Annotated in this window: 46 protein-coding genes and 1 pseudogene (1 of these 47 cut by a window edge); 28 read left to right on the top strand and 19 right to left on the bottom strand. The window is 50.2% G+C overall.

Annotated features, from left to right (window positions below; translation table 11 throughout):
• The first annotated feature begins 116 nt into the window (after positions 1-116).
• Positions 117-773 (top strand): type IV toxin-antitoxin system AbiEi family antitoxin domain-containing protein, encoded by a 657-nt coding sequence (locus PG728_RS08115; protein WP_072510267.1) that lies wholly within the window; start codon positions 117-119, stop codon positions 771-773.
• Complete coding sequence (locus tag PG728_RS08120; protein ID WP_270626936.1) at positions 766-1,047, top strand: hypothetical protein; 282 nt, start codon at positions 766-768, stop codon at positions 1,045-1,047. Before PG728_RS08115 ends, PG728_RS08120 begins: the two co-directional genes overlap by 8 nt.
• Positions 1,048-1,157: 110 nt before the next feature.
• Here the strand turns inward: PG728_RS08120 and PG728_RS08125 are convergent, their stop codons facing one another.
• Entirely contained in the window at positions 1,158-2,387 is a 1,230-nt protein-coding gene (locus PG728_RS08125) for a Fic family protein (RefSeq protein WP_270626938.1), read from the bottom strand.
• Positions 2,388-2,593: 206 nt separating this feature from the next.
• On the opposite strand from PG728_RS08125, the pseudogene tsaD reads away from it, so the two are divergent.
• Positions 2,594-3,640 (top strand): annotated as a pseudogene (gene tsaD / locus PG728_RS08130) (tRNA (adenosine(37)-N6)-threonylcarbamoyltransferase complex transferase subunit TsaD); the annotation flags it as partial.
• Positions 3,641-4,272: 632 nt separating this feature from the next.
• On the opposite strand, the gene PG728_RS08135 reads toward tsaD, so the two are convergent.
• Positions 4,273-5,562, bottom strand: a complete 1,290-nt coding sequence (locus PG728_RS08135) for a class I SAM-dependent methyltransferase (protein WP_270626940.1) — start codon at positions 5,560-5,562, stop codon at positions 4,273-4,275.
• A 261-nt stretch (positions 5,563-5,823) separates the two neighbouring features.
• Between PG728_RS08135 and groES the strand changes: the two genes are divergently transcribed.
• Complete coding sequence (groES, locus tag PG728_RS08140; RefSeq protein WP_072510264.1) at positions 5,824-6,120, top strand: co-chaperone GroES; 297 nt, start codon at positions 5,824-5,826, stop codon at positions 6,118-6,120.
• Positions 6,121-6,386: 266 nt separating this feature from the next.
• On the opposite strand, the gene PG728_RS08145 is transcribed toward groES, so the two are convergent.
• Both PG728_RS08145 and PG728_RS08150 read right to left on the bottom strand, forming a co-directional pair.
• Positions 6,387-7,475, bottom strand: a complete 1,089-nt coding sequence (locus tag PG728_RS08145) for a transaldolase family protein (RefSeq protein WP_270626942.1) — start codon at positions 7,473-7,475, stop codon at positions 6,387-6,389.
• 301 nt (positions 7,476-7,776) lie between these two features.
• The gene (locus PG728_RS08150; RefSeq protein ID WP_072510262.1) at positions 7,777-8,517 is read right to left on the bottom strand and encodes a GntR family transcriptional regulator; all 741 of its coding nucleotides are present in this window, start codon (positions 8,515-8,517) and stop codon (positions 7,777-7,779) included.
• 294 nt (positions 8,518-8,811) lie between these two features.
• Here PG728_RS08150 and iolC point away from each other — a divergent pair, with 294 nt between their 5' ends.
• The 4 genes from iolC to iolD are packed head-to-tail and all read left to right on the top strand — an operon-like array spanning position 8,812 to position 13,493.
• Positions 8,812-9,807: a 5-dehydro-2-deoxygluconokinase gene (iolC, locus tag PG728_RS08155; protein WP_079985916.1), complete on the top strand. Its 996-nt coding sequence runs from the start codon at positions 8,812-8,814 to the stop codon at positions 9,805-9,807.
• Between the two features lie 4 nt (positions 9,808-9,811).
• On the top strand, positions 9,812-10,702 hold the full coding sequence (locus PG728_RS08160) for a Cgl0159 family (beta/alpha)8-fold protein (RefSeq protein WP_072510260.1): 891 nt from the start codon (positions 9,812-9,814) through the stop codon (positions 10,700-10,702).
• A complete protein-coding gene (iolB, locus tag PG728_RS08165) occupies positions 10,699-11,589 on the top strand; it encodes a 5-deoxy-glucuronate isomerase (RefSeq protein WP_270626946.1) in 891 nt (296 codons plus the stop codon). The genes PG728_RS08160 and iolB overlap by 4 nt, the downstream gene beginning before the upstream one ends.
• Before the next feature lie 2 nt (positions 11,590-11,591).
• On the top strand, positions 11,592-13,493 hold the full coding sequence (gene iolD, locus PG728_RS08170; RefSeq protein WP_270626948.1) for a 3D-(3,5/4)-trihydroxycyclohexane-1,2-dione acylhydrolase (decyclizing): 1,902 nt from the start codon (positions 11,592-11,594) through the stop codon (positions 13,491-13,493).
• Between the two features lie 226 nt (positions 13,494-13,719).
• Here iolD and PG728_RS08175 read toward each other — a convergent pair whose 3' ends face one another.
• Together PG728_RS08175 and PG728_RS08180 are read right to left on the bottom strand one after the other, a co-directional pair.
• Entirely contained in the window at positions 13,720-14,313 is a 594-nt protein-coding gene (locus tag PG728_RS08175; protein WP_072510257.1) for a sugar transferase, read from the bottom strand.
• 37 nt (positions 14,314-14,350) lie between these two features.
• Positions 14,351-15,568 (bottom strand): DegT/DnrJ/EryC1/StrS family aminotransferase, encoded by a 1,218-nt coding sequence (locus PG728_RS08180; protein ID WP_270626950.1) that lies wholly within the window; start codon positions 15,566-15,568, stop codon positions 14,351-14,353.
• A gap of 147 nt (positions 15,569-15,715) precedes the next feature.
• On the opposite strand from PG728_RS08180, the gene PG728_RS08185 reads away from it, so the two are divergent.
• From PG728_RS08185 to PG728_RS08215, 7 genes are all read left to right on the top strand, one after another.
• Entirely contained in the window at positions 15,716-17,527 is a 1,812-nt protein-coding gene (locus tag PG728_RS08185) for a nucleoside-diphosphate sugar epimerase/dehydratase (protein ID WP_270626951.1), read from the top strand.
• Between the two features lie 55 nt (positions 17,528-17,582).
• The gene (locus tag PG728_RS08190) at positions 17,583-18,449 is read left to right on the top strand and encodes a LicD family protein (protein WP_270626953.1); all 867 of its coding nucleotides are present in this window, start codon (positions 17,583-17,585) and stop codon (positions 18,447-18,449) included.
• 87 nt (positions 18,450-18,536) lie between these two features.
• On the top strand, positions 18,537-19,217 hold the full coding sequence (locus PG728_RS08195; protein ID WP_270626955.1) for a GNAT family N-acetyltransferase: 681 nt from the start codon (positions 18,537-18,539) through the stop codon (positions 19,215-19,217).
• A gap of 72 nt (positions 19,218-19,289) precedes the next feature.
• Complete coding sequence (locus PG728_RS08200) at positions 19,290-20,222, top strand: restriction endonuclease (protein WP_270626957.1); 933 nt, start codon at positions 19,290-19,292, stop codon at positions 20,220-20,222.
• A gap of 330 nt (positions 20,223-20,552) precedes the next feature.
• Positions 20,553-24,017, top strand: coding sequence for a type I pullulanase (gene pulA / locus PG728_RS08205; protein ID WP_270626959.1), 3,465 nt, complete (start codon positions 20,553-20,555; stop codon positions 24,015-24,017).
• Positions 24,018-24,202: 185 nt separating this feature from the next.
• Positions 24,203-24,697, top strand: coding sequence for a PTS sugar transporter subunit IIA (locus PG728_RS08210; RefSeq protein ID WP_270626961.1), 495 nt, complete (start codon positions 24,203-24,205; stop codon positions 24,695-24,697).
• 267 nt (positions 24,698-24,964) lie between these two features.
• A complete protein-coding gene (locus PG728_RS08215) occupies positions 24,965-25,951 on the top strand; it encodes an InlB B-repeat-containing protein (protein ID WP_270626962.1) in 987 nt (328 codons plus the stop codon).
• Positions 25,952-26,586: 635 nt separating this feature from the next.
• On the opposite strand, the gene PG728_RS08220 is transcribed toward PG728_RS08215, so the two are convergent.
• Positions 26,587-27,405, bottom strand: a complete 819-nt coding sequence (locus PG728_RS08220) for a hypothetical protein (protein ID WP_072510248.1) — start codon at positions 27,403-27,405, stop codon at positions 26,587-26,589.
• A 152-nt stretch (positions 27,406-27,557) separates the two neighbouring features.
• Here PG728_RS08220 and PG728_RS08225 point away from each other — a divergent pair, with 152 nt between their 5' ends.
• Positions 27,558-27,890: a hypothetical protein gene (locus PG728_RS08225; protein WP_072510247.1), complete on the top strand. Its 333-nt coding sequence runs from the start codon at positions 27,558-27,560 to the stop codon at positions 27,888-27,890.
• A 36-nt stretch (positions 27,891-27,926) separates the two neighbouring features.
• Positions 27,927-28,991 (top strand): VIT1/CCC1 transporter family protein, encoded by a 1,065-nt coding sequence (locus PG728_RS08230; RefSeq protein WP_270626965.1) that lies wholly within the window; start codon positions 27,927-27,929, stop codon positions 28,989-28,991.
• Between the two features lie 24 nt (positions 28,992-29,015).
• Here the strand turns inward: PG728_RS08230 and PG728_RS08235 are convergent, their stop codons facing one another.
• The 4 genes from PG728_RS08235 to PG728_RS08250 all read right to left on the bottom strand — a co-directional run bounded on the left by PG728_RS08235 (position 29,016) and on the right by PG728_RS08250 (position 34,034).
• Positions 29,016-29,849, bottom strand: a complete 834-nt coding sequence (locus PG728_RS08235; protein ID WP_270626966.1) for a trimeric intracellular cation channel family protein — start codon at positions 29,847-29,849, stop codon at positions 29,016-29,018.
• A 381-nt stretch (positions 29,850-30,230) separates the two neighbouring features.
• Positions 30,231-32,072, bottom strand: coding sequence for an MFS transporter (locus PG728_RS08240; RefSeq protein WP_270626968.1), 1,842 nt, complete (start codon positions 32,070-32,072; stop codon positions 30,231-30,233).
• A gap of 36 nt (positions 32,073-32,108) precedes the next feature.
• Positions 32,109-32,594: a MarR family winged helix-turn-helix transcriptional regulator gene (locus PG728_RS08245; protein ID WP_072510244.1), complete on the bottom strand. Its 486-nt coding sequence runs from the start codon at positions 32,592-32,594 to the stop codon at positions 32,109-32,111.
• 648 nt (positions 32,595-33,242) lie between these two features.
• Positions 33,243-34,034: an HNH endonuclease family protein gene (locus PG728_RS08250; RefSeq protein WP_270626971.1), complete on the bottom strand. Its 792-nt coding sequence runs from the start codon at positions 34,032-34,034 to the stop codon at positions 33,243-33,245.
• A 93-nt stretch (positions 34,035-34,127) separates the two neighbouring features.
• Between PG728_RS08250 and PG728_RS08255 the strand changes: the two genes are divergently transcribed.
• Positions 34,128-36,782 carry an ATP-dependent helicase C-terminal domain-containing protein gene (locus tag PG728_RS08255; protein WP_270626973.1) on the top strand — a complete coding sequence of 885 codons (2,655 nt, stop codon included), beginning with the start codon at positions 34,128-34,130 and terminating at the stop codon, positions 36,780-36,782.
• Between the two features lie 445 nt (positions 36,783-37,227).
• On the opposite strand, the gene pgm is transcribed toward PG728_RS08255, so the two are convergent.
• Positions 37,228-38,898, bottom strand: coding sequence for a phosphoglucomutase (alpha-D-glucose-1,6-bisphosphate-dependent) (pgm, locus tag PG728_RS08260; protein ID WP_270626975.1), 1,671 nt, complete (start codon positions 38,896-38,898; stop codon positions 37,228-37,230).
• Positions 38,899-38,984: 86 nt separating this feature from the next.
• Here pgm and PG728_RS08265 point away from each other — a divergent pair, with 86 nt between their 5' ends.
• Together PG728_RS08265 and PG728_RS08270 are read left to right on the top strand one after the other, a co-directional pair.
• A complete protein-coding gene (locus PG728_RS08265; RefSeq protein ID WP_270626977.1) occupies positions 38,985-39,587 on the top strand; it encodes a nucleoside deaminase in 603 nt (200 codons plus the stop codon).
• A gap of 285 nt (positions 39,588-39,872) precedes the next feature.
• Positions 39,873-41,123 (top strand): ATP-binding protein, encoded by a 1,251-nt coding sequence (locus PG728_RS08270; protein ID WP_270626979.1) that lies wholly within the window; start codon positions 39,873-39,875, stop codon positions 41,121-41,123.
• A 70-nt stretch (positions 41,124-41,193) separates the two neighbouring features.
• Here PG728_RS08270 and PG728_RS08275 read toward each other — a convergent pair whose 3' ends face one another.
• Positions 41,194-42,021 carry an N-acetylmuramoyl-L-alanine amidase gene (locus tag PG728_RS08275; RefSeq protein WP_270626981.1) on the bottom strand — a complete coding sequence of 276 codons (828 nt, stop codon included), beginning with the start codon at positions 42,019-42,021 and terminating at the stop codon, positions 41,194-41,196.
• 367 nt (positions 42,022-42,388) lie between these two features.
• Here PG728_RS08275 and PG728_RS08280 point away from each other — a divergent pair, with 367 nt between their 5' ends.
• On the top strand, positions 42,389-43,891 hold the full coding sequence (locus tag PG728_RS08280; protein WP_270626982.1) for a CoA-acylating methylmalonate-semialdehyde dehydrogenase: 1,503 nt from the start codon (positions 42,389-42,391) through the stop codon (positions 43,889-43,891).
• A gap of 12 nt (positions 43,892-43,903) precedes the next feature.
• On the opposite strand, the gene pdxT is transcribed toward PG728_RS08280, so the two are convergent.
• A complete protein-coding gene (gene pdxT, locus PG728_RS08285; protein ID WP_072510236.1) occupies positions 43,904-44,473 on the bottom strand; it encodes a pyridoxal 5'-phosphate synthase glutaminase subunit PdxT in 570 nt (189 codons plus the stop codon).
• Positions 44,474-44,505: 32 nt separating this feature from the next.
• Positions 44,506-45,420 carry a pyridoxal 5'-phosphate synthase lyase subunit PdxS gene (gene pdxS, locus PG728_RS08290; RefSeq protein ID WP_072510235.1) on the bottom strand — a complete coding sequence of 305 codons (915 nt, stop codon included), beginning with the start codon at positions 45,418-45,420 and terminating at the stop codon, positions 44,506-44,508.
• Between the two features lie 268 nt (positions 45,421-45,688).
• On the opposite strand from pdxS, the gene PG728_RS08295 reads away from it, so the two are divergent.
• Genes PG728_RS08295 through PG728_RS08305 form a run of 3 tightly spaced genes read left to right on the top strand, consistent with a single transcriptional unit; the run spans position 45,689 to position 48,630 of the window.
• Positions 45,689-46,558, top strand: a complete 870-nt coding sequence (locus tag PG728_RS08295) for a PRD domain-containing protein (RefSeq protein WP_270626985.1) — start codon at positions 45,689-45,691, stop codon at positions 46,556-46,558.
• Positions 46,548-48,143 carry an N-acetylglucosamine-specific PTS transporter subunit IIBC gene (gene nagE, locus PG728_RS08300; RefSeq protein ID WP_072510233.1) on the top strand — a complete coding sequence of 532 codons (1,596 nt, stop codon included), beginning with the start codon at positions 46,548-46,550 and terminating at the stop codon, positions 48,141-48,143. Before PG728_RS08295 ends, nagE begins: the two co-directional genes overlap by 11 nt.
• Before the next feature lie 4 nt (positions 48,144-48,147).
• On the top strand, positions 48,148-48,630 hold the full coding sequence (locus PG728_RS08305) for a PTS sugar transporter subunit IIA (protein ID WP_270626987.1): 483 nt from the start codon (positions 48,148-48,150) through the stop codon (positions 48,628-48,630).
• A gap of 90 nt (positions 48,631-48,720) precedes the next feature.
• Here the strand turns inward: PG728_RS08305 and PG728_RS08310 are convergent, their stop codons facing one another.
• From PG728_RS08310 to PG728_RS08320, 3 genes are all read right to left on the bottom strand, one after another.
• Positions 48,721-49,545 carry a MetQ/NlpA family ABC transporter substrate-binding protein gene (locus PG728_RS08310; protein ID WP_270626989.1) on the bottom strand — a complete coding sequence of 275 codons (825 nt, stop codon included), beginning with the start codon at positions 49,543-49,545 and terminating at the stop codon, positions 48,721-48,723.
• 180 nt (positions 49,546-49,725) lie between these two features.
• Positions 49,726-50,466 carry a methionine ABC transporter permease gene (locus tag PG728_RS08315; protein ID WP_270626991.1) on the bottom strand — a complete coding sequence of 247 codons (741 nt, stop codon included), beginning with the start codon at positions 50,464-50,466 and terminating at the stop codon, positions 49,726-49,728.
• On the bottom strand, positions 50,463-51,485 hold the full coding sequence (locus tag PG728_RS08320; RefSeq protein ID WP_270626993.1) for a methionine ABC transporter ATP-binding protein: 1,023 nt from the start codon (positions 51,483-51,485) through the stop codon (positions 50,463-50,465). Before PG728_RS08320 ends, PG728_RS08315 begins: the two co-directional genes overlap by 4 nt.
• Before the next feature lie 318 nt (positions 51,486-51,803).
• On the opposite strand from PG728_RS08320, the gene PG728_RS08325 reads away from it, so the two are divergent.
• Entirely contained in the window at positions 51,804-53,108 is a 1,305-nt protein-coding gene (locus PG728_RS08325; RefSeq protein ID WP_270626995.1) for a TrpB-like pyridoxal phosphate-dependent enzyme, read from the top strand.
• Between the two features lie 17 nt (positions 53,109-53,125).
• On the opposite strand, the gene PG728_RS08330 is transcribed toward PG728_RS08325, so the two are convergent.
• Entirely contained in the window at positions 53,126-54,427 is a 1,302-nt protein-coding gene (locus PG728_RS08330) for a nucleotide sugar dehydrogenase (RefSeq protein WP_270626997.1), read from the bottom strand.
• A 113-nt stretch (positions 54,428-54,540) separates the two neighbouring features.
• Between PG728_RS08330 and PG728_RS08335 the strand changes: the two genes are divergently transcribed.
• The 3 genes in view from PG728_RS08335 to PG728_RS08345 are tightly spaced (at most 59 nt apart) and all read left to right on the top strand, a layout consistent with a single transcriptional unit that may run on beyond the window.
• Positions 54,541-55,137: an acyltransferase gene (locus PG728_RS08335; protein ID WP_270626999.1), complete on the top strand. Its 597-nt coding sequence runs from the start codon at positions 54,541-54,543 to the stop codon at positions 55,135-55,137.
• Between the two features lie 59 nt (positions 55,138-55,196).
• The gene (locus tag PG728_RS08340; RefSeq protein WP_270627001.1) at positions 55,197-56,324 is read left to right on the top strand and encodes a glycosyltransferase family 4 protein; all 1,128 of its coding nucleotides are present in this window, start codon (positions 55,197-55,199) and stop codon (positions 56,322-56,324) included.
• Between the two features lie 56 nt (positions 56,325-56,380).
• Positions 56,381-57,671, top strand: partial view of a DUF6541 family protein gene (locus tag PG728_RS08345; protein WP_270627003.1) — the 5' portion only. The gene runs 749 nt beyond the window's last position; only the first 1,291 of its 2,040 coding nucleotides appear in the window; the start codon lies at positions 56,381-56,383; the stop codon falls past the right edge of the window.

Consider the following 57,671-nt stretch of genomic DNA (forward strand, 5'->3'; position numbering starts at 1 on the left):
GTTACTTAGCCCGTTATTTACCGATAAACGCTAAACCCCACCCTCGCCCTCGTAAATAATTCCAAGAAATAGCGATAACCTGTTGCAAATGTCGGGAAATAGCCTACAATTGCAACATGCAAGTTTCAAATTGGGTCGCATCTATTGCGCAGCTATCAGAATCTGAGGGGGTATTCACCACTGCGCAAGCCGAGCGTACCGGGATACCTCGGGACGCGCTACATGACGCGGTGAAGGCGGGGCGGCTTGAAAGAATTATGCGCGGCGCCTATCGCATGGTGGGAGCGGGGGTAACTTATGTGGATGAGCTAATAGCAGTATGGAAACTGACTAATCCCGCAAAATTCACCTATGAGCGCATGAAAACATCGACTTGGGATGGCGTGGTAGTGGGGGGCTCTACGGCGGCGTCATTGCTAGAAGTCGGTGATTTTCATTTGTCTACGTATCGGTTGTATTCGCCAAAAAGATTTAACACCAGAAATCGCGCTGCAAACTTCGGTAGACGAAATGTTTCCCGCAGCCAGGTCGCGTTCGTAAAGGGCATTCCGGTTACTCGCCCCGAACGCACTATTTTTGACCTAATGCTTGATAATGAAGATTTTTCTTTGATCGGAAACGCTTTACATGATGCCTGGTATGCCAATCGAAATTTTAACTTTGCCATGCTTGAACACCTATTAAAAGGGCAGTATAAGGAAGAAAAGGCGAGTCGAATCTATAAAGATTTGCTCTCCGAAGCAGGACTTAGCGAAAGGACGAAAGATGGCTAAATATGACAGCCCTGCAGCCCTTGAAATGGCCATTAAAGCAGCGGCTGCGAAGTCATCAGCTGAAACCGGTCGTGCGGTAACATCTTTCTATTTTCATCGACTTCTTTGTCGCGTATTTGCATCGGAAAATACCACCTTTGTCTTAAAAGGTGGACAAGCTCCGTACGCCATATCGCCTTGCCTGAAAGCTTTCAGATTCCAGAAGAGTGGGGACAGCCACAAGAAAAGCAGTACGAAAAAATGTGGTTACAAACTGGTCTACCTGAGTCTCTGAAAACGGTTAGGGGAGCAGTAAAGCTCGCTGAAGCTTTACTTAGTCCAGCAGTTAAGATGCGCTTAGGGAAAATGACCTGGAATCCCGCGCTACTTCGGTGGGAGAAATAGTTAGTTAGCCCCGCCCTCGGGCTGAAGGGGAGTGAAACGGTACTTGCCTTTTCCTTTGCCTTTAACTTTACTAATCAGGGAGGCAGCCAGGAGTTTCCGCAAAAGTTCAGAGGCCGGGGAGGGGGTTATCCCCAATATCTCTGTTACCTGCGAACGCGAGAAAACGCCCTCATTCCCGAAGAAATCGTAGAGTTTTTGGGCGTGCCGAGCCGAGACTGGACTAAGACCTTTCCAGGCAATATCCTGATTTTCTAGTCTAATATCCTGGTTTTTAGCCCCAATATCCTGTTTTTTCGATAAAGTCCCATCGTCAGCGGAAGTAATGTCCTGAGTTTCCGGGGAAACTTCCTGCCTGTCAGACTCAAAAGCCTGATTCTCTGCGGTACTAACTAAACCGCTGATATGCAGATACCGATTCTTTAACTGATTTTCTTCTCCCAGCAGCAAATTTCGTAAGAACTTAACTAGGTATTCGTTAGTTTCGTGAATCCCGGCAGTCAGGTTTTCGTAGTTCGCGCGCACCATTGCGTTTCGAAAATACCAGGCGTGTTTAGAAAAAGGGGTGTTATCGACAGTGAAACCCAAGGTGCGGAGGTACTTGATGAAAAACACGGCGGTAGTGCGGGTATTTCCCTCATCAAAGGGGTGAATCTGCCACAATCTAGCCACAAAGGAAGCTAGGTGTTCAATAATTTCGGTGGTACTCAGCCCCCGGTAACTAAAAGCGCGCTCTAAAGTTAAATCGTATTCCAGGGTCGTCATTAAATCGGTAGCATTCCCATAGATGACGGTATCTCCGTCCAGTACCCATTCTTTCTTGGAGATATTGTAGGTGCGGACTTTTCCGGCCTCGGGATAGATTTCTGCAAAAAGCCGGCGGTGTATCGCCAGATACTGCGCAGCCGAAAACACAAATCCGTCCTCAGATAATACTTGCGCAACCCGGGTAGCTACCTTATCTGCTTCCTCCGTTCGGTCTAAGCCCCGCTGAGGGTTTTGCTGATAGTAGGAATTAACCAGGCTTTGAGCTTCGTCTAAAGTGATTTCACCTTCGATGGAGCTCCTAGCGGTAGTTATTAGATACGGTGAGGGCGCTAAACCATCTACAGCTTGTAAACCAATTCCTGCCTGCCAAGCAGCAGTCAGAGCGCGTTGAGACGGGGATCCCTGGCGTACATAATGGGCAAATGGATCCTCTTTGGGTTCCCCAATCCCGCCTCTATCTGTCATCACACCTCCTGCTGCTAGTGTCATTTTAGCTGAGGTTTGCGTATTCCTGCCCATTCAATGTCCTGGTTTTTAGACCCAATGTCCTGTTTTTTGGCAAAGTCTCATTGTCAGCGGAGGCAATGTCCGAATCATATTCCAAGAGAGTTATTACAGCTAGAGGCGATATCGTTAGGTTGCAAATCCAGGGTGTGGGTAAAATGGGGGCTATGAGTGAGCCGCTAATCTTGGGAATCGAGTCTACGTGCGACGAAACTGGCGTGGCGCTGGTGCGCGGGGGAAAACTATTGGCAGATTGTACTGCCACCTCGATGGATGAACATGCTCGTTACGGCGGAATCATCCCCGAAATTGCGTCCCGGGCGCACCTGGAATCCTTCCTGCCCACTTTACAGGCTGCCTGTGAACAGGCCGGGGTGGCCTTAAGCGAGGTAGACGCGATTGCTTGCGCGGCAGGCCCGGGATTAGTAGGCTCGCTGACCGTAGGTATTTCGGCGGCTAAAGCCTTGGCACTCGCCTTAGATAAACCGCTGTACGGCGTAAACCACGTAATCGGACACCTGGCGGTAGATGCCCTGGTAGAAGGGGAGTTTAATCCTCCTTTTATTGGGCTGATTTGCTCGGGTGGACACTCGAATCTGGTGCTGGTGCGCGATCTGGCTCGCGATATTACCGAACTTGGCGGTACCTTGGATGACGCCGCCGGGGAAGCCTTCGATAAAGTAGGGCGTCTGCTGAATACGCCCTATCCAGGAGGTCCGCATGTAGACCGCTTGGCGCAGGCGGGGGATAAGGAAGCTATCCGTTTCCCGCGGGGACTGGCGGCCGGTAAAGACAAAGAGCGTCACCGCTATGATTTCTCTTTCTCAGGTCTAAAAACTGCGGTCGCCCGCTATATCGAGGGTCTAGAGGCGGCCGGGGAAAGCATTAACCGGGAAAACATTTGCGCCGGATTCTCCGAAGCAGTAAATGATTCCCTGACCAAGAAAGCAGTCCAGGCGGCTCAGGATTTTGATTGCCGCGAGATCGTGGTGGGGGGCGGTTTTTCCGCTAACTCGCGTCTGCGCGAACTCCTCGCCCAGCGCGCCGAATCGGCGGGGATAACCGTGCGGATTCCTCCGATTCGGTTCTGTACCGACAATGGCGCTCAAATTGCTGCCCTAGGCGAGGCGCTAGTGAAAGCGGGAATGCCGCCCTCGCCGACAGATTTTGGCCCTGACTCTCAGATGGCGCTCACCCAGATTTATATGGCTCCTAGCCACAACGATACGGAAAAATCCCAGACCGCAAGCAATAATGCCCAAGGAAAAAGGGCAGAAACGGAAAGCATCTATCGAAAGGTGAAAGAAAACATGGCGAAATCATTTGACCAGATGCGCCCGGAATTTGAAAAAGCTGCTGAAAAAGCCGCTGACCGGATTAAACCTTTAGTAGAACAGGGACGCGAATATGCGGAAGAAACCCTAGAGAAAGCGCGCCCCTATATGGATCAGGCAGCTGAAAAAAGCAAAGAATATGTGGAACAGGTGGCAGAAAAGGCACGCCCCTATGTGCTTAAGGCGCGCCCCTATATGGAACAGGCCGCTGAGAAGGGTAAAGAGTACGCGGAAGAAACCATGGAAAAGGCGCGCCCCTACATGGAGCAAGCCGCGTCAAAAAGCAAAGAATATGCCGAACAGGCGGTTGAGAAAGGGCGTGAATACGCTAAACAGGCTCAGCAGCGTTTGCAGGAACGCTCACAAGCGCGGAAAACCGATTCCAATGAGCCATCGGTAACGGTAGAACCGCCTGACGATGTGGAGCCTAAATCCTAGCCCTGCGCTAACCAGGGTGTTTTACCTATCACCGCTCACTCCTGGTGATAGGTAAAACAAGCTAGGATAAGCGGCTATTTACAGGGCTCCAATACTAAGCAACGATGACCTGCGCCTACCCGGGTGAGTGCTACGGTCACGGTTCGCGGCGAGAATCCTCTGGTTTTCTTGGGCATTACTTTTTTGCGCCAGCTCGCAATATCGAGGATGACCCCACGTTTTAGCACGTCCAGGCGGGTTGCCTGGATGGTGCGTAGATAGGAACTGACGGTTTTTGTTTTCAGCGGTAAATCCTCAACTATGCGGTAACAAGTTGTGGCTAACGAATCCTCGGGAAGGGGCATACTGTTCCCGCTCAGATAGGCAATCCCGTTAGCTATGGGCGCTGCCAGTATTTTTTCGCAAAGGTCGGGAATAATTCCGGCGCGAATAATCGCGGGATTAGGGTCGAACAGGTAATCTCCTAAGCCGGATGCGGGCGGAACTTGCACATGGTTATCTCCCGGGCGGGAAGCGCTAGCGCATAAATACTCTTTTACCTGATTACCCTGAATAATCAGCGCAGAGCGTCCCGCGCCTTCGGGGGCTAAAGTCAGGGAATAGAGGGCGCATTCAACCAAGTCCCCATCTACGCTAACCCATTGCGCATGGTAATTATCTGGTAAATAGCTAAGGTCGATTCCGGGCGCCATTTTTACCGCTAAATGCGATGCGCGTCCTCCCCAGGCAAGGACTTTTGAAAGTGGGGGTGACCAGGAATCAGGGGAGAGGGCGCGTCCGGTTGGGAGGCGGCGGGCAGGATCAAAAAATAGGGCGGGCAGGGGGTTTTGGATGGTTACCTGCTGTGCGCTCTCGCAATAGACTTGCGCGGAAGGTATCTCAGAAAGGTTAAGTGCTGCGCAGGTGGCGGCAGTGGGGCTAATATCTACTGCCCGCAATTGTTGGCAGCTAGATGCTAATTGCATCGAGTCCGCGCCGATTCCACACCCGACATCGATTAGGGTGTCGATACCGGCATCAGTAAAGCGTTTTGCCCGCTGTATAGATACTATTTTTCTGCTAGCTTGTTCTAGACCTTCGCGGGTAAATAGTTTATTTTTGGCTTCGTCACCGAGCTTTATTTGGGCTTTTTCCCGCAATATCCATTGGGTTTGTAAAGAGGCAACCAGGGCGGCGGGGTAGCGTTTACGTAGCTGTTTCGCAATCATTGGGGCTTCTAGTTGGCAAGGGTGAGGATACTTTTGGAATAACTCCCATCCTTCTTGGGTAGTTAGCGTGGAAATCATCGAATCTTCGCAAGGTGGCAAGTGGGAGGTTAGCTGTTTCATTTCGCGAAAGCTAAGTGGCGTTTTGGCTGCTAACATCTTTTCTCCCTCTATTGTTTTTAGTCTAACTGAGGATTTAGGAACTTAGGTATTGGCGAAGCTACCGCGGCAGCCGCATATTCGCGCAGGGCGTAAGCATAAACTGGCACTCAGCTTGATTGAGTGCCAGAATGCACTTAAGCTAAATAGTGCATTTGGAGTTGCGAGACTCTGAAACAGTATCGGAAAGATGGCACCCGCGACGCCAACGCTCCGATACAACAACCGAAAGTTTTTTGGATAAAGAAAGGGAGGTCTGCAGTGTCAGTCTCCATTAAACCATTAGAAGATCGCGTCGTGATTCAGCAGGCAGAGGCGGAACAAAAGACCGCTTCCGGTCTGGTTCTTCCCGATGCTGCCAAAGAAAAACCGCAGGAAGGTAAAGTAATTGCCGTAGGCCCAGGTCGCATCGACGACCAGGGTAACCGGGTTCCGATGGATGTTGCCGAGGGCGACAGCGTTATTTACTCCAAGTACGGCGGCACCGAAGTTAAATACGGTGGCGAAGAATACTTGATTCTTTCTGCTCGAGATATTTTGGCAAAGGTAGAGCGCTAGTTATTGGCCTCGTTTATGCGGGGTTTGCCGCGTAAACAATAGCTGTTAAATAATCGGCGGGGTTGGAGAAATCCGACCCCGCCGATTCATGTTTTTGGCATTAGCCCCTTAACGTCGCCTTCGTGGCTCTATTAAGGGTGCCCGGTGTTTTGGTACAACTGTAATCGCAGTAGCTAACTGGAAACTGTGGCGGATATGCGACGTCGGGGGCGAGAAAACTCGCCCCCGACCTTAAAACTATTTTGCTGTTATTTAACTACGCTGAACTACTTTTCTTTTGGCGCAGGCAAAATCACATCTCGCACCAGTTCTTGTAAATCGGTGTTTGATTTGAGGAATCCGCGCAGCGTCCGCACGGTGGGACCGAAAGTGGCGAACTCTTCGACGCTCATGCCGTCTACCTCGTAGGCGCGGCGGAAGTCTTCCACCTTCATCAAGGTTTCCATAATTTCTTCTGATACTGGCTGTTCAAACCGATCTTCATAGCTGTAATCGGATTCTTGAATACGCTTTGCCCAAGCAAAAGGCGGAGAAATAACGATATCTCCCCCAACTAGCTCGGTGTACTGCATAGTGTTACGGAAGGCGGCTACCAGCATTCGGGCTCTAAGACCGCGCTTTTCAAATTCGGCGACCGCTTTCTTTACGGCAGCGATTCCGCCCCATTCCAGGTGTCCGGGATTTAGCACCAGTTTGTCGCGATTAGCGCAAATCTTCAGCCAGTCGTCCAGGCGACCAACCATCAAGGTAACTACCGGTCCCATCTGGGAAACGTCTTTGCCTTCGGCTTCGCGTCTCTGTAGACCGCGCTCGATGGCTTCGCCGGAACGAACCGCTTGCGCTACCGAGAAAGAGACGGTCACGTTCATGGATACGCCGCGGTAGGTGGCGTCCTCAATAGCTTCAATCCCGGTCTTGGTGGCAGGTACTTTTACCACAATGTTGGGAGCCATTTCAGAGAACTCTACTGCCTGGTCGGCTAATGCCTGGGCGTTGCGGTAGTTCGCCGGATCGGTTTGTACCGAGAGGCGACCGTTACGACCATTGGAGGCTTTGAATGCCGGTTCCAGCAGTTTTGCGGCTTCGATAGACATATCTTTTACTGCTTGCCAACCGATTTCGGACTCGGTGGCGGTGGGCATATCTTCGGCAATCTTTTTAATCCGGGGGGCCCAAATATCTAAATGTTTAGAAATGGTGGTGTAAGCGATAGTGGGGTTGCAGGTTGCGCCTACCCCGCCCCAAGAAATTGACTGCCGTAGTTCTTCTAGGTCGGAAGAATCGTTCCATAGCGCAGTTTTAGAATTCTTGGCTGCATCTAATAACGGACCGGATACTGGTTTAATCTCGCTCATTTTGTCTCCTTGAAACTGCTTGACACCGCCATCGGTGCTGCTATCTTCCAGGGTAAGGGAAAAACTATTAAGCGTCAAGACTTTGATATAACAATAGAGCAAAGAATTTGGTGGCAGTAATCATATTTAGGGTGTTAAATCTGCTTTTATCTGGACTGATGCGAGTAAGGGTCGGTAATCAAAGGGGTTGATAGCCTTGTTGGTTAGACCTGACAAACTCCCGGTGTCCCTAAGGAAGGAGTGCTGTGGCGGGGGTGGAGTCCCCGCGGTCTCGTCCTGATAACTGGCGAAATGCGAAAAACTACAGGCTAATAGTGAACTTGTAGCGAGAGGCTCGGTAGACATGATCGCCAAGCTCAATTGGTCTGCCTGACTGGTTATAAGAGATGCGACGCATATTCAAAATAGCTGCTCCGCGTGGCTCTTGCAGAGTCTCTGCCTCCTCAAGGCTGGCTTTACGGGCTGAAATCGTTTGTTGTGCCGAAAATACTTCATGCCCATGTTTATGCATAGTCTCGTAGAGACCACCGGAGCGTAGTTCCTTTTCGCTGGGGGCAGTATCGATTGGCAGATGGTTAGTCATGATTGCCAAAGGCTCGTTATTTGCCAGGCGTAAACGGACTACCTGGATTACGCTCTGACCTTTGTTAAGGTGTAAATCTCTGGCCACGTCCTCGTCGGCAGGGACTTCCGTATAAGAAATAACCTGGGTAGTGGGTTTTTGGCCAGACTCTTTTAAATCGTCATACAGGGAAGACAGTTTAACTTGTCGATGAATTTCCTTGGGGGCAACTATAGTGCCAACCGCGCGTTTGCGCACCACCAGGCGCAAATCCACCAAGGTTTGCAGAGCGCGACGGGCGGTAGGGCGGGAAACTCCCAGGCGGGAAGCCATAGAAAGCTCGTCCTCTAGCTTGGCTCCTGCCGGAATCGTTCCGTTCAAAATGAGTTCTTTTATCGGTTCGGAAATCTGGTGGTACAGAGGAATCGGGGAGTTATGGTCAAGGTCAATGTTTGTTATGTAGGTCTTAGGGGTTGCCATCGCAATCTCCTTTTCCAATCTGCATCACTGGATGATTTTAACGCGTAATGTTAATTAAGCCTGACATTAAGCAGAATACACCTAAAGTTAATAATTTCGGGAGATTTTTGCCTCTAACTGGGGTTCTCGCGGGATAGTCGCCGGGGAGCACACTTTGTGTTTATGGTTTATGAGTAGAGGCTTTTCCTGCCCTGAAATCTTTGCTAGAATGTTAGTACAAATAAGGGGTTTGTGTTTTATCTCTAGGCAGACCCAGACAATGTAGTCAATATAAACAACAAAGGGAAAGCTGATATGAACACTTTCAAGATGCCAGTCGTGGATGTGCTCACCATCGGACGTTCAGGAATAGATATCTACCCCCTACAGACCGGAGTAGGACTAGAAAAGGTAGAACAATTCGGAAAATTCCTCGGTGGCAGCCCCATGAATGTGGCAGTAGCAGCCGCTAAACTGCGCCACTCCTCCGCAATTATTACCGGAGTAGGAAAAGACCCTTTCGGAAAATTCGTGCGCTCCGAGATGCGCTCCCTGGGCGTCTACGACACCTACGTGGTAGAAAACCCGGCCTTGGCCACCCCGGTCACCTTCTGTGAAATCTTCCCTCCTGACACTTTCCCCCTCTACTTTTACCGCGAGCCCTCCACCCCCGACCTGGAGCTAACGAAAGAAGACATTCCCGAGGACGCAATAAAAGCCGCCAAGATATTTTGGATATCCGTGACCGGATTGTCCGAAGAACCCTCTCGCAGCGCCCACCATCACGCTCTTGACCTGCGAGATTTAGGGGAAGCCGGAAAATGGACAATCGTCGATTTAGACTACCGAGAAAACTTTTGGACCGATGAAGAAACCGCTCACCGTGAAGTAGACCGAATACTAGAAAAAGTATCGGTAGCCGTCGGAAACAAAGAAGAATGTCGAATCGCAGTGGGAGAAACCGAACCTGACCGCGCCGCCGACGCCCTCCTAGAGCGAGGAATCGAAATCGCAGTCGTAAAACAAGGTCCGCTAGGAACCCTGTGCAAAACCCGGGAAGAACGTATCGAAGTCCCAGTCACCCCGGTAAAAGTCACCAACGGTCTGGGCGCGGGCGATTCATTTGGAGGCTCGCTATGTCACGGGCTACTCTCCGGCTGGGATTTACCCCAAATTATTTCCGCCGCCTCCACCGCCGGAGCAATCGTAAGCTCCCGACTAGAATGCTCCACCGCCATGCCCTCCGAACCGGAAATCCTAAACATGATTGCCAAAAACCCGCGTTCCGCGCCAATCGTTACAAAGAGGTAATATCGTGGGACAACTAATATCCAAACTCGCTAAAATCCGCGCCTTTGAGCCGGAACGAATCAGCCAAGCCCTAAAAGACCGTCCTCGCCCCAGGCTAAAAGAAGTGCTGCAAGGAAAAGATGGTTGTTCAGGCAAACTAATGGTTATCGCCTGTGACCATCCCGCGCGCGGAGCACTCGGGGCTGGAAGTGACCTGGCCGCAATGGCAGATAGAGAAGAACTGCTCTCACGCTGTTGTGAGGCACTTGCCCGCCCCGGAGTAAACGGGTTCTTGGGCACTTCCGACATGATTGAGGACTTAACCCTACTAGGGGCGCTCGATAATAAAATAGTGTTCGGCTCGATGAACCGCGCCGGACTTGCGGGAGCCACTTTCGGAATGGATGACCGCTTCAACTGCTATGATGCGCAAGGAATTGAACAAGCCGGTCTAGCCGGGGGGAAAATGCTAACCCGGATTAACTATGCAGACGCGGGTACAGTCGCCACCTTGCAGGCGAGCGCCCGCGCCATAGACGAACTGGCAGAGCGCAAACTCATGGCCATGGTCGAGCCATTTATTTCGGTTGGTTCAGCCGAAAACGTACGCAACGTCCTCACCGCCGATGCGGTAATAAAATCAATCACTATCGCTTCCGGACTTGGGCGTACCAGCGCCTATACCTGGCTAAAACTTCCTTGCGTTGCCGAAATGGAACGCGTGATGGAAGCCACCACCCTTCCCTCTCTGATTCTAGGGGGAGAAGTATCAAACGATCCTGACGCAGCCTTGCAGTCATGGGGTAACGCTTTACGCTTACCAAATGTCTTAGGCTTGGTTATCGGACGTTCACTATTATTCCCGGTCGGCGACGATGTGGCGCAGGCTGTAGACGAGACGGTAGGTTTACTATGAGCGATAATAAAAACTATTTATTCCGAGACGGTCAGCTAAAAAACGCTCAGTTTGAGCTAGATTTGACCCCCGAAAAAGCCGGTTGGGAGTTTTCCGGACTGAAGGTCTTGAATCTGCCTGCCGGAGCTAGCCAGGAGGTTACCTCGTCAAACTCGGAACTGCTGGTTTTACCGCTCGAGGGCGGCTGCACGGTTAAGGTTGGCAGTGAAACTTTCGAAATCAAGGGACGTAAGGATATCTGGAGTGAAATCACCGATTACCTGTACGTACCAATTAACACCACCTTTACGGTGAGCAGCGAAAAAGGTGGACGGTTTGCCCTACCCAGCTCGGTAGCCAAGAATGAAAAACCGCTGCGCTACTGCCCCAAAGATGAAGTCATCTCCATGATTCGCGGTAAGGGCGATTGCACCCGGGAAGTCCACAACTACACGATGGGCAACCCGGTAGACGTAGACCACGTGCTAGTCACCGAAGTGATTACCCCCGGTGGTAACTGGTCGTCCTATCCTCCCCATAAACATGATGAACATTCCGAAACTGAACGGATTTTGGAAGAAATCTACTACTACCAGGTAAAACCAGCCGCTAACGGCACTACCGGAATGGCGCTGCAGCGGATTTATCCCTCCAAAGGACACACGATTGATGTGTGCGCCGAGGTGCACAGCGGGGATGTAGTAGTAATGCCGCACGGTTGGCACGGTCCGTCCGTGGCTGCCCCCGGATACCACCTGTACTATTTGAACGTAATGGCTGGTCCAGCCGAGGACGCGACCTGGCTAGTAACCATTGATCCCGACTATGTCTGGCTCACCGAAGATTGGGGTGGCGGCGAAGCCGACCCCCGTCTGCCCATGACCAACGCCACCATCAAGGAGGACTAAAGATGGCAAAATATGAGACCGTTCGCCTAACGACCGCGCAGGCGACAATCCGCTTCTTAATCAACCAGTATTCCGAGCGCGACGGCAAAGAATACCGGCTAATCCCCGCCACTTTCGGGATTTTCGGACACGGAAACGTGTGCGGTATCGGTCAGGCGCTGCTGCAAAACGAACTAGATTCCACTCCTGATGGGGGAGTAATGGAATACTATATGCCGCGCAACGAGCAGGGTGCAGTCCATGCGGCTGCGGCTTTCGCTAAAGCCAAGAACCGCTTGCAGACACTCGCGGTTACCACTTCGATTGGTCCGGGCGCCTTAAATATGGTGACCGGCGCGGCGCTGGCCACCACTAACCGAGTGCCGGTATTGCTGTTGCCCTCTGACCAGTTCGCTACCCGTTACCCGGATCCGGTGCTCCAACAGTTAGAGGATCCGCGTTCTTTGGACGTGAGCGTTAATGATGCTTTCCGCTGCGTGTCGCGTTTCTTCGACCGGATTAACCGTCCCGAACAACTAATGCCCTCTTTGATGAACGCCATGCGCGTCCTCACCGACCCGGCAGAAACCGGAGCCGTAGTACTGGCAATGCCACAAGACGTACAGGCCGAGGCCTTCGATTGGCCGGTAGAAATGTTTGAAAAGCGGGTATGGCACGTGCGCCGTCCGGCAGTATCTGAAACCGAGATGGCGCGGGCGGCAGCGATTATTAAGTCGGCTAAGCGTCCCTTGATTGTTTCCGGTGGCGGCACGATCTATGCGGAAGCCTCCCAGGAACTGCGCGATTTGGCGACCGAGACCGGAATCCCGGTCTCTGATACCCAGGCAGGTAAAGGCGCCATTAACTTTGATCATGAATGCGCCGTAGGGGGCGTCGGCTCTACCGGGGCTAATAGTGCGAACCATTTGGCAGACAAAGCCGATGTGGTAATCGGGGTGGGTACTCGTTACTCGGACTTCACTACCGCATCCCACACCCAGTTCAAGAACCCGGATGTGCGGTTCGTAAACATTAACGTGAAAGCGTTCGATGCGGCGAAACACGCCGGTGAAATGGTGGTAGCTGACGCCAAGTTGGCACTAGCTGCCTTGAAAGAGGCACTCGGGGATTACCGGGTATCCGCAGAATATAGCCGCGAGATTGCAGATGAGCGCGCGGACTGGTTTGAAAAGACCGCCGAATGTTACGGTGCGCATGATCAAGAGTTGCCGGCACAAACCGAAGTGTTCGGCGCGCTTAACGACATGATGGGCGATAATGATGTGTTGATTAACGCCGCCGGGTCGATGCCGGGTGATTTACAGTGCCTATGGCAGGCAAAGACCCCGGTGCAATACCACGTAGAGTATGCCTTTAGCTGCATGGGATATGAAATCCCGGCAGCTATGGGTGTCAAGATGGCGTTGCCGGATTCGGAAGTAGTGGCGATTGTTGGGGACGGAACCTACCAGATGTTGCCGATGGAACTGGCCACCGTGGTGCAGGAAAACATTAAGGTTATCTATGTTTTGTTGCAAAACTACGGGTTCTCTTCGATTGGTTCGCTTTCGGAATCTCATGGCTCTCAGCGTTTCGGTACTCGCTACCGGATGGGTGATGGCAATCCCCATAACGAGGACGGGGAGCTGCTGCCGGTAGATATCGCCAAGAATGCGGAATCTTGGGGAATTAAGGTGTTGAAGGTGCACACTATCGCAGAGTTCCGGGATGCCTATCGCCAGGCAGAGAAATCTGAGCAGGCAGTGATGATTCATATTGAAACCAATCTGTTTGGTCCTAACCCGCCGAACTGTTCCTACTGGGACGTGGTAGTGCCGGAGGTTTCTCGCATCGAATCCACGCAGCAGGCTCGTGAAGAATATGTTGTTGGAATATCCGAGCAGCGTCACTACTGGAAGCAGTAGCCAATAGTACCTTGCGACTCTGATGGTACGTGAGGCGAAATAGCGACTAAAAATCCCGGGGCGGGGAGATTTTGAGGATTAACCCAGATTTTGGATAACCCTAAAATCTCCCCGCCCCGGGGTAATTTTTAAGCGCCCTATCAAGGAGGAATAATCACATCGCAGGGTAGAGGAGACAGAAAACTTACCTGCCGGTAGCTTAATGCGAAAGAGTATCAGGATTTGGCTACTTGCTAACCACCGTGGTGATGGTACGAAGAATTATTTTCGCGTCTTTTAACAGACTGCGGTTGCGAACATAATCAGCGTACATAGCAGTCTTTTTCGGAATCAGAACCTCTATATAGTAGCGTTCCGGATCCGGGGCTTGAGCCAACTCGTCTGCCTCGTTACGGTAAACAATCGAAGCGGGATCGGTAATCCCCGGGCGAACCGAGAGGATAAGATTGCGAAGTTCCTCCGGCCATTCTGCAACGTATTCGGGTACTTCAGGACGAGGTCCTACCAATGCCATACGTCCTCGGGAAACATCTATAAGCTGGGCGAGTTCATCGAGCTTAGTTTTCCTGAGAATCCGACCGACCCTGGTTACTCGCGGATCACCGGTGGCAGAAATATTAACTTTGGGAATTTTGTTAGCCATAGTGCGGAATTTGTGAATCTTGAACGGAACTCCACCGCGTCCTATGCGTTTTTGACGAAAGAAAACCGGACCGGGAGAATCAAGTTTTATTGCGACTGCAATGATTAGGAAGAGTGGACTCAATAAAACTAAAGCGAGAGTCGATAGGCAGCGGTCGATTATTTCTTTACTGTTCATGAGGAATACCTATAGGCTAACCGGGATGGTGATAATGTCATTTTGTCATTTCCTGGAGGGTGTCGCGGGCAGTTTCCGCAACGAAAGCTACTTGTTCATCAGTCAATACAGTATGCAGAGGTAGGGTAACTTCGTGGCAATAGGCAGCGTAGGCATTTGGGTAATCCTGTAGATTAAACCCAAGATTCTTGTAGGCAGTTAGCATCGGTAAGGGCTTGTAATGAACATTGCAAGAAATACCTTTATCAAACATACGTTCAATAAAATCATTTCTTTGATCAAGTTCTAGGGTGTCTAAAGAAAGTAGGTAAAGGTGTCCACTGCTGGAAAAAGGCTGACCATCTTGGTCTAAGCCGCGGTGAGTTAGCGGGGTTACCGGCTGATGAGCTAACTCCTGGTTGTAATAGTCAATAATCTGGTGACGGCGCTTCATGGTCTGTGGGTAGCGTTGTAACTGTGAGTAACCAAGAGCAGCCAAAATATCTGGCATATTTTCTTTGTACCCGGTAAACATGACGTCATATTCCCAGCCAGAGGTATTGGTTTTTTCTAAAGCAGATTTAGACTGTCCGTGTAAAGTGTTCAGTTTTATGAACGGTTTAATCTGTTCAGCTAGAGGGTTTTCTTTACGCCAGGTCAGCGCCCCTCCTTCCGCTGTGGTCAGGTTTTTTACAGCATGGAAAGAAAATGCCGTGAAATCGCTCGCCTGCCCTGCGCGCATTCCGTATCCAGTTGCTCCCAGGCTGTGAGCTCCATCAATAATTAGGGCAATGCGTCCTAAATGTTCCTGTTGTGGACTGCCCGGGCAAAAATCGCTTTGAGCGGATTCAATAGCTTGATATATCGGCTTGGTATCTACCATCTTTCCAGCTAAATCAACCAAAATAATGGCTTTAGTACGCGGAGTAATGGCCGCCGCGATTCTTTCGGCGGTGGTGAAATAGTCACCCTTCGCGGTGTCTACCATTACTATTTTCGCTCCCACGTGCGCAATCACTGATGCGGAAGCGGTATAGGTATAGGCAGGGACGATTACTTCATCACCGGAACCCACCCCTAAGAAGCGGAGGGCGTTTTTTAAACCGGCAGTTGCCGAATTTACCAACATAGTGTCACTGGTACCAGAAAAACCTGTTAGTGCCTTACGAAATTCCTCGCCGACCGGGCCGCTGGTAATCCAGCCAGAACGTAGTACCTGAACTACTGCCTCAATATCTTCAGGGCGAATATCAGGAGGAGAAAATGGCACCTTCATATGCTTGCCTTTCTGGTAGCTAAAAATTCTACTTTCATTATCTCACTAATCCTTTTTATCCTTTTAGGTTGAGTATTGTCCTCAGATTTTTAGGATTTGCGGGGTAAAATAGCGCTAGGTTTTCTAAGTGAGCAGAAAAGAGGATATGTGTTTATTCCGACTTGGCTACGACGGGGTATTTTACTTGCTACAGATATTTTTAGCTGGATTATAGCGGTAGCAGTTATTTCCTGGATTCGATTTAACTTTGTGCTTAGCGACTTGGATTCGTGCGCGATAGTTACTTTTGTGCTGATAGCAATCTTTGTGCAGATTAGTGTGGGACTGGTCTCAAAACACTACAGAAATCGCTATTGGATTGCTTCGTTTGAAGAAGTTGTGAGCTTGGGAGCTTTGGTTATCTGTTCTGGGATAGTTGCTGCCCTATTCACCCTGCTTTATCCAGGGCGTTTCGTTAGTATCGTAGTCGCGGTTGCTAGCCCTGCCTTAGCCCTATTAATCATGGGGGCTGCTCGAGTATGCTGGCGAGTTTTAAAGAAGATTAGCCGTCATGGGGCTGACGATCCGGAACCAGTGATTGTGATTGGAGCTGGTATCGCCGGTGAGCAGTTGATTCATCAGATGCAGGTTGATACGAAAACGCCCTATATGCCGGTGGCCTTGATTGATGATGCCGCGGCGAAAAAGAATCTCCGACTGCGGGGGGTTCCCGTACGGGGGAAAATGAAAGATTTGCCGCAGGTAGCTAAAAAACTTGGGGTTACTACCGCTATTTTCTCTATTAACAATGAACACCCTAACCCGCTAAGTCCCGAGGTAGAGCTACGTGAGGTTAAAACCGCCTATTCACAGGTTGCAAAGGAAGCGGGTATTAAGCTGCTGGTTGCTCCTCAAGTGGGAGACATTTTGGGTGGAAAAGTCGATTTGAATAATATCCGCCAAATTAACGTGACTGACCTGTTAGGCCGCAGGGAAATCAAAACTAATTTTCAAGAAATATCTGGATATATCGAGGGGAAACGAGTTCTAGTTACCGGAGCTGGTGGATCAATCGGATCCGAGATTTGTCGCCAGGTAAAGATGCTGCGTCCAGCAGAGCTGGTCTTACTCGATAGGGATGAGTCCGAGTTACACGCGATGCAACTCGATTTGTATGGCACTGGAATGTTGGACACCCCTGACTTTGCATTATGCGATATTCGCGATAGGGAAGCGTTGCGAGCTATTTTCGCAGCCCATCGCCCGGAAGTTGTTTTCCATGCAGCCGCACTTAAGCATTTGCCAATGTTGGAGCAGTATCCAGAAGAGGGCTGGAAAACCAATGTCTTAGGTACAAAGAACGTGGTAGAACTAGCGGTCGAATACGGGGTAAAGAATCTAGTTAATATCTCTACTGACAAGGCGGCTGAACCAACTACCGTGCTGGGTCGGTCTAAACGGGTAGCTGAGAGGATTGTGGCTCACTATTCCCAACAGGTTGCCGAAAGGGGGTGGCGTTACGTCAGCGTGCGTTTCGGTAATGTTTTAGGTTCGCGTGGCTCGGTGCTTTGGACTTTTACCTCCCAGATTGAACATGGCGGTCCGATTACTATCACCCATCCCGATGTGGAACGTTTCTTTATGACGATTCCGGAGGCTTGTGCTCTGGTTATTCAGGCGGGAGCTATCGGACGGGCGGGCGAAGTGCTCGTGCTTGACATGGGGCAACCGGTGAAGATTATGGATGTTGCAAAACGGATGATTCAGATGAGCGGTAAACAGATTTCAATTGAAATTACCGGTATGCGCCCAGGTGAGAAACTCACTGAAGTACTACATTTCGAGGGCGAAAAGGACGAACGTCCGTTCCACCCGCTTATTTCCCACACCAGTGTTCCCCAGGTAGATCCAGCTGCTTTAGAAGAGGAACACGCCGATGTGGTAGCTGAAGATACTGTTCTATATGGTGATAGCCGCTAAACAGTCGCAATGACGGATGTGATAGTTTAGATTTTTTCGTATTTTGGGGGCTTTTATGGCACATGAGCTAACGGAAGACGAATTGCGGCAAATGCAGCTTAAGTCTTGGCAGATGTATCAGCATTTTGCCGACTTTTGTGACCGCCATGGTCTGCTTTATTACGCCTGTGGTGGTTGTTGTATTGGGGCTATCCGTGATGGCGGTTTTGTGCCTTGGGACGATGATATCGATGTGTTTATGCCACGCCCAGATTATGAAAAACTTGCCCGCTTGTGGTGTAAAGATTCAGCTAATAAACAATATCTTTATGTTCGCTCGCACAAGAACATGGTCACCGGCGATCTTATGGCTAAGATTTGTGATGCTCACACTACGTTGGTAACCACCTATCAAGTTGATAAAAAAATGCCGCAAGGGCTCACTATGGATATCCTTCCCCTTGACGGCTGTCCCCCTCCCGGTTCATTTGCTCGACGGATACAAAAGCTCTTGGCACTGGTATTTTCTCTGTTTTGTGCTCAGTCCGTACCTGAAAAACATGGGGGAATGGTAGCTTTGGGCAGTAAATTATTACTGACTGTCGTTCCTTGGTCGGCGCTCAGATATAGAATCTGGCGCTGGTGTGAAAAGAAAATGGCTAGTTGGAATTTTTATACCTCTGAATATACGACTGAACTAGCTTCTGGTCCCGGCTATATGCAGAATGAATACCGGCAGGAATGGTTTTCTAAGGCTATTAGCAAGCCCTTCGGTCAATCTAGTATTAAAGTTCCGATTGGATACGACTCTTATTTACGTATGGCGTTCGGAGACTACCTAACTCCTCCCCCTCCTAGCAAACAAAAACCTGCCCACGAGGTGGCATTTCTTGATTTAGATACCCCCTACACGACCTATATGAAAAATAAGAAAAATCCCTAGGAACAACCCTTGGGAACTGTAAGGTGATTCAGCGACCAATAACCGCCGCAGCTATGGCTATCTAGAGGATTCGGCTAGGGTTGAAGGGTGCAAATTGAGTATCAAAACTACTTGGAACCGGGGCAGTCAGAAATCCTGGTTCGTGAACTTTTGGAACAGGCTTTTGGCCTTGAAGAACTGGGGGAGCCGGAAGATTTAATCACTCAGCTGCAGGCAGGGCAGTTCCAGGTTTTTTCTGCTTGGGAGGGGGCGCGCCCGTTAGGGGCAGCTATAGCCTGGCCGGCAACTAGGGAAGTGACTTTGCTGAGTTGGCTGGCGGTCAGTCCCCGCACTCGCGGTCACGGGGTGGGCTCTAAGCTTTTCCGTGAAACGATTTCTGCTCTGGAAGCTACCGTTAATCCCTTGTTGATTCTGGGAGAGATTGAGGATCCGCAGCTCCATGCGCCCTCGGAAGATAGAGGGGATCCGCAGCGGCGTTGGGATTTCTACCGGCGCTTGGGCGCTAAGCACCTGGACTTTCCTTTTACAATGCCGCGCCTGAGTGCGGACGTGCCGGTGGGGGAGGATATGTGGCTTCTCAGTTTCGGAGGACGCGCTCACGCCGGGATCGAGGCTAGTACCGGCAGCCTTGTCGGGCAGGGTTTGGCGCGTCCTCTAGAAAAATTCTTGAAAACCTACCTAGCAGATAGCGGAGAAATCCGGAACGCAGACGGAAAATATCGCCCTGCAGTGGAAAAAATGTTGGCAGCCGCCACCAATCTAGATTAATCTGCGCCGCCTTAAGGCAAAAGCTGGGTAATATCGATTTGATGGCAGAAGATTACCAGGTAGGCGTAAAAAATGAGTAAAGATAATATCCCAACTATTGACGAGTTTAGACCCGTAGTTCTTCGAGTTCTGCAGGACGGTCAGGTGCGACACGTGCGCGAAATCTGCGAACTTGTCGCTGACTCTATGAGGTTAAGTGAGCAGGTGCGCGAGGAGCTTATTCCCTCCGGGCAACCTCGTTATCAAAATCGCATTAACTGGGCATGTTCTGGTCTTTTTTATGCGGGTTTGATAACTCGCCCTCGACGGGGATATTGCCAGATTACCGATGCCGGGCTCCAGGTTGCCGAGCGTAATCTTTCCATCTATACCGATGAAGATATGCTCGAATGGGAAGTATGGGTCAAATATCAGCTAGAGATTGCTCAGCGTAAGACGAAAAGTGGCGAGGCGGAAGTAGAGACTGAGCCTAGCAGTAATCCGATTGAAGTAATGAGTAATGCCGAGCGTGATTTTAATGCGCAAGTAGAAACTGAGCTTCGGAAATATCTGCAAGATTCCTCGCCTGAGTTTTTCGAGAAAGCGGTTATCGATTTGTTATGGGCTATGGGATACGGTGGTGACTACGGGGCTAAACAGCATGTTGGTCGCTCTGGTGATGGAGGTATTGATGGGATTATTCGCCAGGACGCATTGGGGCTAACCAATATCTATATCCAGGCAAAACGTTATGCAGATACCAATAAAGTTGGAGATCCGGAAATCCGTAATTTTATCGGTTCTTTGGATTCACGTGGTGCCAACTTAGGGGTGTTTATTACTACCTCGGACTTTCAGCCTCGCGCCGTTACTACCGCAAAAAACTATCGACATGGGAAAATCATTCTGATTAATGGGGTTAAACTCACCGAGTTGATGCTTAATTACGGAGTGGCAGTCCACCCGGCAAAGCAGTTCACTCTTTACAGTATCGATGAAGATTTCTTCGAAGAACCTATTGGTTAAATGCGATAAGTTGCTGTGTTTTTATGCGTTTAAAGGTGCACTGGTAGCTTATTCCCGATTGAGCTGTCGGGTTCTTGGGGGGCTTAAAGCAGTTACTCACTCGTGAAAATAGCGTGTCTGCGTGCCAGAGAGAACTTCCTTTTAAGGGAAAGCTATCTGCCCGGTGGGGTACTTATAGCTAGGACGGTTCGGAACTCCGCTCGTGGAAGAGCTACTTCGTGAGGAAGCTCGCATTTTAGCAATCTTCATATCTTATTTGGAGTGGGCTATCATGGTTTCGGAAACGTTTCCGGCGAGGTCGCCACATTCGCTATTGGTCGAGGAGGACCAGTGAAATCAATAGTAAGTAGAAAAGTATTTGGGTTTTTTATTGCCTTTCTGTTGGTAATAGCAGGTAGCGTTACCCCGCTAGCTCATGCTGGCTCCAATAATCAGGTGATGTATCTGAACTTCAAACCAGACCCAACGATTGAAAAACCCTTGACTGTCTATCGCGTTGAATACTGGGCTGACGGACAGCCCAAACAAACTCAAATGTTTTCCGGTCAGCAAGCTGACGGGTATTTGAACACTAATATCTTGGCGCCAGGCAATCCCCTGAACTTTCGGGTTTACCGCACAGACACCACCTCTTTACAACCGGGACAGAGCGAAAACCGGGTGTGGGAGTCTCCTGCCTATTCCGGTGTAAAACCCGGTAATTCTCTTTACACAAAGTGGGATGTATGCAGCTACAGTTACAAACCAGGTGATGTTTTCAAAGCGGTTCGGGACTGCAAATTAGTAGTTAGCTTCACCCCTGACCCTAATGTGCCAGAATCGGAATATAACCTGTGGGTGTGGACCGATGGAGCCGCCGGATACTCCACCCCTTTCACTGGGAAGGACGCAGCTGGCAGGTTGACCGCCGAAGTGACGCTACCTGCGCCAAATAAGAAAGTAAATCTAATTGTGCGTCGCTCAACCGCGACCAAGGAATGGGCTTGGCAGACTTCTGATTTGAAAGATATCCCGGTCCCCGGTGGCATTGAGATAAAAACAGACAGCAGCTTCAAGCTAAAACCTGCCGAAAACCCGAATACCCTCCCGAAAGAGGTTACTGTTACCGTCCACTATCTACGCTCTGACAATAAGTATGACAACTGGAATGTGTGGACTTGGGTTCCTGGAAAAGACGGTAGCCGGGTTAATTTCGATGGAAATCATACCGCCACGATTACTCATAAAGATGTAAATGGGATTGAAAAAGTTGGTCTGATTGTACGCCGTTCGGAATCAGGAAACGAATGGGCAGAGAAAAACACTCCTGACGACCTCTTTATTACCAAGTTCCCCCAGGGTAAAGCGGAAGTTTGGATTGTCCAAGGTGACCCCAAAGTCTATTATTCGCAAGCCGATATCCCCAAACCAGATTCGACAAATAACTGTACAGAATTACATTCTGCCGAATTCAATAAAAAGTACTATTACGAGGGCGAGTTAGGGGCGATTTACAGCCCCGAAAAAACCACTTTTAGGCTGTGGGCTCCCACTGCCCAAGCGGTTGAGTTCGTAAATTATTCCCAGGACGGAAAAGTTACTGCCATGACCAAAGGGGAAAAGGGAACCTGGGAAATTACTTTTAATGGTGACCAAAAGGGTGTGCAATATCGTTATCGTCTCCATTTTGACGGCGGAAAAATTAACGAAGCGATTGACCCCTATGCTCGGGCAGTTACCGCAAACAGTACTCGCACCGTGGTGATAGACCCAGAAAAAACTGTCCCCCATAACTGGGACGGTAAACGTATGCCCGCATTCACCTCGATGAAAGATGCGATTATTTACGAAGCCCATGTGCGTGATTTGACCATCGGCCAGGATAACGGCATTACCAATAAAGGAAAGTTTTTGGGGCTAACCGAAGCGGGCACTAAAACCAAGGCCGGTAATCTTTCTGGACTCGATTATCTAAAATCTTTAGGTATTACCCACGTTCAATTCTTGCCGGTTTTTGATTTCGGTTCCATAGATGAGCAGGGTGACCTTTCGTTTAATTCCCAATATAACTGGGGGTATGATCCCCAAAACTACAACGTTCCGGAAGGGTCGTATGCAACCAAGCCGGCCGATCCTACCTCGCGTATCTTGGAGCTAAAGTCCATGGTGGAGACGATGCATGCTAACGATATGCGGGTGATTATGGATGTGGTTTATAACCATGTGCATAAACCGGAAATGTCCCCATTGCAGCAAACTGTTCCTAACTATTATTTCCGGATGGATGCTAACTGTAAGTTCCAAGATGGCACCGGAGTTGGCAATGAAACCGCTTCCGAGCAACTGATGATGCGTAAATATATCGTTGATTCAGTTACCTATTGGGCAAAGAACTACGATATTGATGGTTTCCGTTTCGATCTTATGGGGATTCATGACGTGGAAACTATGAAAGCGGTACGGGAAGCTCTCAATAAGATTGATCCTTCGATTGTGATTCTTGGTGAAGGCTGGAAGATGGGTAACCATCCCGCAGGGGTAGCAGCAGCTAATCAGGAAAATGCCAAGAAGTTACCCGGAATATCATTTTTTAATGACCAGTATCGTGACACCGTAAAAGGTGATAACTTCGAGCTTAAGCACACGGGATTTATTAGTGGCGCAAATCAGGTGCAACGCTCGTGGGATTTGTTAAACAATATCAAGGGCGCGCAATATGTTCGAGACTACCTGAGTCCGAATCAATCGGTGGTCTATAACGAAGCCCATGACAACTACACTATGTTCGATAAATTGAAAGGTAGCTTGCCAGCAACGATCCCTGACAGTGAGCTAGCTCAGCGGCACGCCCTAGGAACCGGTACTCAGTATTTAGCTAATGGGGCGGTATTTATCCATGCAGGACAGGAGTTTTTACGAACTAAAGCGGGAGATCATAATTCCTATAAATCCCCGGACTCGGTTAATGTTTTCGACTATGACCGTGCCCAAAAATATGAAAAGGAAGTAAAGTTTTTCCGGGATTTAAACCAGTTCCGTAAGCAATATGATTTTATGCGTCAGGGCAGTTACGAAGCTGTAAACCAGAAGTATACGCATGAAATTATTCCTGGTGAAGAAAGCATCGCTACTAATCATGTGGGATATACCGTAAAGAGTGCTTTCCCGGTAAAAACTAAGAGCGGTAAAGATAATGCCGATGCATTCGCTTTTGTGAATGCTGGAAACCAGGCTTGGGAGGCGCCTTTACCGGCTGGAGAATATGAGGTGATGATTAAGGGGTTGGATGTTTATCAGAACCCGGTAGCTCTCACTTCAAACGGTAAGGTAACGGTTCCACCTTTAAGCATTTTGTTGCTTAGGGAGGCGGCGGCGCCTGAGCCGGAACCGGAGCCAGAACCAAATCCGGAGCCAGAACCAGACCCGAACCCAAATCCAAATCCACACCCAGAGCCGGAACCGGAACCAAATCCTAATCCAAATCCGAATCCTGGGGTTGAGCCGAACCCGAATCCGGGAGGAGAGGCGAATCCAGGGAGTGAACCTAATCCTAATCCGAATCCGGGAGGGGAGGGAAACCCTAGTCCCCAAAACCCCAACCCTAATTCCAAGCAGCCAAATCCTCGTCCTTCGGAAAGCAGCTCTCCATCTCAAACAGGGAACAAACCGTCAGACAAGGGTAAGGAATCTGCCCCAAGGGTTAGAAGACAGGGGCTAGGTCAAACCGGTGCTGGAGTGCCGGAAATGGTAATGGTATCGCTACTGTTGGGCGCTTGCGGGGTGACGGTGAAGCGTCGCGCGCAAAAACGTAGCTAAGACAGCTCTCATGGTTGCCTGCCTGGTAGTTAGATATTTACTAGGTAGACCGTCAAGGGGTGTTTAGCTTCGCTTTTAAGGTAGGTTTCGTCCTTTCCCTCGGGAAATAATTGGCTTTTCTCGAGAGCGAGGGCGGACTAGGCTAGTTAGAGAAGTTAGTATTGGTCTGGATTCGGGGTGAAGCAATGACGGGAGAGTCCTTACAGATATGTTCGCCGATTCCGGGACGTGTCGTTGGTTTAAGTCAAGTACCGGATTTGGTTTTCTCCGGCATGATTGTTGGTGCTGGGGTTGCGGTGAAACCCAATCCGGGGGCAACCGAGATTACTGCCGTGTCTCCCGTCTCCGGTAGGCTCATTAAACTGTTCCCACACGCTTTTATGGTTTCCAGTGGGGAACAGATAGTGCTTGTTCATTTAGGGGTCGATACTGTCAAAATGCGCGGTGAAGGTTTTACTTGTCATGCCATCGAAAATGAGAAACTAAATGTTGGCGATCCGGTAACAACTTTTTCGGTTACCCAGATTGAGAAAGCTAAGCATTCTTCGTTATGTCCAGTGGTGGTTTTGGATTCAACCCCAGAGGATTTGGAGAATCTCACTTCCGAGGGAACTCAAGTGGATATGGGGGATTTACTGTTCGAGATTTTTGATCTCTCTAGCGATACCTCTAGCGAGTGACCCGGCTATATGCGGCGTAAGTCATTGATGATAGTGCAGGTTATGTGCCTTTAGTGGCGAAACTGGTATTAGGATTGGTTCGCAAGGTCACCATTTCGCGCTAATACGTAAATGTGAGCTTGTCCGGTTCAAAGGAGCCACGCGGGTTTTCTAGCTTATCTTAAGGTTAATAATTGACAATGTTAAGCCGAGATAAGTAGATTAAGCATTCAGTTAGTCTTACCTAAAATCTTAAAATAGTAATTACAAATCACTTCAAGGAGAAAGATGCAAAAAACCAAAGTATCTGGGCGGTTGCTGTCTGTGCTGCTGTCCGCATTCTTAGTTTTTCCAGCGGTTATAGGGCTTAGCTTTACGCAATTAGCTTGGGCGGCTCCGGTAGATAATCAAGCTGATAAGCATATAACAGAGGTTTCTTTTAGCGTGCCACAATATAAGTTCGGCAACAAAGTAACCTCAATACAGATAAGTGGACAAACCAGTAACGTGTTCGCTGAGTCTTGGAAACTGGAGCAGCAAGACAAGAACAGCACTTCGTGGTCTGCGGCTTCGGGAACTTTTAGCAATGAGTTTAAATATCGTATAAAGATAGCTTTTTCTGCTAAAACCGGTTATGACTTTGATGGCTTAACGAAGGAGAAAATTACCCTCATGGGAGCGGGGTCTGCTGTCGAATATGATGCCGGCAAACACGAGGCAACTTTTAATCTTCCCCCACTTGTCGCAAATCATACTCTCACTTTTGAGTCCAATGGTGGCAGTAAAATTAAATCCGTAACTAAACCAGAGAACACAGTTGTTGATTTAGAGGACGAGAACTATATCCCCACTAAAGAGGGCTTTACTTTCGAGGGTTGGTATCTTGACCAAGGTCTCACTAAAAAGGTTTCCCAGGTTACTCTAGGCACGGATATGACGGTATATGCGAAATGGGCGCAGAAAGCTGCCCCCAAGCCGGAGAATCCAAATCCTTCCCAGCCGGGTGGTTCCGTCAATCCGCCCGCGACCTCGACTCCCTCACCGTCTTCACCGGATAAAACTGTAAAACCGCAAAAGCCGGGTACTGCTGCGGGTGCAAATAAACCTGGAATGTCAAAGCCAACTGAAAAGCGTCCAGGCACCATGAAGCCGGCGCTTCCAGCTACCGGTAGTAATCCTGGGTGGTTACTAGCGATTGCGTCGGGTCTGTCCGTTTTGGGGGTTTCTCTCGTTTTACGAGGACGCGTTAGGGAAAGCAGAGTTTTTTCTCGGTAGTTTCCTAGTGTTTAGTTAAATAAACCGATTAAGACCCTTCTGCCTTGTTTCTAGGCAGAAGGGTCTTAACAATTCGGGCATTAGCCCGACATTAGCCCAACAAGTCTGACGGAGAGTTAATGCCGTGATTAACCCGTATTCCTCCTTATAAGGTCAAGTGGTGCCTATTTGGGGGTAAACTTTTTTTTTGGGGGGGGGATTCTAATTGCCTGTTATTGACCCAAAACCCGGGCAGCTCAGTGCTGGGATGGTAGCGCTTAATTCGCGATAGACCTTGGGGTTTGCCTTGAATCCTAGATGTCAGTTGGGGGCGGATTCCGTATCGGAATCCGCCCCCAACCTTTGTTCCCCATCTCAAGCAAATAAGGAGATATCAAACGCTTGTCGCTTAACCCTTATTGCTGATATTAAAGGTAAACACTGCATCTGGAAGAGAATATAAACAAACCTGAAAGAATGCTTTATATTTGGTAAAAAGTACAGTTAAAAGCTATTTCTAAAGATTTCCTCTAATTTTTCTGACAACTACCTGAAAGCTAAAATGGCTGGTAAATCAAGATAGTAGCAGCAGCTTAGAAACGGGGCTAAAAGCTAGATAAACCTGCCTATATTCGGATTTTGAATTGGGGCGCTTCTTAAGTAGTGGGGGGAACAGTGCGGGTAGCCCAAGTAAGGATTTGGTTACGTAAGAAATCAACCTTATCTGCGTCCTCGTAGCCCTCATCTAGCTTGCGATAGTTACTGGGTAAGACCCCATAGAGACTTAGCTGATCTAAAATCAACAACTCACAGTTGGGAGGCAACAAAGCTTGAGGGTCATTAAGCAGGGGAGCGAACCACTGCGAAGCCAAAGTTTGCGGATCAACTACGAACAGAGTAGGCAGGGCAATATCTTGCAGTAGTTTCTCGGTATCGACAATGGTCAGTTCTTTCAAGGTCTGTTTACCTATCACGAAATACTGTCGGGAAGCCCCCTGATCGTTGGGGATACGAGTATGTCCTACCTGTTCCAATTCGGCTAGTTGGGAGGAGGAAAACACGTCCTCCCAAGGAACCTCTGCTGGCCCTAAAATTGGTGCCGTCAAAACTAAAGCCTGTACCTTATCCGGGACGGCGCGTAAAGCAGCTAGAGCTCCCGAACCATCAGCGTGAAGAATTTGCTGGTCAAAGCCTCTCTCGGCTAGCCAGCCGGCGACGGCTTTTAAATCTTCAATCTGGTTTTCCAAGCTGACAACGTCATCATCGCTTTTTCCGCATCCCGAAAAATCCATTTGTAAAGTCGCGTAACCAGCAGCTCGATAGGATTTTGCGAAAATATCGAACCAACCCAGATTGTGGCGGTCAAGTAAGAATGAATGAGCAAAAATCACTGCGCAGTTACTAGAATCAACCGGAACTACGAAATCGGCAGCTAAGCTAATGCCACGTGACGTGTCGATGTTTATTTCGCTCATATAACCACCGTAAACCGGTAATCATAAAAAATGTTGTGAGAATGACCAGAATTTTCTTAGTCTGGCTAGCTAGTTTTTTTAACCGGAGCCCTGTACGGTGGTTGCGGTAGAATAGTGCACGCCCGCTTTTGACGATTCGAAAGGTAATAGCTGTGGGAAAGAAACTATTGACCGTCCTCGGCATCGGTGCTGGTATCGCGCTAGTTCGCCGTGAGGTTCGTGAGAATCCCGAGGGTGGGGTTGCCAAAACCGTTAATGCAGTGACTTCCAATCCGCAGGTTCGCCGGGCGGGGCGGGCTACAAAGCAAAAAGCGTCTGAGGTTTTTCGCCGCCAAGGAGAAGCCATAACCGATAAAATCGCGGATGCGGTTAAGGAACGTCTGTTCGGAGTGCCGGTCACCAATAAAACAAATCCCGAGTTCGTGGACGTGCAAATCGAGGAAATAACGGTTGATGTGCCAGATTCTACCCCTGAAAAAAGTTAGAACATCTACTTTTGTGACAAGGGGATAGACCGTACGGTGCAAGAAACCTCAAAAAAACAACTGCGGCGGTGGCGCAAATACCTCGCGGAAGAACGTCTAGAGGCTGATACCTATCGCTACCTGGCTCGTCACCGATTCGGTGATGAACGGGAAGTGCTTCAGGAACTTTCAGTTGCCGAGGAGCGTCACGAACAGTATTGGTTAAATCTTTTGGGTGAGGACGCATTGCCGGCTCCCCGGGCAAGTTTGCGTTCACGCTTGCTGAACTTTTTTACCCGAGTTTTCGGCACCATATTTATGTTGGCGATGATGCAGCGGGCAGAGCAGCGTCACGATTACGAAGCTGACCATGATGTTCCCAGCGAAATCGTGGCAGACGAAAAGATTCACTCCGAGGTGGTGCGGGCTCTTGCTGCCCGGCAACGTGCCACTATTTCTGGTAGTTTTCGCGCCGCAGTTTTCGGTGTGAATGATGGATTAGTCTCTACCTGTGCTTTGATTCTAGGGATTTTTGGGACGGGAGTTTCAAAAACCACGATTATCGCGACCGGGTTGGCCGGTCTGCTTTCAGGTGCACTGTCCATGGGGGCAGGGGAATATGTGTCGGTGCGTTCTCAAACTGAACTCTTAGCTTCTTCCTCGCCAGATCCAGAATCTGAACATGCGATTGACAAGCTAAATATGAATCAAAATGAATTAGCGTTGGTGTTTAGAGCGCGCGGGGATGACGCGCAAACTGCTGATCGGAAAGCGGCCGCTGCTTTTGCGAAGATAAAAATAGGCGAGCAGGCGAATTTAGGGACAAAAAATCGTGATTATGAAGAAATCGGAACCGGTATGAGGGCCGCGGTTTCTTCGTTCGCTTTCTTTGCTATCGGAGCGTTTGTGCCCCTTTTCCCATTTTTGCTGCCGTGTTCGGCGCTTAGTGGTGCAATCGCGGCGGTGGTTTTAGTGGGGGTAACTTTACTGCTAGTCGGGGGGGTTGTCGGGTTGCTGTCTGGCTCCGACCCTGCTCCGAAAGCCTTGCGGCAACTGTTTATTGGGTACGGCGCGGCCGGAGTTACTTATCTGTTGGGTTTAGCTATCGGCACACAACTTTAATAGTTGTTTTACCGCTAAGAGGTTTTAGCTTTCTGGTCGGTTGTTTGTTTCGTTTTGGTTGTAGTTATCTATAATCTGAGCGTGCTTAGCGCCAGTATTTTTGCCGGTGGCAAGGTCGATTTCTCCTGTTTCGTCCTCTTTGTCTAAAGTTCTGGAGCCGCGTATTTTTAAGTCTCTTAAACGCAGTAACTGTCGCAATTGGCGAGTGGTTAGTGTGATGGTGAAATCGGGGGCTTCTGGCAAGGTCCAACCGCGCCACTGTGCCAGTAACACGAAAATCAGTGAGGTAATAATAGAAATCCCCATCCCTAGTACCGGCATTCCCACTTTAAAGAAAATGACCATTAGTACTGCTGATAGGGCGGCGGGGGTGGCGTAAAGGTTAGCTCCTCCGAACACGCGCGGGATACGACCAACCATAATGTCGCGAATGATGCCTCCGCCGACTGCCGTGGTTAGCCCCATCATTAGTGCGGGTAGTATCCCTAGCCCTAGGGCAAGGGTTTTTTGCGCTCCGGTGGCTGCCCAACATCCCAGGCAGAGGGCGTCGGCAACCGTAATTATCCGATTAGTCCATTTAGATTCCAGTCGCCAAAAGAATGCCACTAATGCACCTAGTAATGCTCCCGCGAGGTAAAAAGGGTCGGTAAATGCGACTGGAATCTTTTGTAATAAAACGTCTCGAGCCATGCCGCCGCCGAGGGCTGAAATAACTGCTAGGGTAGCGAATCCTATGGCATCAAAGTGGCGTTCTCGAGCTAATTTAGCTCCGATGATGGCTGCGCAGAAAACGCCGGTTACATCAACGACGCGAAATGCGGTCGCTACGACTTCAGGACCGAAAGCAGTTGTGGACATAGCTTTATTTTTCTATTTTTCCCTCTAGTTTTTCCACTCCGGGAGTAGTCTGCGGATACACCCCCTAGAACCGAGCCCCTCTTCTTCGGGAGCCGTTTATCGCCACCCAGATTTTCCTCTTTGTTGAGATACGCATATGCATACGAGAGGGTTTTATCGGAGTTCGGGCAGGGCAGTTAGTAGGTGCGATGGTGATGGGAAAGGGCGTGTGCGAAAAACTTATTACCGCAGGGGGAGATTTTATCCGAGTGGGTGCGGTGGGCATAAGAATTCGGAAAATGCTTTGGCATTTTTCGAATTCTTGGGCAGGAGGAAAAACCCACCCCTGCGCGCCGAAATAATCGGGGTTTTTACCGAGCCAGACCCGGACATGGAGTGCTGTTACCGAGAAGGATCCGGGTTGATTACGGCATCAATTTTATGCTTAGAAGGCAGCCCAGCCAGCAGTAGTATCCCAGCTAAGGACAAGATGGTATAGAACCAGAACAAGCGAGAAAATCCTTCGTTTAACCCCATCTGGAATGCGGTCTCTATCTGGTCGCGATGGGATTCAATATCTTGCAGATACTTAGCTCGCATCTGTTCCACACCTGGAGGAACCGTTCCCATCTGGGCTTTTATCTTGGCTTCTTGCTGATCAAACAGATAGTTCGCTATTTCTTTAGTCCTATCCACAACGTTCGTGACATCCGCAGATTTGATTTTCTCTTGAATGGGAGCGGGTAAATCTGACATTTTAAAGCCCATATCTGCTTTCATCTGGGGCATTCCAGATTTGCTATTTTCTATGGCAGCCATGGTAGGCATCGGCGGCATTTCGGGCATTGCCTCCATTACCTTGCCGGATAGACCTCCCATCGCGGTGGCGAGCAACCCTACTAAGATCGCGGGAGCCAAAGTAGTGCCCAGCGAACGAATCAGCGATAGGGTTGCTTGTCCGGAATTAGCGTCAGACTCGGGAATTAAATGCAAGATTAGGTAGGTTAGTGGTGCGCCCATCAAGAAACCTAGACCTAATCCCATCACAAATATTGATAGTGAAGTTGATATTATCCCTGGGTGGGGGCTTGCCCAGAAGATTAGCATTATGCCCGCTATGGTGGAGATTGCAGTGCCTACTCCCAGGATTCGCCGCGGCCCGAAACGGTCGGTTAAGCGCCCACTAATGGGAGATCCTATTGCCGAGCCCACTCCGATAATGATGGTGGGATAGCCTCCGGCTCCCGAGGGTAGACGTAAACAATTCTCTGCAAACTGAGGAATAAACATTACCGTCATCATCAAGATGCCAGCAACCGCGCCCATTAGCAGGGTCGATCCCACATTTATGTTTCCGAAGTATTTGAAATTGATAATTGGGTCGGCTACCCGGTGTTCGATAACCCAAAAGAGGGGTAGCAGGATTAAGAAGACTACTAACGCTACCCAAACGTTGCGGTCTTTGACGGACTCGCCAATCTGGGTGAAATCCAGGTTTTGGAATGCCCATAGTATCGAGGTTGTCATTACTACTAGAACTAATATCCCTGGTAAATCAAGTCTGCGGGAGGAATCTTGGGTTTCCTTTGGTAATGCCCAAATCCCCAGTCCTACAACAACTATGGCAATGGGAACGTTAATGTAGAAAATCCATTGCCAATTTTCTTGACCGGCAATATCGAGAATTAGGGAACCGGCAGAGGCGCCAAATACTGAGGCAACGCCGTAAACCATCCCTACCAGCCCTAGAGCCATACCGCGCTTAGGAGGAGGGACGATGGTGCCTACTGCCGCGGTGGCAACTGGTACCATCCCGCCCCCTCCGATTGCTTGAATAGCTCGTGAAGCCAGCAGCAATCCTAGAGAGGAGAAGTCTTGTGCTAGTCCACATCCTAGGGAGCCAAGCCCAAATAACCCAATTGCCAGCACGTACACCGGTTTACGGCCAATAATGTCCGCGATTTTTCCGATAACTGGAATCGCTGCCGCATATGCGAGGGTGTAAATAGTAAATACCCAAACCCCGACCTTATCGTCAATGCCTAATCCGTTTTGAATAACGGTGCGAGCAGGATTTACGATGCCCATATCTAGGGCTCCCATCCCAATCCCTGCTAAGTAGAGGACGAGGACGAGTTTCCACCTTTTGGGGGCGGTAAAGTCGGTATTGGTTAGCTGGGAGTCGCTATTTTCTGTTTTATGTTCTACTTTTTCGGGTTTCGGGGTTTTTAGCTCGCAGCTCATAATAATCCTTGATGTTTAGTTTTGGTTTCTAAAGCTTTAGGACTCTTGATGTGGGGAAGTGTCTAGAGAATCTAAAAATTGACCTAGCATTTCGCTAAAAGTAGCCAGTTCGTTTTCGCTGCGATTGGCAAATAATCCCTTTAATCCTGCCTCCATGGGGGCGGTAAAATCGTGTCCGATTTTCCCGCCTAGTTCCGAGATGCGCAGTATAGTTTTACGGCGGTCGCTATCGCTGGTTTCGCGATTTACATATCCAGAATCGACTAGCCGATCAGTCAAATAGCTGACTGCCGCTCGCGTAATTTGTAACTTTTTCGCTAGTTGCGAGGGGGATAGGGGTTGTTCGGATAGTTCTGCTTGCCAGATTTGCAAGAGAGCCTCTCCATCTTTTCCGTGCAGCCCTACTTTTGATGAATACCGATTGGTTAGGTCATTTGCTGTGAAAATCAGGCGATGTAACTGGTAGAGGAGTTTCTCTAGGTGTTGTTTGCGTTTGATTTCTGGCTTAGCTTCTTCAGTCATGTAGTTAAGTATATTAACGGTTAAGAAACTTAATCAAATTGTTTTGTGGTTCACCCCGTGAAGATGCCCGTTTCGCCCTCCCGGTACATTATCGCCCTCCCGATTGGGAGAATTTCCGGTTATTTGGGGAGTCTGTGTCCAGTTGGGAGGGTGTTTTTGTCTGTGGAGGGCGTTTTTGTCTTGGAAGGTGCAACAATTGATTACTGTCGATGCTGGCAGAATGCAGGAGCTGGCAGATATCGGGATTAATGCCCAGAGGAGCCGGTTTTATCCGAGTGGGTGCGGTGGGCATAAGAATTTGGGAAATACCTGGGGTATTTCCCAAATTCTTGGGCGGGAGGAAAAACCGGATCCTTTGGGTACGGCTGTAGCACGCGCGTAACAGCGATTTAACCAGCAGGTATATAAATTCGCAGGGGAAGATTTTATCCGAGTGGGTGCGGTGGAGGTGCGAGCCGCGACCGGTAAAAGATACGAGAGAAGATTGGCAGGAGTGTACGTTTGCAGGGGTAGATTTTATCCGAGTGGGTGCGGTGGGCGTAAGAATTCGGGAAACGCCGCTACGTTTTCCGAATTCTTGGGCAGGAGGAAAAATCTACCCCTGCGAGCAGGGGACTAACAACACTCGCGTACTATTACCGAACCGCGCTAACCAACGGGAAGGGGGTGCGCGGGGCAGGATGCCGCCACCGAAGCCATCGCGCGCTTTTCTGCCGGGGTGACCCATAAATGCCACTTATTTTTTACCGCCACCTGTAAAGCAACATATTGGCATTGAAACCCCTTATTTGGGGGCAGCCAACTGGCAGCGTCCTTATCTTTCTTATCTTGATTTGCCGTTCCATCGACCGCCAGCAGATTCAAGGGGTCATTGGCGAAACGTTCACGAGTCTTTGTATCCCACTTACTAGCTCCGGTTTTCCAGGCATTAGAAAGCGCAACTACGTGGTCAATCTGAATCTTTGATGAAGTCTCGGCACCTTTATGGAAATGCTGATATTTACCGGTATAAGGCTCAGTGAAAGTCCCAGACAGTACCGTGCAATCATGTGTACCTGGTTTAATCTTTACTGCTGAAAGGTCACGCCGTAAAATATCATTTCGCGTGTCGCAGCCATTGTGATCAATGTCTGCCCAGCGGATACCAAATTCGGAACGGTCATAAGCGCTGGCACTTTTCCATTGAGCTTCCGGTAACTTCGAGATTGCTTTCACTAAATCAGTCTGCACCGATTCAGCCAAAATCTGATCTGCGCTTTTACCCCAATCAGGTAGCTGAACCTTAGGGGCTCCCCTATGGGAAAGACCAGCTAAATCTGGTCCCAGTCCGGGAACAAAAGCCCAGATTAACAAGGCAATTGTAAAAAATGCGACTATCCGGCTTCCCCAGGAAGATTTTTTCCATAACCGTGCATATTGGTTTTGCTTACGATACCCCATGCTTCTATTGTGCTTTTTTGACGATTTGATTTGCTTTAACTTTACCGCGCTGAGGGATATTCGGATTTATTGGCGGCGGTGCAAAATAGAAATATGTTCACGCTTTCTCAGGCAGCGACCCTCGCCCCCGGACTTCCGGCAGCGAAGATTTTGCCAAAACTCAAAGACGCCCTCGAAACTGTAGGGAAAGCGATTGTTAGTGCCGAGCCAGGGTCGGGGAAAACTACTTTGGTTCCTCCTTTTTGCTGGGCTCTAGAGGACGTGCGGGCAAATGATGATGGCAGGGCAGCGGGGGTAGTGGTCACTGAGCCACGTCGGATTGCTTGCCGGGCAGCTGCCAGTTACTTGCAGTCATTACTGCCTAGAGAGAAGCAAAACCTGGCAGCGAAAGTCGCATTTTCGGTTCGGGGAGAATCTACTCGCGGGCAGGATACTCGCCTGGATTTTGTTACTGCCGGACTGTTTTTGCGTCGGCTGCTGGCAGATCCAGAAGTTTCTGGTATTGGCACGGTAATTATCGATGAAGTACACGAACGGTCTTTAGAGACTGATGTTTTATTAGCTCTGCTCTGCGAAGTACGGCAGCTGTGTCCGGAGCTGCGAATAGTGGTGATGTCGGCGACTTTAGATAGCGAGCTTTTCCGGAAGGTTTTAGGTGAGGATACCCCGGTGCTTCAGGCGGAAGGTAAACTTTTTCCTCTGCAAGAAGTATTCGCGCCCCCGCCAGCGCGGGTGCGTCGGATTAGTGAGCGCGGAACTTCTTGGGAATTTCGGGATTACTTGGCCGATCTGGCGTTAAACCGTCGTATTCAAGGTGACACTTTAGTGTTTGCCCCCGCAATCGCGGATGTAGAGGCGATTGCTTCGGCGTTACGTACCCGCGCAAAACACCCGGAAAGAATAATGACCCTGCACGGGCAGTTGTCTCCCCGCCAGCAGGCAAAAGTACTTTCTGAGGGCGCCTCTGTTGCTAGCGAGGACGCCCTAGAGCCGGGGGAGGGGCGGATTATTGTGGCCACCTCGGTGGCTGAATCGGCACTGACGGTTCCTGGGGTGTATCAGGTAATTGACAGTGGTTTATCACGAGTTCCAACCCGCCGTCTGCGTGGCAATTCCGAGGGACTAATCACTCTTAGCTGCTCGCAAGCCACCGCCATTCAACGCGCAGGACGCGCCGCGCGCCTGGGAACCGGTCGAGCAATCCGCGCCTATGACCAGCTAACTTATGCACGGATGGAGTCCGATACTCAGCCGGAAATCTTGCGCAGTGATTTGGCGCAGACCTATTTGCAGCTGGCAGATTGGGGGCAAACCGATCTGGAAGTTCTGGCGCTGCCGACTACCCCTCCGCCTGCTGCCTGGCAGCAGGCGGAGAAGGATTTGCAGGCTCTCGGCGCTTTAGATGCTGACTGCCGGATTACCGCTTTTGGACGCCAGTTAGTACAAATTCCTGCCCACCCGCGCCTGGCACGGGCGTTAATACTGGGTTCACATCTGGTTGGAAAACGCAGGGCAGCCCAAGTAGTAGCGGCTTTGCAGGCGGATTTACATCGTCCAGATGGGGATTTATGGGCAGCTATTTGCGAGGCAGAACGCCAAGGAGATACGAACTACTGCAAAGAGCGTTCCCGTTTTGAAAACCTAGCGCAGCGCTATCAAGATATTGATGCCGGTAAGGTGGTTAAAGATTTTTCGCTTCTATATAGCGCGGGCAAGCGGGTAGGAAGTGGAGCGAATCAGCAAGGCGAAAAATCGGTTACCTTGCAGGAAATCGCCGGTGATTTAAGCGTAGGGGTAGTAGTTGCGACGGCTTTTCCTGAACAGATAGGGCGCTTAACCAGTAAACAAGGGGTCTATCAACTTTGTGGGGGAGGTGCTGCCGGTGTAAATAATGCAAATGCTCTGGTCAATACGGAATGGCTAGCAATTGCGGAAGTTGGACTGCGTAAAGGTAAAAATGATGTTATTCGTTTTGCGGCTTCCTTAACTGAACCGTTAGCTCTTGAACTAGGTAAACACCATATGCGGGAATGTCACGAGGAACAGTTCCAAAAAGGGAAAATAACGGCCTGGAAGACTAAATACCTGGGTGAAATTCCTCTACATCGTGAGCCAGCTCAAATCCTTGAATCTGAGTCTCTCCTCGAAAATGAGTATCAACGAGACGGTTTCGGGTTTATCCCTTGGAGTCCAAAAACCCGAAATCTGCGTGCCCGTATGGCGTGGGCTGCTGAGTACCTGTCAAATATGCCCCCGGTTTCCGATAAGGACTTACGTGACAATCCAAGTTTTTGGTTAAGTCTTATAAATTATTTTTCCGCTGGAAACAGTGCCTTAAATGCCCCGGTAGCAACCTGGTTAGAGGCAGTGTTGGACTATAACTCCCGGCGTAACTTGGATAGGGAAGTTCCCAGAGATATTACTCTCCCTTCAGGTCGTACCGCCGCTATCACGTATCCCGAGGAGCTAACTAGCGGCCCGCCTCGGGTGCAAGCAAAACTACAAGAGTTCTTCGGTCTGCAATCCACGCCGAAAATCCTGGGCGGAAAGGTGAATCTGGCGATGGAGATGTTATCGCCAGCAGGACGTCCGTTGGCGTTAGTGACCGACTTGCATCATTTCTGGGATGAAGTGTATCCGCAGGTGCGCGCGGAAATGCGGGGTAGGTATCGCAAGCATCCTTGGCCGGAAGACCCCCGCGCCGCTACCGCGACTGCCGCCACCAACCGCCAGCTCCGCTCCCGGTAATTCAGGGGTTGGTACTGGGAAGCAGGGAAAAGATTTTTCCTCGCGCCCCGATATTAAGGTCGAGGATTACGTTTGTCTCCCCGCCCAAAGAACTTGGGTAATACCCGAGGTATTACCCAAGTTCTTACGCCCGCCTAACCTGATCGACAAAAGTAATCCTCACCCTTACCGGCTTGGTGGGAATTATCCGGGCAGCATGGCAACCGGTTGGAATCTCGCGTACCAGGCGCGTGGTGGGGGCTAGGTTTTATCCGAGCAGGTGCGGTGGGCATAAGAATTCGGGAAACGTCGCTACGTTTTCCGAATTCTTGGGCGGGAGGAAAAACCTAGCCCCCAACGCTTACGGTGGGCGGGAGACGCAAGTAATCTCCGCTCTTGCGGTCTCGGGGGAAGGTGGCGAGGGCGGGAGGAAAAACCTAGCCCGCGCCCTCAGCTATTACGCACTCTAGGCTAGGGCAGCGCCTACTACCTCTTGCGCCTCAGAAATCACCTGATCTACGTGCTCATCGCCCTTAAAGGATTCCGCGTAAATCTTGTAGATATCTTCGGTACCCGAGGGGCGAGCCGCGAACCAGGCATCTTTAGTGACTACTTTCAGCCCGCCGATTTCGGCGTCATTACCCGGGGCGCGCACCAGTTTGTCGGTGATATCCTCCCCGGCTAGTTTCAGGGCGGTTACGTCCTCGGAAGAAAGCTTCTTGAGCTTGGATTTCTGCTCTGGGGTCGCCGCTGCCTCGAAACGCTTATAACTGGAAGCCCCGAAACGTTCCACCTGTTGCTGATGCAGCTGCGAGGGAGAAGAACCAGTGACTGCCAGGATTTCCGAGGCTAGCAGCGCCAAAATGATGCCGTCTTTATCGGTAGTCCATACCGACCCGTCCTTGCGCAAGAAAGAGGCACCGGCCGATTCCTCGCCTCCGAAACCGATAGTTCCCGAAAGTAATCCCGGCACGAAATACTTAAAGCCCACCGGTACTTCCACCAGTTTGCGCCCCATATGGGCTACTACCCGGTCAATTAGCGAGGAAGAAACTAAAGTTTTACCAACCCCGCAACCCTCGCCCCACTGCGGGCGGTGCGTGTACAGGTATTCAATCGCCACTGCCAGGTAGTGGTTGGGATTCATCAATCCATCTGGGGTAACAATCCCGTGGCGATCCGAATCCGCGTCGTTACCGGTCGCAATATCGAAAGGCGTAATCCCGTCCTCGTCCGGAGCCATCTTTTGCCGCAGCGAAGCCATGGCGTTGGGTGAGGAGCAATCCATCCGGATCTTTCCATCCCAATCCAAGGTCATGAAGCTGAAAGCGGGATCCACATTGGGATTGACCACTGTCAGGTTCAGGTCGTGGCGTTCTGCAAGCATGCCCCAATAATCGACTGAAGCGCCCCCTAAGGGATCGGCACCAATGCGCACGCCAGCAGAGCGAATCGCGTCCAAGTCAATTACGCTGGGGAGCGCATCTACGTATTCTCGCAGGTAGTCATGGGGGTGTACGCAATCTGCTCGGGATAAATCTGACAAAGTAGAGCGGGGAACATTCCGCCAGCCATCCTCAAGAATCTGGTTAGCGCGGTCGGCAATCCAGCCGGTAGCGTCTACATCGGCTGGTCCACCGGTGGGGGGATTGTATTTGAAGCCGCCATCGCGGGGAGGGTTGTGGGAAGGAGTGATAACGATCCCGTCTGCCACATCTGCACCCGAGGTGCGCACCTCGCCAGGCGCGCCATTGGCCTGCAAAATTGCCAAGGAAACCGCCGGGGTGGGTACATAGGAGTTTCGCGAATCAATCCGTACGTCCACTCCGTTAGCTACCAGCACCTCTAGGGCGCTGCGGTGGGCAGGTTCGGAGAGGGCGTGAGTGTCGCGCCCGATAAATAACGGTCCGTTAATTCCCTGATTGCGGCGATACTCTACGATTGCCTGGGTGATAGCTACGATATGAGCTTCGTTAAATGCATGGTCGAAGGCGCTGCCCCGGTGTCCCGAAGTACCGAAACTTACCCGTTGGCTCGGCTCGGTAGGGTCTGGCTCTAGGTCGTAGTAGGCGGCTAGGAGGTCATCGACATTGATTAAATCTTCTGGTTTGGCTTTCTGCCCGGCTCTTTCAAACATATAGTTAGTCTCTCACTTATTTGGATTTCTGTCTGGATAAGTCCATAGGTTTCAACCAGGTAGCTGTTCTCTATTAAATTTGGAGTGTGCATCGATTCGATTGGGCTATTCGGCAAGCTATGCAGCTGGCAGCACTTGCCGGTGAGGGCGGGGATGTCCCGGTAGGTGCGCTTGTGCTCGCTCCTAGGACAGGAAGGGTGCAACCCCTGAACGCTTACGACGGGTTTATCTTCGAGGACGAGGGCGCGCGAGGGGTAAAAGCTGCACGCCCTTCCTCGGGTAAAGCTCAAGGCGATAGCTCTTTCTGTGTTCCAGAAGAATCCGAGTTAGGGGCTTGGGAAATAATCGGACGCGGCTTTAACCAGCGGGAGGTCTCCCCGTTTGACCCTACTGCTCACGCCGAGATTGTGGCTTTGCGGCAGGCGGCGAGGAAGCGGGGCAGCTGGCGGTTGTCAGATACTACTTTGGTAGTGAATTTGGAGCCCTGCACGATGTGTGCCGGGGCGATCGTGAATGCCCGGGTTTCGCGGGTAGTGTTCGGCGCTTGGGATGATAAGGCGGGTGCTGCTGGCTCTGTTCGGGATGTTTTGCGAGATAGCCGGTTGAATCACCGCGTAGAAGTTATTGGCGGGGTTTTAGCGGACGAGTGTGGAGGGCAGTTAAAAGACTTTTTCGCTACTCGGCGCTAGGGGTAACCCTAGGGTTCAGCCATTTACCGGTGCTTTAATGCAGAAGTTGCATCCAATCGTCAGTTCCTTTCACTGGGGACTTCTGTGCATCCTCTGCTCGTGTTTTCTGACTCTAGTTGGGGTGCGTTTAGGTGCTTGCTTTTTGGAATCACCGGTTATTCCGACAAATAGGCAGATAACTCTCCGACAAATAGGCAGATAACTTTCCGGCAAACAGGTGGATAACTATCCGGCAAATAGGCAGATAACTTTCCGGCAAATAGGTGGATAGGCTATAGTAAAAATATGTCTGACTACTTAAAACGGGTAATTGACTATGAGATTGCCCAAGTGTTTCCCCAATTACCTGCACTGTGTATAGCAGGAGCTAAAGGAGTGGGGAAAACGGAGACCGCCCAGCGACTCGCCCGCACTACCTACCAGTTAGACCAAGTTGATACTCGCACTATTTTGCAAGCAGACCCGCGTATTTTCCTACAACAACCACCCCCAGTTCTCCTGGATGAATGGCAACTATTGCCAGAAACCTGGGACACCGTTCGCCGCGCGGTTGATGCTGGTGCACGTCCCGAAAGTTTTCTGCTAACAGGTTCCGCCAGCCCCAAACCCGGGGTACAAACCCATTCGGGAGCGGGCAGAATCATAACTTTACGAATGCGACCTTTAACCCTTTCCGAACGAGGAATTACTACCCCCACCGTCAGTTTGCGTGACCTATTCGCCGGTGAGCAAGCGATAACCGGTAGCAGTGACTTAACTGCCTCTGATTACGCTGATGCCATCTGTCAAACCGGGCTGCCCGGATTTCAACAATTAACTGGGCGCGCTTTGCGCTTGGCGGTAGATTCCTATCTGCGTGACGTGATGGATAAAGATATCTTTACTCAAGGATATTTCACCCGCACTCCGCACACTTTGCGAGCTTGGTTGCGTTCTTATGCGCAGGCTACCGCGACTACCGCGTCCTATGCGCAGATATTAGAAGGTGCGACTGCCGGGGAGGGGGATAAACCCAGTTCCGAAACTACCCGCACCTATCGTGATTTCTTAACCAAACTGTGGATTTTGGAGCCTCTGGAAGCTTGGCAGCCTTTGGGTTCGGGGTGGAAACGCTTGACCAGCAGCCCTAAGCATCATCTAGTAGATCCTGGCTTTGCAGCTCGTCTCTTGGATTTAGAGTCTCAGGATTTACTGACTCCTGCCGGGGCTAATATGTACGGTGCCCTGTTTGAGTCTTTGGCTGTGCTATGCGTTAGGGTCTTTGCTCAAGCTCTAGAAGCTACGGTAGGGCATTTCCGTACCCGCGCAGGTGAGCATGAGGTCGATTTGGTTTTGCAAGGACGAGGAGGGGCAATAGTTGCCTTGGAAGTCAAAACCGCGAATCGGGTCACTGACCATGACGTTAAGCATTTACTCTGGTTGCGCGAACGTGTTGGCGAAAAAATGCGAGCTGCCGCTGTCTTGTATGGTGGAAAACAAGCTTATATGCGAAAAGACGGGATTGCGGTGATTCCTCTGGGGTGTTTGGGGCTTTGATGTTGATTTTGGGTAGGCAAACGATTTGAGGGCGAGGGATCGTTTTTGCTGATAGCTACTAGCTGCTGCGTTAGTTTTTGCCGGAGCTGGCGGAAAGGAAACTAATGAGTCCTCTTGCGAGGCCGGAAGCATACTGTTGTTGCCCTTGAGGGCTGGATAATCTTTGAGCATCTTGAGGGTTCCTCATTTCCCCCAGCTCCACCATTACTGCTGGTACTTTCGCAAAATTTAGGGTGGCGAGGTCGGAGCGGGGCAGGGGTGCGGGACCGTAAATCGTTGAAGGGCTAAGCCCTGCCGCCTGTAATCCCGAGGAAACGGCGCGCGCCAGGCGTTTTGACGGTTCCCCTTGGGCAGAGTTTAACGGAGGATTGGAAACCATTACGAAGAATCCGTGAGGGGCAGACGACTGGGAACCATTGGTGTGAATAGAGAGGAACGCATCGGCGTGTTTCTCGTTCGGGATTTGTCCGCGCCGATCGACACATACCTTATCTGCATGGTCATCTTTTTTGGTCAGATGAACGCTTGCCCCTTTTTCTTGTAGCTCAGCTTGTAAAATCAGGGCAACTTTCCAGTTGGCAGTATGTTCAGGGTAGCCGCTGTTAGTCGCAGTTCCGGAGGTATTACATATTTTGCTCCCTCCGCGCCCATCAGGAACTTTGTTGGTTAAATGTTGCCCGTTAGAGTGACCGGGATCTATTACGATAGTTTTTCCTGCCAGTATCTTTTTAGGTTCTGGATTGGGGGTAGAGAGCGAGGTGGAAGGGGAAGTCGGAGTAGGGGAATCCTTGCCGGTAGCGTTAGGAGTGGAGCTGCTAGCGGTTTTGTTGTTTGCAGAGAAATCGTGGTGGTCGGTGGCGGGACTGCAAGCGCTTAGGGACAAAAGGCTGATTGCCATTACGATGATGCTAATTCGATGAATCTTGTGATGGGAGCAGGGGAATCTTTCGAGCACGTTATAAGCCTAACCGTATTTTTGAGGGCGGGCTCTTAAGTTGGTAGGGGGGTCGTGCTAATCTGCGCAGCGTCCTCTTAATCTAATCGCTATTCACAGGGGTAAAGCGCCTAAATCTGGCGTTAGCGTTTTAGGGGTAGCTTTGAAAGTTTCCCTCTTACGAGCAGGGGTAAGTAGTTAGAACGGTTGTGTCTGGGACCTAAGTCGAGTAAAGTAATCTTTGTAAGGACATTTCAATTAAGTGTTAGGGATGTCGAAAAACCGACATGACCGGCGATAAAGTCAGCAATAATCAAAGGAGATACTGACAATGGTAAAACAGTTGCAGCACTGGATTAATGGCGAATACGCATCGGGAAAACCCGCCGGAGAAATCAAAATCGAAGATCCGGCATTAGGGGAAGTTATCGCCACCATCCCCTCCGCCTCTAGCGAAGATTTAGATGAAGCAGTAAAAATCGCGCAGAAAGCCCAAAAAGAATGGGCAAAAATATCGTTGGCCAAACGAGTAGACATAATGTTCAAGATGCGCCACCTGGTTTTGGAAAACCAAGACAAAATGGCACGGCTCATCGTGCAAGAACACGGGAAAAACTATTCCGATGCAATCGGGGAAATCCAGCGCGGACGCGAAACTTTAGATTTTGCGTGTGGTATCAACGCCAATATGAAGGGCGAACATTCCTACCAGATTTCTACCGGCGTTGATATCTTCACCGTGCGGCAACCGGTGGGAGTAGTAGCGGGTATCTGCCCGTTCAACTTCCCGGCAATGGTACCCATGTGGATGCACCCGCTAGCTATCGCAACCGGTAATGCGATTATTATCAAACCGGCTTCCGCTACCCCCTCGGCGGCGCTGTTCACCGGCGAGCTATACAAGCAGGCAGGACTGCCTGATGGTCTCTACCAGGTATTGACCGGGAACCGAGATTTAGTTACCTCGATTTTGGAACATCCCGGAATCGACGCAATTTCCTTTGTTGGTTCTACCCCGGTTGCACATATTGTGCAGGACACTGGGGTTTCTCATGGAAAACGCGTTCAGGCGCTGGGCGGGGCAAACAACCACGCTATCGTAATGCCGGATGCGGATATTGATTTTGCTGCTAAGCATATTTCGGCGGCTGCATTCGGGGCGGCTGGCGAGCGTTGCATGGCGCTACCGGTGGTAGTCGCGGTTGGCAGCGCTGGGGAAAAACTAGCCGAGAAAGTTAAAGCTCACGCTGATCAGATCCATGTAGATCAGGGCATGGCTCAGGGCTGCGAGATGGGACCGGTGATTGACAAGAAGGCTCAGGAGCGTATAGAAGGGCTCATCACCGATGCCGAGGAACGCGGGGCAACTATTGTGCGCGATGGTCGCGGATTCCGCCCGGAGGGCTACTCGAACGGTTACTTTGTGGGACCGACTATTATCGATAACTGCCCCAAGGATGCACCCGCATATTATGAAGAAATCTTCGGACCGGTGCTGGTAATTACCCGCGCCGATAGCTATGAAGAAGCCATAGAAATCGTTAACTCTTCGCCCTTCGGTAATGGCTCTGCCATCTTCACCAATGACGGCGGAGTAGCGCGCAAGTTTACCCTAGAGGTAGAGGCCGGAATGGTGGGCGTCAACGTCCCGATTCCCACCCCGGTTGCCTACTATTCCTTTGGTGGATGGAAAGAATCCCTGCTAGGTGATACCCATATTCACGGGCCGGAGGGCGTGAAGTTCTACACCAAGGCCAAGGCGATTACTACCCGCTGGCCGAGCGAATCCGGACACTATGAAGCCACGATGAGCTTCCAGCGCGAAGAAGGCTAAGAATAGCCGGAACTAAAGGTTCAAGAACATTTGATGTAGGCGCGGGTCGCCAGTCAGTTCGGGGTGAAAAGTAACCCCAATCTGACTTCCGACCCGCGCTCCTACAATTTTATCGTCCACCCGTCCGAGTATTTCTACTCCTGAACCCACTTCGCTAATGCGGGGAGCGCGAATGAAGGTCATTGGCAAATCGTCCATTCCCGCAAAATTAGCCCGGGCATTAAAAGAACCAAGTTGGCGTCCATAGACATTACGTTCCACGGTAACGTCCAAGGTGCCGAGTGCGGTGCGATCGACGCTGCGTTTGCCCATAATCCGCTTTGCCAACAAAATTAAGCCTGCACAAGTACCTAAAACTGGCATTCCGGCGGTAATCATTTCCCGCACACGCTCCGCCATCCCCAGTTCAATCAACAATTTAGATTGCACCGTAGACTCTCCGCCGGGCAGCACCAAGCGGTTAAACCCACTACGTAAATCTGCGGCTTCACGCAGCTCTACCACCTGTGCACCCAGCGCTTCCAGACAATGTTCATGCTCAATAAATGCGCCTTGAACTGCTAGGACGCCAACTTTTTCCATATTGTTTCGCTAACCGTTTCTATTGGAGGCGTTTACTTGCCGCGTTCTGCCATCAGCAGGTCAATTTCGCTTTCGTTGATCCCCACCATGGCTTCTCCCAGGTTTTCAGAAAGCTCAGCAATCAGTTTCGCGTCCCGGAAGTTAGTAACCGCTTTGACAATGGCGCTGGCGCGCTTAGCGGGATTGCCGGACTTGAAAATACCAGAACCCACGAACACGCCCTCTGCGCCTAGCTGCATCATTAAAGCAGCGTCAGCGGGAGTAGCAACGCCACCAGCTGCGAAATTCACTACCGGCAGACGCGAGGAATCGTGTACTTCTTTAAGTAGAGATAAAGGAACCTCAAGCTGCTTGGCAGCTTCAAAAAGTTCATCATCGCGCAGGCTGGAAATCCGGCGAATCTCAGCATTCATAGCACGCATATGGCGTACCGCCTGTACAACGTCACCGGTTCCCGGTTCCCCTTTGGTGCGAATCATGGTTGCGCCCTCGCCAATGCGACGTAGCGCTTCACCCAGGTTACGAGCCCCACACACGAAAGGTACTTTGAACTGGGATTTATCAATGTGGTAAACATCGTCAGCGGGGGAGAGCACTTCGGATTCATCGATATAGTCAATTTCGATAGCCTCAAGTAGTTGTGCTTCTACGAAATGCCCAATCCGGCATTTCGCCATCACCGGGATAGAAACTGCCTCTTGAATCCCCTTAATCATTGCCGGGTCGCTCATCCGGGAAACGCCACCAGCAGCGCGAATATCTGCGGGGATACGCTCTAACGCCATCACGGCAGCCGCCCCTGCGTCCTCGGCAATCCGCGCCTGCTCGGGGGTAGTAACGTCCATAATCACGCCGCCCTTTAGCATTTGCGCTAGTTGGCGGTTTAACATAACCCGCTCGTTGAGGTCGTTTGTTTCCTGGATGCTGGTCGTATCAGCAGTTTTCATTTCCCGTTCCTTCCTGATGTGTAAGCTTTGGGGGTTTCAATCTTTTGCCCTTAAAACCCGCTAGGCGTATATCTTTACCTTACAAATGAACACCGAAAAACGTTAGTTTACAAAAAAACTTGACTCGGTGGGGTTAGTGTTTTACTTTGAAGAATGTATCTGGGTGTAACCGTCCCTTGGGTGATGGGCAATACCGGACAGGGAAAGCGAGGACGCTTCATTAACCTTTTGCAAGGAGATTCCCATCTTGGTAGGCAGTCAATATACGGTGACGCGCGTTTTTAATAACAACGCGGTACTGGCTTATGTTGGCAATCAAGAAAACGAGATTATTTTATTAGGACGAGGAATAGGCTTCGGTAAAAAACCCGGCTCTAATCTTGACCCCAGTAGCGCCCAACAAACTTTCGTGGCTACTGGGAAAGATCGAGTAGCATTCCTAGAAATGCTGGAAAATGTAGAGACCCCTGTCCTGGAAATTATTTCGCAAGCTATTAACATGGGTATCGATTTATTGGGATCCTTAGATCCCTCCATTTACCTGATGCTCACTGATCATCTGGTGTTTACGGTACAAAGGCTGCATCACGGCTCCCTGCCTCACTCCACTTTATTAGCTGAAATAGCAGCGGTTTATCCTGAAGAATTTAAAGCCGCCCAGGTGATAGTGAATTTTCTGAACTCTAATCTATGTATTAATTTGCCTCCCGATGAAGCCGCGCTTATAACTTTGCATTTGCAGGCGGCACGCACGGGAAGGAACGTAAAACGTCCTCTGGCGGAAGCAAATCAGCTCGCCAGCCTGGTAGACACGGTAGCTTCCCAGTTAGGAGTGGAGGACGTACCTAATAATCTTCGCGCCGATCTCACCGGTCATTTGGCGCACCTGCAAAGACGGGTACATGCCGGTAACTTCCGAGACAATAAAATCGCGCTTATATTGCGTGGTCAGCTAGGCGACGAATGGAGCATGGCGAAATTATTGATCGGGAGACTTATCCAAAAACCATTAACATCGCAGGTTACAGGCGAAATTGCCTATCTGGCGATGTTTTTACATGGTTGGTGCGAAGATTTAAAAGCCGTATCGCAAGGCGCGAAGCGGTTATCCGACAAAAGGATGAATAATGAAAGATAGAGCAATGGCAGGGCTGCAACGCTTTGGTCGTGCCCTAATGGGTGCTGTGGCAGTAATGCCCGTAGCTGCAATCCTCATGGGTATCGGTTACTGGATTGACCCTACAGGTTGGGGCGCTAATAACGTAGCTGCCTACGTGTTGATTAAAGCCGGTGGAGCGGTACTGGACAACCTGGGGTGGTTGTTTGCTATCGCCCTAGCATTCGGTTTAGCAAAAGATAATAACGGTGCGTCTGCACTATCCGGTTTCTTGGGATATGCCACGGTTAAACTGGTAGTTGGACAGGACGCCGTAGCCTCTTACAAGGGCGTAGATTTAACGAAGCTTGAGGGCGATGCTGCTCTGAATTGGGCTTCTCAAGGTTGGGCGGCAATCAATGACAAGAACGTCTTGATTGGTATCCTGGTAGGTCTACTAGCTGCTTGGGTTTACAACCATTTCCACAAGACCAAGTTGCCTGATTTCTTGGCATTCTTCTCGGGACGCCGTTTGGTTCCTATCCTTACTTCGCTATTCTCGATCGTATTAGCGGGGATTCTGTTCGTACTGTGGCCGCTACTGTACTCGGCTCTGTTCAACTTCGGTCAATGGATTCAAGGTATGGGGGCTATCGGTGCCGGTCTGTACGCCGTTGTAAACCGGTTGTTAATCCCCACTGGTCTACATCACGCTTTGAACTCTATTTTCTGGTTTGATGTTGTCGGGATTGATGACATCGGCAAGTTCCTAGGTGGCGGGGCAACTATTGCTGCTGCTGAAGCCGCAAAGACTGCCGCTGATTGTCCTGGCGTTTGGGATTCTGCCGCTAATACCTGTGAGGTTGTTGGGGTAGTTGGACGTTACCAGGCTGGTTTCTTCCCGATTATGATGTTCGGTCTGCCGGGCGCTGCTTTGGCTATTTACCTACGTTCTGAAGATAAGAAGAAGAAGACCGTTGCCGCTTTGATGATGGCTGGCGCGCTAGCCTCCTTCTTTACCGGTGTAACCGAGCCTCTAGAGTTCTCCTTCATGTTCGTAGCTCCGGTTCTTTACCTGGTTCACGCCCTATTGACTGGTGTTTCGGTCGCGATTGCAGCAGCAATGCACTGGACTGCCGGTTTCGGTTTCTCTGCCGGTTTCGTAGATATGTTCCTATCGGCTCAAAACCCGGTGGCTAACAAGTGGTATATGTTGCTGGTAATGGGCGTAGTGTTCTTCGCTCTGTACTTCGTGATTTTCTATGCCTTGATTGGGGTAATGAATATGCATACTCCGGGACGGGAACTAGAAGATGACGAGCTAGATATGTCCGACCTAGAGGACGTTGATCCCTCTTCCCAAGCTGCAACTATTCTCAATGGTTTAGGTGGTGCAGAGAACATTGATACTTTGGATTATTGCACTACCCGTCTGCGGGTAAATGTAAAAGATCCGCTGAAGATTAACGAGAAAGTAATTAAAGCGGCCAAAGTGGCTGGGATTATTCGTCCTGGTCAAAAATCAATCCAAGTGGTGATTGGTCCTCAGGTTCAGTTCGTGTACGACGATATGGCAATGCTGCTAAAGTCCAGTTCAGCTGTGCTCATGGGTGAACAGGAGGAATAAAACAGTGTTTGGCTTCGGCAAAAAGAAACAGTCCGTATTGTCTCCGCTCAGCGGAAAGCTACACGCAGTGACAGAGGTTCCCGACCCAGTGTTTGCTCAAAAAATGTTGGGTGAAGGGTTCGCTGTCCAGCCCGACAAGCAGGTTCAAGAAGTATTGGCTCCGATTTCTGGAAAACTAATTAAGTTATTCAAAACCGGACATGCTTTTGGAATAGTCGGGGACGAAAATGGGCTGGAAGTGCTGGTACATGTAGGAATTGACACGGTACAGCTGAAAGGTGAGGGTTTTGAACTACTCGCCTGCGAAGGCGATACCGTAAGTGCCGGACAACCGATTGTTCGAGTAGATGTTCCTAAAATAATCAGCCTAGAAAAGGATCCGATTACCCCTGTGGTGTTTACTAAAAAAGCTCAGGTGGAATCAGTCAGTTCCCCTAGTGGAGATGTAAAGGCTGGAGCTAAAGGTTGCACGGTGACGTTGAAATAAGTTCTATTCCACGCCACTGATTGTGATTAATAAGGGTGGGGGCTTCAGGATAATCCTGAAGCCCCCACCCTTATCTATTAGGTATTAGATTTAAAACCCAGGTAACACAGATTTATCTGCGTATTGTTTTTCAATGAATGATTTAACTTCTGCCGAATGTAAAAGAGCATCTAATTTCTTTACCGCTTCTGCTTTCTTGGAATCTTTTTTCCAAGCCAGAATATTTAGGGAAGGATTGTTCTCAGTGGCTTCCAAAATCAAAGCATCTGAGGGTTTCTTACCTCCACCGAGCGCAAAGTTACCGTTAATCACCGCAATATCTAGGTCGGCGAGGGAGCGCACCAATTGTGGTCCTTCTACCTCGGAGAGTTCAAAGCCACGAGGATTGTATTCTTTGGACTTCGCAATAACCGATACCAGCTGCTGCTTTTCATCCTGCGGTAATTTAATCAATCCCTTATCAGCCAGTAGCTTTAGAGCACGAGCCTGGTTGGTGGTGTCATTAATGATTCCGATTTTGGCTCCATCTTTAACATCCTTAATATCCTTGATTTTTTCGGAATAAATCCCTAGCGGCTCTAGGTGAATTCCTTCGCCATGCTCGAACTGCCAGTTATTCTTGGCGGTTACCTCATCAAAGTAGGGAACCGTCTGGAAATAGTTAGCATCCAAATCCCCAGAGTTCAGGGCTTCATTCGGCTGGATATAGTCGGTGTATTCTTTTACTTCCAACTGAATACCTTGCTTTTCCGCCAGGTTATCGGCCACGTAACGCAAAATCTGTGCGTGCGGAGAAGGGGAAGCACCCACGACCAGTTTATTGGCATCTTCAGCAGAATTACTGCCACAAGCGGCAAGACTCAAAGCTAAGCCAGCAGCTCCAGCTGCAGCCACAATTTTTTTCCAAGTTTTCATTTTAAATATCCTTATAAGTAGTTTTTAGGTAGTTTACAAAGTTTTCTTACCCGCCCTCACCAGCGTCTACGAAATGGACTAGGGAGGGGGATTCCTGGATAGCAAGTGCCACTCCAGAAAAAATAACTTTTAACGAAAACCGCTAGAATTAGCGGTAATAGGTCCCCGACTGGTTTTCCCTTAACGGTGATCTACCAGCCGGCTAAGCATATCTCCTAGCCACTGTACAATGACCACGATTAGCAGGATGTCGATGACTACGATTAGCATTACGTCACCCATAAACTGGTTGTAACCATAGTTTATAGCGAGAGCGCCCAGACCGCCGGTGCCTAAAGTACCCGCCATCGCCCCATAACCAATCAAAGAAATCAAAGTGACGGTAACTGATTGGATTAGAGCGGGTAGCGCCTCACGCACCTGTACCCCCATCATAATCTGCCAATTGGAAGCCCCCGCCATTTTTGCGGCCTCCAATTTGCCACTCTCCACTCCCTGGACATTGGATTCGACCAGGCGAGCAAAGAAAGGAGCTGCTGCCAGCGTTAATGGCACTACGGCAGCTTTCCAGCCCAAAGTCGTGCCCACTAGCAGGCGAGTAAAGGGAATAATCGAAATCATCAAAATGATAAAAGGTAACGAGCGTCCCACATTCACAATGAATCCCAGCACTGCGTAGAGCACGCGCGCGACTTTAGACCCTGACAATAGCCCTGCGGGAGCGGTCGCCACCAGCAGCAGACCAATAGGCAATCCCAACAGAATCGAGAATAATCCCGCCCATAAAGACATATAAATCGTCTCTAAAGTGGCGTCCAGCAGATTATTAGTAATCACCGGATTGGAAAACCAGCGGCCAGAGCTATCCGCGGCTAAGGGCATCATATTCACAACCTGTGAGGTAGTAGCGATAAGACTCATGCTCGCACCTCCGTATAGATGTGATGATTTTCCATTTCGCGGATAAAAGCGTCCAGTCTCGTGGATTCTACCCCTACAGCCAAGCGACCAACTTGAGTGGTGCCCACAGTTTCAAAAGTTCCGGCAACGATATCGCCCCGCAGCTCAGCAACCAAATCCATAACTTTCGAACCGGTAGGTACCCCTGGTGAAGAAGTAAACGCAATATCCACCACCGTGGCCGCTTTACCCTGTAAAGTTACTTCGCCCTCTACATTAGGGGGTGGAACCAGGTCTTTAGCTAGCCGCGAGGAGTGCGCTTTGACTACATCTGCTACCGACCCCGTCTGCACAATTTTCCCGCCCTCTAACAAGGTGACATGAGTGCAAATCTCCCGAACCACACTCATCTCGTGGGTAATAATCAGAACGGTAACGCCCAGACGGTCATGAACATCCTTAATCAAATGCAGAATCTGCTGGGTAGATTCCGTATCCAAAGCGCTGGTAGGTTCGTCACACAGCAATACTTGGGGTTCGTCGGCAAGTGCCCGGGCGACCCCTATTCGTTGTTGCTGCCCCCCGGAAAGCTGAGAGGGGTAAGACGAGCCACGATCATGCAGCCCCACCAAATCCAGGAGCTTTTGTACCCGCTCGTGACGTTCACCGCGTTTTTGTCCCGCCAAATACAGCGGATAGGCAATATTTCCGGCGGCTGTACGCGAATCGAGCAGGTTAGCCGCTTGAAACACCATCCCGATAGAGCGACGTGCCTGGCGAAGATGCTTTTCCGAAAGAGTAGAAAGGTTTTGACCGGCAACCAGAATCTCGCCGGAAGTTGGACGTTCCAGTGCGGTTAAACAGCGGATTAGAGTAGATTTTCCGGCTCCCGATTGACCAACGATACCGTGGATTTCTCCCGCCCCGATTTTTAAGGAAATCCCATCAAGGGCGTGTAGTTTGTCCTGCTTTTTGCGGGGATAAATCTTATAAACGTCCCGCAATTCAATCAGCGGTTTATCCGTTTTAACGCTAGTCATAAGTCCCTTTCCATCGGTCCTGGCATTAGCACCGTCTTACCGGTTGCTGCAGTGCGCGAGCCAGGTCTCTGCACTGCTCTTGATGGCTGATTTCAGACTAAAGCCCAAAAAAGGAAAACACCAATTTTTGAGACAGCTTGTAGTTGCTTTCACGTTTTGGCTAAAGTGTGGGTATGAGAACGACACCGGTAAATAAAATCCAGTGGTGGTGGCTCGCTTAGGCGGGTTGCTTTCTCATGCGCATATTGACCCGCCTCCTGGCGGGTATTTTTATGTCTAGGTGGCGGCGGTTAAAAGAACAAAAAGATAGGAGTAATAATGACTGATAATCTCAAGGTAAAACCGGGTGGATTCCCCATCGATAACCAGATTCCCAGCCATTGGTACAATCTTGCCGCTGATTTTCCAGAGCCGATGCCTCCTTATCTGAATCCCCAGACCAAAGAAGCGATAACTGCTCAGGATTTGCAGCCCCTGTTTCCTCCGGGACTAATCGAACTGGAAATGAGTAAGGAACGCTATATAGAGATTCCGCAACGGATTCGCGAGCTTTACACCAATTTTCGACCGGCTCCGCTTTACCGCGCCCATAACCTAGAGCGTGAATTAGGTACTAAATGCCGTATCTACTACAAATATGAGGGCAACTCACCTGCCGGTTCCCATAAACCTAACTCAGCTATCGCCCAAGCCTATTACAATGCCGTTGCGGGAATTAAGCGACTGACTACCGAAACCGGAGCTGGTCAGTGGGGAGCCTCCCTGGCTATGGCATGCTCGATGTTGGGGATGCAATGTGAAGTGTGGCAGGTGCGTACTTCCTATGACCACAAGCCTTATCGGCGCTTGCAAATGGAAGTTTATGGCGCAAAATGCCACGCCTCGCCCTCGGAGCTAACCGAGTCGGGACGTAAAATTCTCGCGGAGCATCCCGACACCACCGGTTCTTTGGGAATGGCGATTTCGGAAGCGGTGGAATCTGCGGTGTCCGACCCCCAGGCACATTACGCTTTGGGCTCGGTGATGAACCAGGTTCTTATCCACCAGAGCGTTATCGGTCTAGAAGCACAAGAACAACTATCTAAAGCGGGAGAATCTGGGGCTGACCTGGTATTTGGTTGCGCAGGTGGCGGTTCTAATCTAGGGGGTTTGGCGACCCCATTTATTGGTAGCAACATTCGAGACAATACCAAAACCCGGGTAGTTGCCTGTGAACCGGCAGCCTGTCCCTCGCTCACCAAGGGAGAATACCGTTACGACTATGGGGATGCGTCCGGATTGACACCCTTGATGAAGATGTACACCTTGGGGCATGATTTCGTTCCCGATCCCATCCATGCTGGAGGTTTGCGTTATCACGGTATGGCTCCGATGATTTCCCATGCCTACCATCTAGGGCTCATGGAAGCTCGAGCATACCCGCAGGAAGAAACTTTTGCTGCCGGATTACAATTTGCTCGGGCAGAAGGAATTATTCCGGCTCCTGAATCCACTCACGCGATTGCGGGAGCCTTGGACTTTATCCGCTCCGGCGAAGCTAAGGACGGGCAGGTAGTGCTAATCGGAGTTTCCGGTAACGGAGTACTAGATTTAGCCAGCTATCACCAGGTGCTTAAACAGTAAAAATCGGGGTATTCGCTTTATTGGGAAGCCCGATTTCCGATGACCATGCGGGGGGTACCTTTCCATAGCTGAGGATTGGTTATCCGGCGACCGTCAAATAATAATTTGATGCCGGGTAAGTCTTTTGCGCTGATGGATTGGTACTCTGCATGGTCAGCTTGCACGATGGCGGCGGTGATTTCTTCCCCGAAGTGGTAGGGCTCCCAGCCGAATCCTGCTAGTTCTTCGTCGCTGAACATGGGGTCATGTACCAGTACTTTTGCTCCTCGTTTGCGCAGGGCATCAACGGTAGCGAACACTCCGGAGAACGCGGTTTCTTTAACTGCCCCCCGGTAGGAAGCCCCCAGTACCGCCACTTTGAGGTCTTTCAAATCGCCCAGCACTTCCTCTACCCGGGATACTACGTATTCGGGAATTCCGGCGTTATAGGTACGCGCGGTGCGAACCACGGTAGCGTCAGGGTCGGTAGACAGGTACAGACGCGGGTAAACCGGAATGCAGTGTCCCCCCACCGCAATCCCGGGGCGGTGAATGTGGGAATATGGTTGCGAGTTGCAAGCATCTATTACTTTTTGCACGTCAATACCGACTTTGTCCGCGTAGACGGCGAACTGGTTAGCCAGCCCGATATTAACGTCCCGGTAGGTGGTTTCTGCGAGTTTTGCCATCTCGGCGGCCTCGGCGTTACCCATATCCCAAACCCCGTTTTCACGAGGCAGGTCGGGACGCTCATCAAACTGGAGGACGCTTTCATAGAACTTGATTGCTGCCTGGGTACCTGCTTCAGATAGCCCGCCTACCAGTTTGGGGTAGCGGCGCAAATCCTGGAATACTCGTCCGGTTAATACCCGCTCGGGGGAGAATACTAAATGAAAATCCTCGCCCTCTTTTAGCCCTGAAATCTCTTCAATCAGGGGCTTCCAACGATTACGGGTAGTACCCACCGGCAGGGTGGTTTCATAGGAAACTAAGGTTCCGGGGGTTAGGTGCTCTGCTAAGGAGCGAGTAGCCTTATCCATCCAACCGAAGTCTGGTTGCCAGGTTTCGTCATCAACAAACAGGGGAACTACCAAAACGATGGCATCTGCGTTAGGGATAGCGTCTGCGTAGTTGGTGGTTGCGCGGAGTTTGCCAGCCGGTACTAGCTCGGAGAGTTTTTCTTGCAGGTGGGCTTCCCCAGGGAAAGGTTCTTTACCTTGGTTAATAAGCTCAACGGTCTTTGCATTAACATCGACCCCAATCACGTCCTGTCCGCTAGAGGCAAACTGTACCGCTAGGGGTAAGCCGATTTTTCCCATTGCCACAACTGCTACGCGCATGAAAGCTCCAAAATAATAGCGATGAATTAAGTTTATTTATATTCTAAGCATGCTAACTGCACTTGTGTTCTTGCGTTAGGGTAAGAGGAAGAAAACTCACCATTGGAGGTTTTATGACCCGCATAGTTGATAGTGCAGATGTTTCCCCCGAAGCACAGATTGGGGAAGGCTCTAGCGTTTGGCATTTGGCTCAGGTGCGCGAACACGCCCAGCTGGGTAAGAACTGTATTATCGGGCGCGGTGCCTATATCGGCGAGGGCGTGCACATGGGCGATAACTGCAAAGTGCAAAACTATGCCCTAGTTTATGAACCGGCTTCTCTAGAGGATGGGGTATTTATCGGGCCGGCGGTAGTGCTGACCAATGATCATTTCCCCCGGGCGATTAATGAGGACGGCTCAATTAAGTCGGCCTCCGACTGGGAACAGGTAGGGGTCACCATTAAGCAGGGGGCAGCTATTGGCGCGCGCTCGGTTTGCGTGGCACCGGTAACTATCGGACGCTGGGCGTTGGTAGCGGCCGGTTCAGTGGTCACCAAAGATGTTCCAGAATACGCCCTGGTGGCCGGGGTTCCGGCGCGCCGTATCGGCTGGGTGGGGCCAGCAGGGGTGAAATTGCAGCCCGTTCCGGGCGAAGAGGGTATATTTGAGTGTCCCCAGTCCGGCAAGCGTTTTCGCGAAGTTTGCGATAATAAGCTGCGAGAAATCTAGGCAAGGGAGTTTTGTTGGGTAAACGTCGTGGCTTTGTCAGAATAGTTTCAAGAATTTTTTTGCCTGAGGCGGCAGCTGCGTCTTTTCGTTTAGCGGGCGTATCTCAGGCTCTACGTGACAAAGGCGTAGAAGTTGAGGTAGTGACCACTACCGCGCCCCCGGGAGCAGCCGCTAATGATCAAGGTAGGGTACGGCGTTTCCCGGTACTGCGCGATAAGGAAGGTTACGTACGCGGGTATCTGCAATATCTGAGTTTTGATATACCGGCATTTTTTCGAGTCCTGTTCTCGCCTCGCGCTGCCGTAACTTTAGTGGAACCCCCTCCTACTACCGGGTTTTTTATGCGGATAGCCCAGAGGATTCTGGGCGTTCCCTATGTGTATTACTTGCCGGATTTGTGGGGAGCTGCCAGTGCGTCCTTCGCCCCCAAACTTGTGGTAACTGCGGTGAAAGCCTTAGAGACATTTGCGGTTCGGGGCGCGGCGGCAGTAATCGCGGTTAATGAAGAAATCGCTGAGACTGCGCGCACAATGGGAGCAAAGTCTGTATATCTTATTCCCAACGGAATCGATACTGATACCTTTACCAACGAAGTTAAGCCGTTATCTCGCACTGAGAGAGAAGATAATGGATTGGCAGATGCGCCCTATTTTATTTACACCGGCACTGCTTCCGAATGGCAAGGTGCCAGCATCTTTATCTCTGCTCTGGCTCAGGTGATTGATAACATTCCTCATCATCTAGTGTTTCTTGGCAAAGGCAGTGACTGGGATTTACTTAAAGAACAGGCCGAACAACCGGATTTGAAAGGACGAGTTCACGTCCTACAAACGCTTCCTCCAGGTGAAACTGCGCGTTGGATAGCGGGCGCGGATGCGGGGCTTGTATCTATAAAAACCGGTGTCGGATACGACCATGCCTACCCCACGAAAGTCCTGTCTACCTTGGCATGTGGAACTCCGGTAATCTATGCGGGGTCTGGTCCGGCTAGGGTAGACATCGTTGATAATTCTTTAGGGTTTTGCGCCGATTATTCGGTTAGCAGTATCAGCAAGGTATTTAGCGATTTCGATGCGGGAAAAAGCACACTTGAGAACCGGGAGCAACGGCGACAATGGGTAGTTAATAATCGTTCCTTGAGAGCATCCTCTCGGGCGGTTGCTAAGGTTCTCGCCGGGAATCGTTAAAATCCTAATCGGTAATAGAGAAAAGTATTCATTAAAGACTACTGCTAGGAGAATTAGTGTTTCAGGTCTACCTGCTGCAAGTAACTTGTTCCTTACTGATTCTTTATATTCCCGGTCTGTCCCTGGCACGAATTTCACGGATAAAAGGGGTTGCAGCCTGGGCGTTCGCCCCACTGATTAGCTTATCTATTTGTGCATTAGGCGCAGTATTAGCTGATTTAGCGGGAATCCGATGGGGGATTGCTAGTTTTTCGTTAATGACTGCTTTAAGTTTCATTCCAGCTTATCTCCTGTCGCGAAAATGCCAGCCGGTGCACGTGACTGCTCCACCGCGGTGGCTTCTTCCTACCGGGGTTGTAGCTTGTATCCTACAAATCATTCCGTTCTATTTCGCAACTTCTGTTCGGAGCCCGATACAGCAGATTGATTCGACTTTCCACATGAATCTGGTTTGGAACATCCTAAAATCTGGAAATGGTTCAACCTTCGGTGGGGCAACCCGAATGTATGGTTTAGAGACCACTAAAACTATTTACCCGAGTGGTTGGCATGATTTTGTGTCTCTATTTACCACGAAAGACACCATTGTTAGCGGCGTGAACAGTATGCACGTCGTAGTAGGAGTACTTTGGGTTCTAGGGTTATCTCTGCTTGCATATGGGCTGTTCCCAAAACGTCCAGGTATAGTATTGGCTACGCAGATTTGCTCAAGTTTTGTGAGTGTCTTTCCCACCTATTTGCAAGGCGCTTACCCGGTTTTCCCAAATTCTCTGGCTGTTGCCTGCTTGCCGTCCCTAGGGGCAGGCTTTGTATTTCTACTTCGGATATCTTATCCCAGGGCGCTGTATGACCGCGTGATGCGTATAGTGTTTGTTAGCTCATTGGTGTTATCCCTGTGTCTAGTGCATCCGTCTTTCCTTTTCAACGTCTGTATGCTGGGACTAGGATCTTTGCTATATATGCTTTGGCAGCGGTTAAAAGCGCTTTCCGCGAAGCAGCGAGCGAAAACCTTAGCCAGAGTAGGAAGCGGCTTGGCGGCTCTGCTGGTAGTGGTAGCTGTGACCATAATGTCTAACGGTTATATTTTAGGCACCCTTCACCGGATGGCAACCGCTTACGAGACCACTCCCAATGTGACCCTATCGGCATTTTTTAAAATTCTATCTTTGGGTTCTGCCAATCCTATTCCGGTTTCTGCTCTGGTAAGAGGGAGCCGGCAAATATTGGCGCTCCTGTGTTTACTGCTAACCCTTGTGGGTATGGTATTTGTGCGCCATTTTGGCAAATCTGCGATAGTTGTCACCTGTGCCTGGGGGACAATGTCGCTGGTGGTGCTATCTACCATGT

The sequence above is a fragment of the Varibaculum timonense genome, assembly GCF_027694345.1.
Lineage (GTDB): Bacteria > Actinomycetota > Actinomycetes > Actinomycetales > Actinomycetaceae > Varibaculum > Varibaculum timonense_A.

Excerpts from the sequence above, each read along its gene's own strand:
- PG728_RS08115 (WP_072510267.1), top strand. The coding sequence starts at position 117 with ATGCAAGTTTCAAATTGGGTCGCATCTATTGCGCAGCTATCAGAATCT.
- PG728_RS08120 (WP_270626936.1), top strand. The coding sequence starts at position 766 with ATGGCTAAATATGACAGCCCTGCAGCCCTTGAAATGGCCATTAAAGCA.
- PG728_RS08125 (WP_270626938.1), bottom strand. The coding sequence starts at position 2,387 with ATGACAGATAGAGGCGGGATTGGGGAACCCAAAGAGGATCCATTTGCC.
- PG728_RS08135 (WP_270626940.1), bottom strand. The coding sequence starts at position 5,562 with ATGTTAGCAGCCAAAACGCCACTTAGCTTTCGCGAAATGAAACAGCTA.
- PG728_RS08145 (WP_270626942.1), bottom strand. The coding sequence starts at position 7,475 with ATGAGCGAGATTAAACCAGTATCCGGTCCGTTATTAGATGCAGCCAAG.
- PG728_RS08150 (WP_072510262.1), bottom strand. The coding sequence starts at position 8,517 with ATGGCAACCCCTAAGACCTACATAACAAACATTGACCTTGACCATAAC.
- iolC (WP_079985916.1), top strand. The coding sequence starts at position 8,812 with ATGAACACTTTCAAGATGCCAGTCGTGGATGTGCTCACCATCGGACGT.
- iolB (WP_270626946.1), top strand. The coding sequence starts at position 10,699 with ATGAGCGATAATAAAAACTATTTATTCCGAGACGGTCAGCTAAAAAAC.
- iolD (WP_270626948.1), top strand. The coding sequence starts at position 11,592 with ATGGCAAAATATGAGACCGTTCGCCTAACGACCGCGCAGGCGACAATC.
- PG728_RS08175 (WP_072510257.1), bottom strand. The coding sequence starts at position 14,313 with ATGAACAGTAAAGAAATAATCGACCGCTGCCTATCGACTCTCGCTTTA.
- PG728_RS08180 (WP_270626950.1), bottom strand. The coding sequence starts at position 15,568 with ATGAAGGTGCCATTTTCTCCTCCTGATATTCGCCCTGAAGATATTGAG.
- PG728_RS08190 (WP_270626953.1), top strand. The coding sequence starts at position 17,583 with ATGGCACATGAGCTAACGGAAGACGAATTGCGGCAAATGCAGCTTAAG.
- PG728_RS08200 (WP_270626957.1), top strand. The coding sequence starts at position 19,290 with ATGAGTAAAGATAATATCCCAACTATTGACGAGTTTAGACCCGTAGTT.
- PG728_RS08210 (WP_270626961.1), top strand. The coding sequence starts at position 24,203 with ATGACGGGAGAGTCCTTACAGATATGTTCGCCGATTCCGGGACGTGTC.
- PG728_RS08215 (WP_270626962.1), top strand. The coding sequence starts at position 24,965 with ATGCAAAAAACCAAAGTATCTGGGCGGTTGCTGTCTGTGCTGCTGTCC.
- PG728_RS08220 (WP_072510248.1), bottom strand. The coding sequence starts at position 27,405 with ATGAGCGAAATAAACATCGACACGTCACGTGGCATTAGCTTAGCTGCC.
- PG728_RS08235 (WP_270626966.1), bottom strand. The coding sequence starts at position 29,849 with ATGTCCACAACTGCTTTCGGTCCTGAAGTCGTAGCGACCGCATTTCGC.
- PG728_RS08240 (WP_270626968.1), bottom strand. The coding sequence starts at position 32,072 with ATGAGCTGCGAGCTAAAAACCCCGAAACCCGAAAAAGTAGAACATAAA.
- PG728_RS08245 (WP_072510244.1), bottom strand. The coding sequence starts at position 32,594 with ATGACTGAAGAAGCTAAGCCAGAAATCAAACGCAAACAACACCTAGAG.
- PG728_RS08250 (WP_270626971.1), bottom strand. The coding sequence starts at position 34,034 with ATGGGGTATCGTAAGCAAAACCAATATGCACGGTTATGGAAAAAATCT.
- PG728_RS08255 (WP_270626973.1), top strand. The coding sequence starts at position 34,128 with ATGTTCACGCTTTCTCAGGCAGCGACCCTCGCCCCCGGACTTCCGGCA.
- pgm (WP_270626975.1), bottom strand. The coding sequence starts at position 38,898 with ATGTTTGAAAGAGCCGGGCAGAAAGCCAAACCAGAAGATTTAATCAAT.
- PG728_RS08270 (WP_270626979.1), top strand. The coding sequence starts at position 39,873 with ATGTCTGACTACTTAAAACGGGTAATTGACTATGAGATTGCCCAAGTG.
- PG728_RS08275 (WP_270626981.1), bottom strand. The coding sequence starts at position 42,021 with ATGGCAATCAGCCTTTTGTCCCTAAGCGCTTGCAGTCCCGCCACCGAC.
- PG728_RS08280 (WP_270626982.1), top strand. The coding sequence starts at position 42,389 with ATGGTAAAACAGTTGCAGCACTGGATTAATGGCGAATACGCATCGGGA.
- pdxT (WP_072510236.1), bottom strand. The coding sequence starts at position 44,473 with ATGGAAAAAGTTGGCGTCCTAGCAGTTCAAGGCGCATTTATTGAGCAT.
- pdxS (WP_072510235.1), bottom strand. The coding sequence starts at position 45,420 with ATGAAAACTGCTGATACGACCAGCATCCAGGAAACAAACGACCTCAAC.
- nagE (WP_072510233.1), top strand. The coding sequence starts at position 46,548 with ATGAAAGATAGAGCAATGGCAGGGCTGCAACGCTTTGGTCGTGCCCTA.
- PG728_RS08310 (WP_270626989.1), bottom strand. The coding sequence starts at position 49,545 with ATGAAAACTTGGAAAAAAATTGTGGCTGCAGCTGGAGCTGCTGGCTTA.
- PG728_RS08315 (WP_270626991.1), bottom strand. The coding sequence starts at position 50,466 with ATGAGTCTTATCGCTACTACCTCACAGGTTGTGAATATGATGCCCTTA.
- PG728_RS08320 (WP_270626993.1), bottom strand. The coding sequence starts at position 51,485 with ATGACTAGCGTTAAAACGGATAAACCGCTGATTGAATTGCGGGACGTT.
- PG728_RS08325 (WP_270626995.1), top strand. The coding sequence starts at position 51,804 with ATGACTGATAATCTCAAGGTAAAACCGGGTGGATTCCCCATCGATAAC.
- PG728_RS08330 (WP_270626997.1), bottom strand. The coding sequence starts at position 54,427 with ATGCGCGTAGCAGTTGTGGCAATGGGAAAAATCGGCTTACCCCTAGCG.
- PG728_RS08335 (WP_270626999.1), top strand. The coding sequence starts at position 54,541 with ATGACCCGCATAGTTGATAGTGCAGATGTTTCCCCCGAAGCACAGATT.